This is a genomic window from Pseudomonas sp. 14P5.3.2 (genome assembly GCF_057799175.1).
In genome coordinates this window covers 115344-162368 of the sequence record NZ_JBYOKU010000013.1, presented here as the reverse complement: position 1 = coordinate 162368, position 47025 = coordinate 115344, and the positions used below count along the sequence as shown (strand labels likewise).

Below are 47025 nucleotides of genomic sequence, written 5' to 3'. Positions count from 1 at the left end.
CGAGGACACGCCACAACAAACACCTCCTCCCCCCCCCCCCCCCCTCTCTCCCCCCCCCCCCCCCCCTTCCCCCCCCCCCCCCCCTCCCCCCCCACACCCCCGCTCCCACAGGTGTTGTGTTGTTCAAAAAACGGCATCAGTCATTCGTGCTGCGAAGCCGCCATCCACCGGCTCCGATGCCTTGTTCAGCCTGCCAGGCAGGCGGCAAAGCCCTGGTTCAGCGCCGCGCGATCCAGGTCGCGGCCGATGAACACGATCTTGCTCGAGCGAGGCTCCGTGCCCCACGCGGTCGAGGCGCGAAATTCCACCAGGCTGTGCACGCCTTGCAGCACGTAGCGTTGGTCTTCGTTGGCCACAGCGAGCACGCCTTTCATCCGATAGAGGTTGTCGGCCTGCGAGGAGCGCAGCTCGCTGATCCAGCGATGGAACGCCATCAGGTCGACCGCGCCGTCCACGGCGATGCCCACCGATGACACGCTGGGGTCGTGTTCATGGTCGGCTTGTTCATGGTGGTGTTCATGGTCGTGATGCTCAGGTTCAGCGCCGATTTCCATGAGCTTCTGCGTGCACTCGAACGCGCCGATGCCGAGGATTTTCGTCAGGTCGATCTGTGCATGAGTGGAGGTCACCAGATCCGCCGTGGCGTTCAAGCCACGGATCTTGCCGCGCAGGATTTCCACCTCGTCGCTGCTGACCAGATCGACCTTGTTAATGACGATGCGGTCGGCGCAGACGATCTGATCCACCGCCTGATTATCGGCGCCATCCAGTTGCAGATCTTCCAGGTGCTGGGCGATGTGCTTGGCGTCGACCATGGTCACGATCGCGTCGAGTTCGACTTCCTCGGCAATCGGGTCATTGATGAAAAAGCTCTGCGCCACCGGGTACGGATCGGCCAGACCGCTGGTCTCGATCAGGATGTGATCGAGACGCACCGGCCGCGCCACCAGCTCGCGGACGATGCGCACCAGATCCTCACGAACCTCGGCGGTACAGCACACGCAGCCGTTGACCATCTCGTAGATTTCTTCGGTCTCGGAGCTGAGCACCAGATCGCCATCGATGCCGACCTCGCCGAACTCGTTTTCGATCACGGCAATCTTGCGCCCGTGGTTTTCCTTGAGGATGTAGTTGAGCAGGGTGGTTTTACCGGCACCGAGGAAGCCGGTGAGGATGGTCACGGGGATTTTGGTGTTGGGGGTTGGGGCGTTGAAGGGGGTGTTCATGTGAAGCTCCTTGATGGACGCGGATTTGCTCTGGGTGGGAGCGGGCTTGCTCGCGAATGCGGTGGGTCAGCCACCATCATTGTTGAATGACCCACCGCATTCGCGAGCAAGCCCGCTCCCACAGGGTTCTCGGTGTTCTTTCCAGCGGGTGGCAACGCCGGCATCGAGGCCGAACAGGTCGAGCACTCTGCCGAGGCTGTGATCGACCATCTGCGCAAGGTTCTCGGGCCGGGCATAAAACGCCGGCACTGGCGGCGCGATGATCCCGCCCATCTCGGTGACGGCGGTCATGTTGCGCAGGTGGGCGAGGGTCAGCGGCGTTTCGCGGGCCATCAGCACCAGCGTGCGGCGCTCCTTGAGGGTGACGTCGGCGGCGCGGCCGATCAGCCCGGACGAAGTGCCGGTGGCGATCTCCGCCAGCGTGCGCATCGAACACGGCGCGACCACCATGCCCAGGCAGCGAAACGAGCCACTGGCGATCCCGGCGGCGACGTCATCGGCGCGGTGGTACTGGCTGGCGAGCGCGGTGACCTCGGCCAGTTTGTAGTCGGTTTCATGGGCCATGGTCAGCAGCGCGGCACGGCTGATGATCAGGTGGCTTTCGATGTCCAGTTCGGCGAGCAATTGCAGCAGGCGCACGCCGTAGATGAAGCCGGACGCGCCGCTGATGCCAACCACCAGCCGCTGGCGGTTCACGATGCCAGCCCTTTGAGCAGTTGCCGGGCACGTTCGAGCACGTCCTGATCGAGCTGCGCCTTGATCCCGTCGAAGCCCGAGCCACGGGTGGCGTCCAGGCCCATGCGCGAGGTGGTGCCGTTGACCGAGGACGACGGATCCAGTGGGCTGCCGGGCAAACCGTCGATCACGAAAATATCCAGATGCGGCTGGAAATGCGTGGCCAGCGCCCACAACACCTGGCTGTCGTCGGTGATGTCGATATCGCTGTCCACCGCGATCACGCTTTTCAGGTACGGGTCCCAGCCGAGCAGGGCGAGCATGATCTGCCGCGCTTCGCCGTCGCGGCTCTGATCCAGCGCCACATAGCAATGAAAGTGCGTGCCGGAATTCGGGTAATGCACGGCGGTGACGGCAGGGAAGCGCGCCTTGAGTTTTTCGCTCATTTCCGCTTCGCGCGGTAGCCGCGCAAGGGTCAGGTGTTCGGCGTAACGGCCGCCCATCACGTCCACCAGCCAGGCGTCCTTGCGCCGTAGCAGGGTGTCGACGCGCAGCACGTTGTTGGTCGAGCGATCCGAGGAATAACCGCTGAACTCGCCGAACGGGCCTTCTTCGGCGTAGGCCGTCGGATCGATGGCACCTTCGAGGACGAACTCCGCGTATGCCGGTACGCCAATGCCGTAGCGCGGGGTCTTGACCAGTTCCAGCGGCGCGCCGAATAAGCCGCCGGCGACGGCGCGTTCATCGCTGCCGTAGGGCAAACGCGCCGCCGCCGCGAGCATGAACAGCGGATGTGCGCCGACCACCATCGCCACGCGCAGTTCTTCACCGCGTTCACGGGCGGTCTGCAGCATCCGCCACAGGTGTCCGCGCGAGTGCAGGCTGGTCGCCAGGGACTGGCGGGCGTGGCGCATCGAGCGGTGGTAACTCATGTTCGCGATGCCGGTCAGCGGGTCCTCGGCGATGATGATCGCGTTGGTGATGTACGGGCCGCGGTCGCTGTCGAAGTGCTTGAGCATCGGCAGCAGCGCCAGATCCACGGCTTCGCCTTCGAACACTTCATCAAGCACCGGGCCGGTTGCCACGTAGCGCGGGGCGATGGGCTGGTTGGCGCGGCTCTGGAAGGTTTCGTGCAATTGCGCCGGGGTGACACCGAACAACCGGGCAATACGGGTGCGGGAGGCGAACAGATTGGTCGCTACCGGCACCTTGAGGCCGCCGACGTTTTCGCAGATCAGCAACGGATCACGGCCCTGTGCGGCCAGGGCATCGACCAGGGCAGTGACGTCCTGATCGGCAGAAAGCGCTTGGGTGATGGTCAGCACATCGTCCGGGTACTCACGGCGATAGGCGTCGATGAAAACGTGAAAATCCTGCGTGTCGCCGAGCGTCGAACGGGTCATGGTTTCACCTCGTAAAAAGCAGGCACGCAGGGGTGAGAGGGCGTTCGATCGAGCAGCCGTTGGCCTGCCGGTCGAGGGAACGACGGGTCATCTTCGTGCCTGTAAAGTCGCTGTGTTGCCTCTACTGTTCACTTAGGTGCTGAGGAGATCCCTGTGGCGAGGGAGCTTGCTCCCGCTGGACTGCGCAGCAGGCCTTCGTCTTTGGGGCGGCTTCGCCACCCAGCGGGAGCAAGCTCCCTCGCCACAAGGGGTCAGCATGGCTTCAGCGAACAGCGGTATCAGAGGTACGTGGTGGTCAGGCGTATGTCGGCCTCAACTAGGTCTTTGGGCGGTGGCGTCGGCTCGATCCCGCACAACCGGGCGATGTTGTTGCCCAGGTAGTCCTCCAGATGATCCTCATCGATGCCCAGCCCTTGCGGTGCCGGTGAGCACAGCACCTCAAGCTCCCTTAGCCACATGCCCGGTTCGTTCGGCGGCGAATCGGTGCCGAACACGATCTTGTTGCGCGGCAGTTCCTTGGCGAATTCGACGATCCGCGACTGGAAGCACCAGCCGGATTCGCAGTACACGTTCGGCGTGTCCATCGCCATCCAGAACGCCTCGAACGAGTAGTTGCCGCCGGTCTGGATGCCGAAGTGGCCGATGATGAAATTGACCATCGGGAACTCGCGGATGATTGGGTAGAACATCGTCGGAATGGTGTACGGGCCATCGCCCGTATGGATCAGCACCACGATGTTGTACTTGGCGCAGACTTTCATCGCCGGACGCAACCAGTCCAGCGCCCGGTCCGGGCGATAGCCGTGCATGTTGGCGTGCAGCTTGAGCATCTTGAAGCCGTATTCCTTGATGTGGAATTCCAGCTCCGCCGCACCGTTTTCCGGTCCCCAGCGCGGGTTGAAGTTGAAGTTGCCGATGAAGCGATCCGGGTACTTCACACAGAGTTCGGCGACGTACGACATGTAGTCACGCACGCCCTCGCGGCCCCGGCGGTTGCCGTCGCGATAGCCGGTGTTGCCCGGTGGCGGCTGGATGAAGCCCATGTCGATGCGGCGCGGTTTGCCGTTGATCATGTACGGGCCGTCCATCAGCTTGAGCATGCGCTCGCCGGTGAACGGTTCGCCGGTGTGGCGCCAGGCCTCGTCGACCAGGTTGGTGGGGTGCAGATGGGTGTCGATGATCATCGGTTCAGCTCCTGGCCAGTTGCGTGGTGACGGGGCGCTTGAGTTGCGCCTCTGCTTCGGAAACGGAACGCGGCGGTGCGGTTGGCTCGAGGCCGATCATCCGCGCGGTGTTGTTGCCCAGGTATTCCTCGAGGGTGTCTTCGTCGAGGTTCAGGCCCTGCGGCGGCTCGTGGCACAACACTTCGAGCAGGCGCAGCCACATGCCCGGTTCGTTCGGCGGGGTGTCGGTGCCGAAGAGGATCTTGTGCGTCGGCAGGACCTTGGCGAACTCGACGATCCGCGATTGCAGGCACCAGCCCGATTCGCAATAGACGTTGGGCAGTTCCATCGCCCATTGCATCGGTTCGAATACGTAGACCCCACCGGTCTGCACGCCGAAGTGGGCCATGATGAAATTCACGTTGGGGAATTCCTTGATCATCGGCACCCATTCCGACGGGATGCTGTACGGCCCGTCACCGGTGTGCAGCTTGACCGGGATGCCCAGTTCGGCGCATTTCTCGAAGCACGGGCGCACCCAGTCCAGTGCACGATCAGGCCGGTAGGCGTGCATATTGGCCTGCATCTGCACCATCTTGAAACCGTGCTCCTTGACGTAGCGCTCGATCGCCTCGACGCCGTTTTCCACACCGCAGCGCGGGTTGTAGACGAAGCAGCCGATGAAACGATCCGGGTAGGTCTGCACCATTTTCAGGGTGTAGGCCATGTAGGCGTCGATGGATTCACGGCCCGAGAGTTCGCCGTCGGTCCAGGTGTAAATGGTGTTGCCCTGCGGCGGCTGGATGAAGGCTTTGTCGATACGGCGAGGTTTGCCGTTGACCATGTACGGGCCATCCATCATCTCCAGCAGACGCTCGCCGGTGAACGGGTCACCGTCATGCCTCCAGGCGAGGTCCACGAGATCCGTGGGATAGCAGCTGATATCGATGATCATTGAAGTCGATCTCCTGATAGCGGGGAAGGGAGCCTTGCGGCTCTCGGCATCCACGCCCCGGGCTATCGGCCATTTCTATGCGCAGCACTCGCGCATTCCCTCGCCTGTTCGCATCCGGCCCGGGTGGGTGGGTGCTGAGGGCGAGTATTGGAAAGGGGGGAGGGGTTCGTACAATATTAATTGGGCGCGGTGGTGATACTTGGGCGATATGGTTTTGGTTTTTGTGGTGAATGTGCCGCCCCCTTCGCGAGCAGGCTCGCTCCCACAGGGGGAATGCATTTCAGCGGAGGAATGCGCTCGAAATGTGGGAGTGAGCCTGCTCGCGATGGCGGAGTGTTATTCAGCAGTGATGTGACTGATGGGGCCTCTTCGCGAGCAAGCCCGCTCCCACAGGGGGAATGCATTTCAGCGGAGGAATGCGCTCAAAATGTGGGAGTGAGCCTGCTCGCGATGGCGGAGTGTCATTTAACAGTGATGTGACCCATGGAGCCTCTTCGCGAGCAAGCCCGCTCCCACAGGGGGAATGCATTTCAGCGGGAGGAATGCGCTCGAAATGTGGGAATGAGCCTGCTCGCGATGGCGGAGTGTCATTCAACAGTGATGTGACTGATGGGGCCTCTTCGCGAGCAAGCCCGCTCCCACAGGGGGAATGCATTTCAGCGGAGGAATGCGCTCGAAATGTGGGAGCGGGCTTGCTCGCGAAGGCGTCAGGACTGTGTACGCGCAGCCAACTGCCTGATCACCTCAACCACCGGCGCCACGCGCTCGGCCTGCCCATGCGGCCACACCGCGTAGAGGTTGTAATGCGCAGCAATCTGCGCCTCGTTCAACGCCACCAGCCGTCCACCACGCAACGCATCGGCGGCGAGTAATCCGCGTACCAGTCCGGCGCCCACCCCGGCTTCGGCAGCCGCAATCAGGTTCGCCGCATTATCGAAAATCACCCGCGCCGCTGGCTCTACCGGCGGCATCCCGGCCGCATCCAGCCACGGAATCCACGACCTTCGCGTATACCCCAACAGCGGCAACTGCAGAATCTGCTCCGGGCTCAGCGGTAACTGCAGACCATAGCGCTCAAGCAGCGCCGGCGAAGCCACGGCCAACACCCGATCGCCGCAGATCTGCGTCATCTCGCAGTCATCCCAATCGCCATAGCCGTAACGCAACGCCAGATCGACCCGCTCGAAGCTGCCGCGATCACTGCGCGGCATCGACAGCAGCGTCACCTCGTAATCCGGCAGTCCGTCGAGCAGTTCCGGCAGGCGCGGATTGAGCCAGCTCTGTGCCAGTTCGCTGTCGACGTCCAATGTCAGGCGCTGCGCCACGCTGCGGTTTTTCACCGAGGACAGCGCTCGATCGATTTGCGCCAGACCGTCCGCCAGCACGCTGGCAAACAACTGCCCGGCATCGGTCAGGTTGCTGCCGCCGCCTTCACGCACGAACAGCGGCTGGCCGATGAATTCTTCGAGCGCGCGGATTTGCTGGCTGATCGCGCTGTGCGTCAAGTCGAGCTTGCGCGCCGCGCTGGAGAAACTGCCACTGCGCGCTGCGTGGATAAATGCACTCATGGACTGCACCGACGGGTATCGCTTGTACATGTTGTTAGTCCTGCTTACACCGGTTGGCAGAAATCGTCGCTGGCCGCGTGTTGCGTGGGCTTCCAATAATCGGTCACCAGGCCCGCACAAAGACGGGCCGCTCTTTTGGAGCCTGACAATGATCGCATTCACGGTAAACGGCGAACGACGCGAGCTGGATGAAGCGTCCCCCTCCATGCCCTTGTTATGGGTACTGCGTGATCAACTGAAACTCACCGGCACCAAATTCGGCTGCGGCATGGGCCTGTGCGGTGCCTGCACCGTGCACCTGGACGGCGTCGCGGTGCGTTCCTGCCAGTTGCCGCTGGCCGCCGTTGCGGGCCACAGCATCACCACCATCGAAGGTCTGTCACCGAGCGAAAGTCATCCGCTGCAACTGGCCTGGGTCGCCGAAGATGTGCCGCAATGCGGCTACTGTCAATCCGGGCAGATCATGTCGGCGGCAGCCTTGCTCAACACGGGAGCGGCGGTGACCGACGATTCGATCCGCAATGCGATGTCGGGGAATATCTGCCGTTGCGGCACTTACGGGCGGATCAACAAAGCGATCAAACGTGCGGCGAATGCGCCGAAGGAGGCGTGATGAGCCTGCGCGACGAGACCTTGATCGAACCGTCACGCCGGGTGTTTCTCAAGCAGGCAGCGACGGTCGCTTCGGGCCTGGCGATTGCCTTGTACCTGCCATCCGGCAGCGCCGCCAGCGACCCGAAAAACCCGGCGCCGGCCACCGAATTCGAGCCCAACGCCTGGGTGCGGATCTTCCCCGACGGCACGGTAAAACTGGTGGTGCACAAGCACGATTCCGGCACCGGCACGCAAACCGCACTGGCTGCGTGTGTGGCCGAGGAGCTGGATGTGAACCCGATGACCGTGCAGGTGATCACCCCGGAAGATCCGTTCTTCGAGACCTACATTCACCCGATCTGGAAAGTCTTCTCCACCGGCGGCAGCACCAGTGTTTCGCTGGAATACGAGCGCTTGCGCATGGCCGGGGCCACAGCGCGGGCGTTGTTGATCGCCGCTGCGGCGAAGCACTGGACAGTCAGCCCCGACAGCTGCAGCACCGAGGACGGCCGGGTGGTTCATCTGTCCAGCAAACGCAGCCTCGGCTACGGCGACCTGGTCGGGGTGGCAGCGCGTCTGCCGGCACCGGCCCACGTCACGCTGAAAGATCCGGCGCACTTCAAATACATCGGCAAACTGCGCCACAAGCGTGATGCGGCAGCCAAGGTCTGCGGGCGCTTCAAGTACAGCATCGACGTGCAGTTGCCGGGGATGCTGGTGGCGGTGATTCAGCGGGCGCCGGTGGTCGGGGCGAAAGTCGTCAGCGTGGAATCGGCGGCGGCATTGCAGGTGCCGGGCGTGCGCAAGGTGATTGCAGTCCCCGGGCGCCCGGACGTGCTCGGCGGCAATCTGGAAGGCGTTGCGGTGCTGGCCGACACGTTCTGGGCGGCGCAGCAGGGCCGTAAAGTGTTGGAGATCAAGTGGAGTGATTCGCCACTGGCCGGGTTCGACAGCGCGGAACTGGCCAAGGCTCAAGCGGCTGCTATTACCGATCCGAAAAGCCAGACCATCAAGGCCATGACGCATGGCGATATCGGCGCGCAATGGCCGCACGCGGCGAAGCTGATCGAAGCCGATTACCGCATGCCGTACAAGGTGCAGAACCCGCTGGAGCCGATCTGCATCACCGCGCAAGTGCAGGGCAACGCAATCACCTATTGGGGCGGCGTGCAGGTGCCGTCGTCAGCGCTGGAAGCCGCGCAAACCGTGTGTGGCATCGCCAAGGACAAAGTCACCATCAACGAACTGGTATCCGGCGGCAGTTTCGGTGCGCGGGAAGCCAAATACTGGTTGTTCGAGGTGGCGTATCTGGCGCAGCAAACCGGGGCACCGGTGAAGTTGCTCAACAGTCGTGAAGACGAGATGAACGCACTGTTCAATCACCCGGCCACACTGCACCGGGTCAAAGGCGCGTTGGATGCCCAGGGCAACCTCGCTGCGCTGCAACTGCACGCGGTATCACCCGCCTCGCCGGAGCAGTGGGAGCCGGGCTATTTCGAACGCCCGGATCACATGGATTACAGCACCACCGAAGCGATCACCGCGTGGGACTTCGCCTACCGTCCGCCGCATCTGGAGCTGAACTGGGTCAAGCACGAAAGCCATGTGCCCAGCGGCTGGTATCGCTCGGTGAGCTTCATCCCCAACGTATTCGCCGTCGAGAGCTTCATGGACGAGTTGGCGCATGCGGCAGTCGCGGATCCGCTGGCGTTCCGTCTGGCCAACATGCAAGAGCGGCCACGGCATGTGGCGGTGCTGAAACAGGCTGCCGAACGCGCCGGATGGGGCCAGCCGTTACCGCCCGGCACTGCCTTAGGCATTGCGACCAATCAGGGTTACACCAGTTTTATCGCGGTGGTGGCGCGTGTCGCGACGGTCGATGGCAAGTCGAAAGTCGAGAAGCTGACCTGTGTGGTCGATTGCGGTCTGGCGGTGTCGCCGGGCGGGGTCGAAGAGCAAATCTACGGCGGACTGATGTGGGGCCTGGGCCATGCACTGTTTGACCGGCTCGATATTCAACAGGGCAGGGTGGTGCAGAGCAATTTCCACGACTACCGCGTGACCCGGATGTCGGACATGCCGGCCACCGATATCGTGGTGCTCGATGGCGAGCCAGGCAAACCCGGTGGCGTTGGCGAGCTGGGCAGTCCGTCGGTGGCGCCAGCGATTGCCAACGCCTTGTTTGCGCTGACCGGCGTGCGCCAGCGTTCGACACCGCTGAGTCTGGGGTAGGCGCCATGGACCTGCGCCTGCTGCGGTATTTCATGGCCCTGGCCGATGAGCTGCATTTCGGTCGGGCGGCGGAGCGTTTGCACATCTGCCAGCCGCCGCTGAGCCAGCAGATTCGCCTGCTGGAGGAGGAGCTGGGCACGCCGTTGTTCGAGCGCAGCCATCACCGAGTCGAGCTGACAGCGGCGGGGCAGATGCTCAAGGAGCAGGCGCCGCTGGTGTTCGAACAGCTGGAACGGGCGTTGGACCTGACCCGCCAGACCGGGCGCGGGCAGCTCGGTGAGCTGGAGATCGGCATGATCAGTTCGGTGATGGTCGGCGTGCTGCCCAAGGCCTTGCACCTGTTTCGTGAGCGCTATCCGCAGGTGAACTGGCGGCTGCATGAAATGACTCCGGCGGCGCAGGTCAAGGCGTTGAAGGAAAAGCGTATCGACGCCTGCGTGTTTCGCGTCGGTTATGACGATCCGCTGTTGCGCAATGAACTGCTGATCTACGAGCCGATTAATGTGGTGATGCCGGCCGATCATCCACTGGCCGGTCGCGAGGTGCTGGCCCCGGCGGATCTGGCGCAGGAACCGTTTGTCGCGCTGGAACTGAAGCAGTCGCGGTTTGCCAATTTCCTTTATCAGTGCTGCATTCAGGCCGGGTTCACCCCGCAGATCCGCCAGCAGGTGATCGAGGTGCAGACGCTGCTCAGCCTGGTGCGCGCGGGTTTCGGGGTGGCGCTGCTGCCGGCCTCGATCGAGCAGTTGGCCCCGGCGGGGCTGGTGTTTCGCAAGCTGACGCCGGCGCTGCCGGAGGTGCCTTTGTATGCGACTTACCGTGCGGATGATGCTTCGCCGGTGCTCCGGCTGTTTCTCGATACGTTGCGCGAGTTGGTGGAAACCTCCGGCCAACGCTAATCCCCCCTGTGGGAGCGGGCTTGCTCGCGAAGGCGGAGTGTCAGTTAAAAATCAGTTGAATGACACACCGCCTTCGCGAGCAAGCCCGCTCCCACAGGGGGATTGTGGTGGTGCGGGAATTTATGTTCGGCACGATCACGAACGCCTGCGGTCGTAATCTTCACACGCGCATTCCCTGTGGAGATCCAATGAGCCAGGAAGTCCTGACCCGCGAAACCAATCGTCGCCAGTTGCAGCAGATCATTGCCGGGCTGTCCGACGGGGTGATTCTGTTGGAGCTCGATCAGAGCATCCTCTGGGCCAACGAGGCGGCGCTGGCCATGCACGGTGTCAGCCGGATCGGTGAGCTGGGCACTAATGCCGATGAATATGCCAAGCGTTTCACTCTGCGTTATCGCAACAATCACGTGATCCCCCCGGAAAACTATCCGATCAGCCGCGTCGCCCGTTGCGAGGTTTTCAGTGATCTGTTGATCGAGCTGAGTGCCGTGGATGACCCCGAGCATGTCTGGGTGCACAGCGTGCGCAGCATGGTGCTCACCGACCGTGAGGGTCAGCCGGAGTCGCTGGTGCTGATCATGAGCGACGTCACCGATTGGGCCAACGCCGAGCAGCGCTTCGAAAAGACCTTCAATGCCAACCCGGCGCCGGCGGTGATCTGCCGCCTCAGCGATTTGCGCTACATCAAGGTCAATCCGGGGTTTTTGGAGATGACCGGTTATACCCGTGAGCAGGTGATCGGCACCTCGGCCTATGAGATCGATATTTTCGAGCAGGCCGAGCAAAGAGATCTGGCGATCCAGCGTCTGCGCGATGTGGCGACCATTCCGCAGATGCAGGCTGAACTGCGCCTGCCCGATGGCGGCAGCAAGCAAGTGATCGTCGCCGGGCAGCCGTTGGTGCTCAATGATGAGGATTGCATGCTGTTTTCCTTTGTCGATATGGAGCTGCGCCACAAGGCGGAAGTCGCGCTGCGTCAGAGTGAGGAACGCTTCGCCAAGGCGTTCCGCCTGACCCCGGTGCCGATTCTGATCTGCAGCGCTGACGAGCAGCAGGTGATCGATGTCAATCAGGCGTTCCTCGACACCCTCGCCTATGACAGCGATGAGGTGGTGGGCAAAACCGTGACGCAGCTGCATTTCATCGACGACGATGGTGCGCGGGCCCGGCTGCTGACTGCCTTGGCGAAAAGCGGTCGGATCGATCGGGTCGACGTCCGGGTGCGCAAGAAGGATGCAGAGCTGCTGGAGTGCGCGGTGTCCGCCGACACCGTGAATATTCAGGACACGCCGTGCTATCTGCTGGTGCTGATGGACATCACCGAGCGCAAGCGCACTGAGTTGGAGTTGGTGGCGGCGATTGAAGAGGTGATGAAAGATGCTTCGTGGTTCAGCCGGACGCTGATCGAAAAACTGGCCAATGTGAAGAAGGTCAACTCGCCGCAACTGCCGAGCGTGTCGTTCACTGACCTGACGGCGCGCGAGCGTGACGTGCTGGGGCTGATCTGCGAAGGGTTGGCCGACAAGGAGATTGCCGCACGCCTGAAACTGGCGCCGAATACCGTGCGCAATCATGTGGCGACCGTGTATTCCAAGCTTGATGTTCACAGTCGCAGCGAGGCGATTGTCTGGGCGCGGGAGCGTGGTCTGTTTTCTGGCGAGCGTGGCACGAAGGGCCAGCGGTAGGTGCAAATGCACTAGCCGATGCGGTGCAAATGCAGGTTCTGGTGCGGTGGGGCAGTTCTTAGTCTGGTGGCGTGCGATACGAGCCTGTTGGCTTGGGATCGTCTCCCTTCGAAACAGCTTAAGGAACAGGCTCCATGATGAATCTTGCGCAGTTGCGCGCCAGCCTCGAACAGAGTTTTTCGCCATTGGCGTGCGAGTGTTCAGTGGATGGGGATCATTCACTGACGGTGAAGTTGTATCACCCGGGTTCGGGGCAGGTGGATCTGGTGATCAGCGGGTTGAAGCTCGATGCGTTGCGTACGCCGGAGGCTGTGGCGGCGTTGATTGATGAGTTGCGGTATGAGTTGGAGAGTAATTCTTTGCGGGCTGCTCGGGATCCGGATATGGCTTAGGGGTTGGGTTGGTTTTGGGTGTATATCCGGTGCTGCGGGTGTTGCTGATTAGGGTTCCGCCCTTACGGCGGGTCACTTTTTCCAGACGCCGAAAAAGTAACCAAAAAGGCTTTACCCTGACGTTCGGCCCTCGCCTGGGCTCGGGTTCCTTCGCTGCGGGATTCATCCGGGGGGCAGCGCCTACGGTTTGCTTCGCTGCACCTCCTCTCGCTGTGTTTGGCTGCGCCAAACGGTCGCTGCGCTCCCACCCCCGGATAAATCCCTCCACTCAGCCTGCCGACGGGCCCTCAGATCAAAAGCGGTACTCGAGCTAACGCTCATTGTGTTGAGTGGGGCGGCTTCGCCGCATGCGGTGCACGCTCTCTAAACTGTAGGAGCCAGCCTGCTGGCGATGGCGGCCTGACAGCCGACCAATTTCTTGCGGATGCACCCGGCCCCACTGTGGGAGCGGGCTTGCTCGCGATGGCGGCCTGACAGCCGACCAATTTTACTGATATACCCGGCCCCACTGTGGGAGCGGGCTTGCTCGCGAAGGCGGCCTGCCAGCCGAACAATCTCTTACTGATGTACCCGGCCCTACTGTGGGAGCGGGCTTGCTCGCGAAGGCGGCCTGACAGCCGGCCAATCTCAAACTGAATGCACTCAATCCAAATGTGGGAGCGGGCTTGCTCGCGAAGGCGGCCTGACAGCCGACCCATTTCAGTCAGGAATACTCAACCCCTGTGGGAGCTGGCCTGCTGGCGATGGCGGCCTGACAGCCGGCCAATCTCAAACTGAATGCACTCAGTCCAAATGTGGGAGCGGGCTTGCTCGCGAAGGCGGCCTGACAGCTGACCCATTTCAGTCAGGAGTACTCAACCCCTGTGGGAGCTGGCTTGCCAGCGATGGCGGCCTTCCAGTCAAAAAAATTCTTGTTGATGCACCCCTCCCACACAGATTTTCCTCCCCGCAAAATCGACAGCCAATTCCCTTATCCCCCTCCATTTCACTGGCGCTTACAGGGTGGTCGGCTATAAAGAATGAGTGGTCAGGTCTTCCGTCATGCGCGGTATTCGTGCGTGATTGCGGAAGTGGCTCTTCCATTCATCGCGGGTCGTCCTATGAATAATCCTGGGAAACGCGTGTATCTGCCGTTGTCGCTGGCTTTCTCTGTCGCGCTGTTAAGCGGCTGTGCCAGTCCTCCGCCAACTCCACCTGCTGCACCTCCACCACCGCCGGTGCGTACCTGTCAGACCCTGGAAAACACTCAGGTGTCTGGCGATATGTACGTTGACGAGCAGGTTACTCGCCATATCACCACCACCCGGTGTGTCACGCAGTAGTGCTGTGGGGGTGCTTGCTGGTGCACTTTGTCAGGCAATTACCCGAAGTCACTGTCTTACAGACAACCCCTGTGGGAGCGGGCTTGCTCGCGAATGCGGTGTGTCATTCAAGGCAATGCTGCCTGACACTCCGCCTTCGCGAGCAAGCCCGCTCCCACAGGGTTAATTATTTGTCAGAGAGATCAGGACAAGAATCCGCCATCCACATTCAGCGAAACCCCGGTGGTGTAGCTTGATGCGTCGCTCGCCAGGTACAGCACCGCCCCGGCCATTTCACTCGGGTCGGCCACGCGCTTGAGCGGGATCTGCGTCAGTGCCTGCTTGAGGATTGCGTCGTTCTTCACCAGCGCCGAAGCGAACTTGGTGTCGGTCAGGCCCGGCAGCAGGGCGTTGCAGCGGATGCCGAACTGCGCGCATTCCTTGGCGAAGACCTTGGTCATGTTGATCACCGCTGCTTTGGTCACCGAATAGATGCCCTGGAACACGCCCGGTGAAATCCCGTTGATCGAGGCGACGTTGATGATGCTGCCGCCACCGTTTTCGCGCATCAGCTTGCCGGCTTCCACCGACATGAAGAAGTAGCCACGAATGTTCACGTCGACAGTCTTCTGGAATGCGCCCAGATCGGTGTCCAGCACGTTGCAGAACTGCGGGTTGGTCGCGGCATTGTTGACCAGAATATCGAGGCGACCGAACTGTTCCTTGATCCCGGCGAACACCTGGCTGATCTGTTCCATTTCACCGATATGGCAAGCCACGGCGGTGGCTTTGCCGCCGGCGGCGATGATGGCGTCGGCGACGTGCTGGCAGCCTTCGAGCTTGCGGCTCGAGACGATCACGTGGGCGCCTTGCTGGGCCAGCAGTTTGGCGATGGCTTCACCGATGCCACGGCTGGCGCCGGAGACGAATGCGATTTTGCCGTCGAGGTCGAACAACTGAGTCTTGGACATAAAGGTTCCTTGGTGTGGGCCGTCAGAGGCTCGATTTCGCAATGACCTGCAGGCTCATCTGCTCCAGCAGTTTGTTCATATGAATGAACTGCGCGAAGCGTTTGTCCTGGGTCTGGCCGTGGTAGAAGCGGTAGTAGATCTGCTGCACGATGCCGGCCAGGCGGAACAGGCCGTAGGTGTAGTAGAAGTCGAAGTTGTCGATCTGGATGCCCGAGCGTTCGGCGTAGTAATCGACGAACTCGCGGCGGGTCAGCATGCCCGGGGCGTGGCTCGGCTGGCGGCGCATCAGTTGCACGGGCGCCGGATCATCTGCCTGAATCCAGTAGGCGAGGGTGTTGCCCAGGTCCATCAGCGGATCGCCGAGGGTGGTCAGTTCCCAGTCGAGCACGCCGATGATCTGCATCGGGTTGTTCGGGTCGAGGATCACGTTGTCGAAGCGATAGTCGTTGTGGACGATGCTCGACGTCGGATGGTCGGCCGGCATCTTGTCGTTGAGCCAGGCTTTGACTTTCTCCCAGTGCGGCGCGTCCGGGGTCAGGGCTTTTTCGTAGCGCTCGCTCCAGCCCTTGATCTGGCGGGCGACGTAGCCTTCCGGCTTGCCCAGATCGCCGAGGCCGCAGGCATTGTAGTCAACCCGATGCAGCTCAACGAAACGGTCGATGAAGCTCTTGCACAGCGCTTCGGTTTTCGCTGCATCGAGGCCCAGTTCCGGCGGCAGGTCGGAGCGCAGGATGATGCCTTTGACCCGCTCCATCACATAGAACTCGGCACCGATCACCGACTCGTCGGTGCAGTGCACGTAGGCTTTCGGGCAGTAAGGGAAACCGTCGCGCAGTTGATTGAGGATGCGGAATTCGCGGCCCATGTCGTGGGCGGATTTGGCCTTGTGGCCGAACGGCGGCCGGCGCAGGACGAATTCCTGCTGCGGGTATTCCAGAAGGTAGGTCAGGTTCGACGCACCGCCAGGAAACTGGCTGATCTGCGGTGTGCCGGTCAGGCCCGGAATGTGCGCCTTGAGGTACGGATCGATCAGGCTGGCATCGAGTTCTTCGCCATCGCGGATCCGGGTGGACTGGTCAGTAAGCGCCATGCTTATCCCTTCTGCTTATTTTGGAGGCCAGACATCATTGGCTAATCTAATGGTGCGCTCGGGTGCTCACAAGCGCGGGTCGGTCTTATAGGTTAGCGTGTTGCACGATAATCACCTTTGGGAATGTGCGCGGCGGGCTGTGGGCGACTAAGGTTTAGCGGGTATGCCGTGTCCAGCAAGGAGCTTTGAAATGGGCTGCCCGCAAGTCTGTGCCAGCGCCACCCTGCAGTGCAGTTTCGGCGCCGCGCCGGCGGTGCTTAACGTGCTGCCGGTCAACCGCACGTTGACCGGCGGGATGCCGGCGGCAAACATCATGGATCACATCCCGCTGGTCAATATCATGCCGTTCGGTGTGTGCATGAGCATGGCCAATCCGATGGTGGCGGCCGCGACCGCCGCCGCACTGGGCGTTTTGACGCCGATGCCGTGTATTCCGGCAACCGCCACACCGTGGATTCCCGGCGGTGCACCGACCCTGTTGCTCGGCGGGATGCCGGCGATCGATGCCAACAGCACCCTGATGTGCAACTGGGCGGGGGTGATCAAGATTGCGATGCCGGGGCAGATGCAGATGCTCATTCCTTGAGTTTTGTGCTGGATGTGCCGGCCTCTTCGCGAGCAAGCCCGCTCCCACAGGGTTTTGTGTTGTGAATGGAATGGTGTGAACACCACCGGCCACTGTGGGAGCGGGCTTGCTCGCGAAGAGGCCAGTCCTGGCAAAAGAACACCTTCACGCCTGCTGCGGATCGATCCACCGCTGATACCACCAGCGCACCCGCGAAATCGGCTTGCCATCCGCCCCCAGCGGCCGGCCATCCTCGGCGAACCCGGTTTCCGGCTCCATCAGTTGACCATTCAGATACCGCGCCTCTGCCGCCGGTTTGCCGTTCGGGTGAAAGCGCTGATAACGCCCCTCACGCACGCCATCGCGGTAAAACTCGGCCTCGGCCACCTGCCCATCGGGAAAGTAGTTGAACGCCTCGCCGTGCAATAACCCGCGCCGATACGTCGCCTTGCGCTGCAACCAACCCTCGGCTGAATAGAAGCTCGCGACCCCTTGCAGCTTGTCACGCACGAACGGCATCTGCGCCGAGACCTTGCCGTTGGGGTGATAGAGCAGTGACATGCCCTGCAACTCTCCCTGGTGGTAATTCAGATCGGCCTGCTTGCGTCCGTCATCCTTGAGCTGCAGCGCGCCGTCGAGCTGACCGTCCTGCAAGCGGCCCTTGAGCTGTTTGTCATCCTCCTGCAAATCCAGCGGTGTGATCGCCATGACGGCTCCTTGTCAGTTGACCTGCACCAGACCACCCTTGATGGTCAGCATGCCACCGCCGTCCACGGTCTGCGAGGCGGCGCCCTTGTTGGTCAAGCTGATCCCGGCGTCGTTGGTCAGCGTGGTTCCGGCCTTGTTGTCCAGCGACGTACCGGCCTGATTGGTCATGGCTGTGCCGGCCTTTTGCGTGATCGAGGTGCTGGCCGAGGTCGCGAGGTCGGCGCCGCTCTTGATGGTGAAACTGCCACCGCTTTGCAGGGTTAGGGTGCCGCTGACCTTGATCGTCAGGTTGCCGTCCACCGTCAGGCTGTAGTCGCCGGTGACCTTGTCGGTGTAGTTGCCGCCGGTGCTGTGGTTTTGATCGGCACCGACTTTCACCGTACGGCTGTCCTTCACATCGAGGCTGTCGCTGCCGGTCTGAATCGTGACGCTGCGCTTGCCTTTTTCCAGGGTCACGGTTTCGTCGCCGTCCTTGACCGTGCGGGTGCGGGCGTTTTGTACGGTGAGGGTTTCGTCATGGCCGACGGTGGCGGTGGTGTCGTTGAGCACATTGATCTTCAAGTCTTTCTGCGCCTGCAGAAACACTTCTTCGGCATCCTTCTTGTCCTCAAAGCGCAGCTCGTTGAAACCGCCACCACCCTTGGACGATTGAGTCTTGATCCCCGACTGCGTCTGATTGGCCGGCAGCGCATAGGGCAGGGCGTTGTCGCCGTTGTACACGCAACCGGTGACCAGTGGCCGATCCGGGTCGCCGTCGATAAAGGTCACGATGACTTCCTGGCCGATACGCGGCACGAACTGCATGCCGAAGCCCTTGCCGCTCCACGGCAACACCACGCGTACCCAGCAGGAGCTGGTTTCGTCATTCTTGCCGTCGCGATCCCACGGGAACTGCAACTTGATCCGGCCGTATTCGTCCGTCCAGATTTCTTCGCCGGACTTGCCGACGACGATGGCAGTCTGCGGATGCATGCGCGGTTTCGGTGTGCTGCGTTGTGGGCGAAACGGCGTGGTTTTGGGAATGGCTTCGAAACGGTTGCGATAGCTTTCGTGGCTGGCGTCGTGGGTGACCCTCGTGACGATCCAATCGATGTTCAGGCTCGCGTCTTCGTGGCCGTCGAGAGTGAACCAATGGCCCGGGATCAACCAACGACAATCGCTTTCACCGACGAAGCGTTTCTCCTCACTGCGAAGCCCGTCGACCCGTTGTTTGGTCAGCGCATCACCCCGGGCTTTTGCGTTGTAGCCGCCGGGATGCTCATAGATCGAACGCGGTCCGGCCACGGCTTCGGCCTGGCCGAAGAGCGAAGTGGTCGGCGTGGTGAATTCGTAATCCGTTGCCTTGTAAACGCCCGCCACGGCTTGTAGGCAGACCTGGCCTGAGCGGATGCCATGCAACTCACGCTCACCCATTTGCTGGCCCAGATACTTGACTTTCGGGCCGTTGGGGATCTGTACGAAGGCGTCATTGCTGTCGCCCAGCACCAGCGTGTGCTTGCCCTCGTCGTGGGTGAAAAACCAGAAGATGCCTTCCTCTTCCAGCAGGCGAGAGACGAAGGCGAAATCGGTTTCGCCGTACTGCACGCAGTATTCGCGGGGGGTGTAGCTGCCGGTCAGAGAGAGTTTGAAATCGGTGAAGCCGTGGGCCTTGAAGATCGTGGTGACGATGTCCGAGGTGGTGAGGTTCTGGAATACCCGGTTGTTGCTGGCCAGGGTCAGCCACCAGAGCCACGGACGCAATACGAGTTGATAGCGCTCGGCGGTGGCGTCAGCAGGGAGTTGGCGGATTTCGGCGACCAAGGCATCGAACGGGCGCAACTTAGCGTCGTTGTGCAATGTGGTGGTGACGTGAGTGGCGACGGCGCTGGTCAGGGTGAGGGGGGGGCCGTCGTTGAGGCCGTTGAGGGTTTGCGAACAGAGCGAGTTGAGGGCTTCTTCACCGGACAACCACTCAGGGTAAAGCGCCGACAGTGCGGCGGCGGTCAACGAAAGCGTTGCGTTACTGTCGGTGGCACGAGGCATTGGGCGGCCTTGATGAGGTGGTTGCAGCGTTCATGAAGCGGATTCGGTTCTAAAGAGAATTAAAGTTCAAATTGGGCATCATCGACATCACTGCCTCCATGTCACTTTGTTTTCGGAACTGCTTCCATAACCCAGGGAAATGGTCGTTGGCAGGCTGTAGCCAATTAAACAGAGGGCTTTTATAAAAGCAGGTACCGTCACTGACGGCTTGTTGCGGCAGATCCCGAGTCGTGCCCCATACAATGGCGTTGGGCCTTAGGTTCGCCAAGCCTTGAGCAATAGGTTGAAGTTCACCAATACTAATATGTGTTTCTCCAACTTCGCAGGCTGCGAGCACAATAAAGCAACTACCGCAATTGCCGATCATGTTGTGCAAGCCGGTATGTCTGTCCATTTTTACCATGGTGCTGCCGTGGCCAATAATAATTAGCATTCCTCCAAAGGCATCTCTCCAGCCGAGACTCGTCGGGGCAATCAGATCGCAAATGCCAGAGTATTTTGCCCACAGCTTTTTTGCTGCTTTCTTTCCGTCCTCATCGATGTAAGTCAGTAGTGTGTCTTTCATGTTTGCTGGCTCATTGAGTTTAATCGCGGGCTGCCATGCTGTTTTAATAGATGGCGTTTTTATGGTCGCTCATACGGTGGTTCTTTTTTTAGTTCGATAAAAGCCAGATTGGCTCGGTCACCCGAGAGTGTTTTCAATGTTCTCTGTGGGGTGTCATTGCCATCCAGTGTTCCGAATTTTTTAAGAAAAACGATGGAGAAAAAGTACTCCGGATGGTTGGCTGCCAGCGTTGCGAATTTGGCAGTGCAACTCAAAGGCCAGCCATGTAGCGAATGACTTGGCTTTCTGTCAGTCGTCGTACATGGGCTGTGTGTGAGGTAAACGGTTACATACTTGACGTCTTCGGCGATGGCGACGGCTGTATCAAAATAATCGATAAGAAACTCTTCCGCGTGTCCTTCGGGCACAACGCCAAGTTCTGCGGGGTCTCCCTCTGCGAGTTCCGCGTTGATAGCGACTTGCCGAGCATCAATGGCTGCCTGCATTTCGTTTCGGGGCACATTGCTGATTTGAAGTTGGACGTAAGCCTTTATCAGTTGCGCGCCAGCGTCCTCCTTTGACTCAAACAGAAAACACGTTTTGCACATTTTGTGGTTGTTGTGCTGGAACGTCAGGAGCGCGTGGACTTTTTTATTTCCAGTGTTGCGTTTGTGCAGCTCTGCAATACCTTCTTGAACGGAATTAAACTGTTCCATGGTCTTCAATCCTCGAAAAGGGGGGCGAAAAAGGGCACGAATCTATTTTTTTCATAAATAAATCTGTCCCCTTTGATTTCGTTCCCTTTGATTCATTGATGTGCCCTCTGTTGGAAAATGCGGGTGAGATTATTTGTGGTAGTTGGTTATAAAGTTGAAAGGTGCAGAAAGTTGTTTTGAGCGATCGATGGGCAGTCCGTGTGGGTACGTGTCAATGTTGCACAGGTAAGCCTTGAATTGACCCTCCACATCTCGAGACCATGAGTCCCCGCGATTCAAGGTGAGATCAAGCAGTTCGCAATTTTTTTGGCTGGTGGCTATGACCACGACCCATCTGTGATCAGCAACAAAACCGCCTAATTTGTAAACGTCACGGGTGATCGATTCCTGTAAGTTTGCGCCGCCGAATAAGCCGTTCGTGCTTTCTACTTTTATTTCAATGGCGTAGGTCTCATCTTGCAGTTCGAAATAGAAATCGACCTTTTCGCTGGAGTAAGGCTCTGGGTAACTGATTTCGCGAATTTTCGTTGTGATGCCGTAACCACGTCGTAGATGGTGAGCTATCTCAACTTGCGCAGCGCTCTCCCAAGGACCTTCAGAAACCCAGCTCTTCGTAAATTGACTTGGTTCATCGGTATCTTGCAGCTTTGGGTGTACACCTGCTGCCTGCAGCACCGCATTCAAAAAATCCGCTTCTGTCATTACTCCGTCTCCTGCGCGGGTGCCATTTTTGTGTTTCGTCAATTCTCGTTGGCGGCGGTCATTCCAACACCCACTCCGCCAACTTCCCCGTCACCTGCGTCATCAACACATTCTCGACATCCCGCGCACCCGCCGCGCTGCACTTGGCGAGCACCGCTTTCACAATTCCCGAATCAAACTCGAACTGTTTGCCCGTCGCCGCCTTGTAGCGGCCACGCAGTTTTTCCAGCTTCGCCAGCACAATACCTTCCAGCGTCGCCTCATCCAGCGGCCGATACGCAACCACCGTCATGCGCGCCAGAAACGCCGGGCGGAAGGCTTGCAAAAGGACTTTGTGCAGCGCTTCGTTGAAAGCTTCAGAGCCGATCTGTGACGCGGGAGTGTCGAGCAACAGTTCAGCGCCGACATTGCTGGTGGCGAGCATCACGGTGTTTTTGAAGTCCACCACCAAACCGGTGCCGTCCTCCATCAAGCCTTTGTCGAACACGTTGTAAAACGCTTCCAGCACATCCGGATGCGCCTTCTCGATTTCATCCAACAACACCACCGAATACGGTTTGCGCCGCACGGCTTCGGTGAGCACGCCGCCGCTGCCGTAACCGACGTAGCCAGGCGGTGCGCCCTTGAGCTGGCTGACGGTGTGGGCTTCCTGATATTCCGAGAGATTGATGCTGATCAGATTGCGTTCACCGCCATACAGTGCGTCGGCCAACGCATACGCGGTTTCGGTTTTGCCCACGCCGGTGGGGCCGACCAACAGGAACACACCCACCGGTTTTTGCGGATCAGTGAGCCCGGCGCGATAAGCCTGCAAGCGTTGGGCGATGGTGTTGAGCGCGGTGCTTTGCCCCATCACCCGTTGGCCCATGCGCTGGCCGAGGGTGCGCACTGCATGGGCTTCGTCGGCGAGCATTTTGCCGACGGGGATGCCGGTCCATCCGGCTATGACGGCAGCGACGGTTTTCGCGTCGACCTGTTCGGGCACCAGCGGATCGTCCTGGCGGATCGCATCCAGTCCCGCCTCAAGGCGCAGCAGCTCGGCGGCCAGATGATCGATGCGACTGTCGGTGGCTTCGTCGGGCTTGTCGCTGTCGGCGCTTTCGCTCAACGCCAGCAATTCGCGGCGTGTTTCGAGCAGTTCACGCACGGCCACACGCTCTTCACTCCAACGTGTTTCCAGTTCGCGGATCGCTTGCACATTGGTTTTCGATTCATTTTCCAGCAGCGTGATGCGCTCACGATGATCCAGCCCCGTGGCCTGCTCCCGGCGCAGGCGCTCGACTTCATCCTTCAAACTGTTCTGCCGGTGACGCAGGCTTTCCAGCGGTGGCGGCACGTCATGCTGGCCCAGGGCAACCCGGGCGCACGCAGTGTCGAGCACGCTGATGGCCTTGTCCGGCAACTGACGGCCAGAGATATAGCGATGGGAGAGTTTCACCGCTTCATGGATCGCCGCGTCGAGCACTTGCACGCCGTGGTGCTGTTCGAGTTTGGCGGCGACGCCACGGAGCATTTCCACGGCGGTAATTTCGTCTGGCTCCTCAACCTGCACCAATTGAAAGCGGCGGGCGAGGGCGGGGTCTTTTTCGAAGTATTTTTTATATTCCATCCACGTGGTGGCGGCGAGGGTGCGCAACTCGCCGCGAGCCAGTGCCGGTTTCAAAAGATTGGCCGCATCGCTGCCGCCCTCGGCACCGCCGGCACCGATCAGGGTGTGGGCTTCGTCGATGAACAGGATGATCGGTTTGTCGGCACTGCGCACCGCGTCGATCACGCCTTTGAGCCGCTGTTCGAATTCACCTTTGACCCCGGCCCCGGCCTGCAACAACCCGAGGTCGAGCACCCGCAGGCTGACTTCCTGCAATGACGGCGGCACGTCGCCGGCAGCGATGCGCAGAGCCAGACCTTCGACCACGGCAGTTTTGCCCACGCCCGGTGCACCGACCAGAATCGGGTTGTTCTGGCGGCGGCGCAGCAGAATGTCGATGCACTGACGGATCTCGCCGTCTCGGCCAACGATCGGGTCGATGCGTCCGGCATGTGCATCGGCGGTCAGATCCTGGGTGTATTGATCGAGCACCGAGTCCTGCCGTGGCGCGGCACTTCCCGTTGAAGTGGTTCGCGGACCGACATGCTCACGAGAGTTCTCCGTCCACTCTAATAGATTGGCCCGCAGCGCTTCCTTGGGAATCCGCAGCAACGATGAGGCACTGTTGAGCAACAGACTGCGGCGCTCGTCGCGATCAATCAACGCCAGCAACAACAGCCCGGAGCGAATACTGTCGAGGCCCAGCACGCTGGCCTGCACCACCGCGTCTTCCAGCAAGCCCAAGGTGTGCGACGACAACGCCGGCGTACGCGTGCTACCCGCCTTGAACAGATCCAGCGCCTTGTTGATTTCCGCGGTCAGCGCATCCCGTTCCAGGCCGAAACGTGGCAGCAGAAACGCAAAATCGCCGCCCTCGATGTCGAGCAGTTCCAGCAACAGATGCTCGATCTCGACAAAGTGATGCCCGCGCTGCAAACAGCGCTGGGCGGCGCGTTCGAGGGCGCGGCGGTTGTCCGGGTTGAGGCGTCCGATCAGGCTGGCGAGTTCCATGTCAGGCGATCTCCAGCTGACGAAGACGGGTTTCGATGCGCTGCACGGCAAGGCTGGCCTGACGCTGTAAACCTCCGTTCCAGCTGAGCAGGGGCGGTGCCTGGCGCCCGAGCTTCAGCGGCCCGGCACCGCGCACCAGCAGCACCAGGGTCACGTCCAGATCCGGGCCGAAGTACAACGCCGCAAGGCTGGCCAACGCCGGGTGCGCTTCGCCGTCCGGCAGAAATCGGCTCGCCTGCGTTGAGAGCAGCGGCCCGAGGGTCAGGCGAATACCGGCGTGTTCATCCCAGACTCGGGTGCCTGCTACTGCCGTACGCCCCAGTTGTAGATTGCGCCCACCTGGCTTGATGACGCTGCGGCTGGCAGGCGGAATTTCGCGCCAGGCGCCTTCATAGGCACTGAGTTCCACCGGCATGGCGAACTGCTCGCGGACAATCGCTGCGAACCCGGCCAGCGAGCGCCGGCCATCGGCGAACAACGCGGTGCAGGCCAGCACTGCACAATCGGGAACCGCCTGACGCTCCTGCAAGGCCTTGGGCAACAGACCGGTAAGGGCGCGCAATTGCGCCTGTACCGGCGAGGCGCCCGGTGTGACAAAGCCAAGCGCGATGCGGTGCTTGCGCATCACCTTGTAGAGCAGGCTGAGCAGCCGATGCTGGAACAGATCGAGAAATTCGGCCGGAGCGTGATCCTTGGCCCGCGCTCGTTGTTGCAGCCACTCCTGATAGGCATAGGGCAACGGGCCGTCGGGGCCGCCGAGGCCGAACATCGGGGTGTCGAGGATTAACGGCTGGCCCGGTTCTTCGCGCAGGTTTTCGATCTGGCTGGTGGGAAACAGCGGTGTCAGCGGTCCGCGCAATTTCAGCGCTTCGGCCTGGGGCGAGGTGCCGCTGCCCAGGGATTCGGCTTGCGGTTGTTCGCGCTCGAGCAGTAACAGTGCCTGCAACAATTCGAACGCCTGCGGATCGCGGCGCAGTCGTTGGCTCAGGGTCAGAGCGACAGGGGCATGCCGGCTTGGGGTTGCCATGCCTTGATCTCCTTGTCGGACTGCATCAACACCGTGCGCACAAAGCGATTGGCCGTGGCGTACACCGAAAAGAACTGCGCCAGCACGGCAGAAAACAACACCGCGCTGCTACCGACGAAGTGCTGCGGATCGAGCTGCAACTGCACCTCCAGTCCATTGCGCCAGCCGCGCCAGGCATCGACGCCGACATGGCCGATCACCCGTTCGCAACGCAGGCTCAGCAGGCCCTCGATCTGGCGCAGCGCACTGGCTTCGTCGCGCAGGTTGTGCAGGTGCAGAATTTCTTTCAAGGCGTCGAGTGCCTGCGGGCCTTCGACCAGCGACAAGTGATTGAGGGTCAGTTGCGACACCAGTCGCCAGCGTGAATCACCGTCCAGACGCGGCAGGCTTTGCGGGCTCGGCGGGTTGCGCAGGCGTGCCCAGGCGATTGGCCCGGGACGTTCGAAACCCAGCGGTGTGCCGGCGGGCAGGCTCTGCGCCAGATGCCGGTTGGTACACAGCAGTTCGGCGGTGAGGCTGTAATCCGGCAGTTCGCTCAATGGGTCGAAACGGGTGTCGACCACACTCACCAACAGGTCGCTGCCGAGCCGGTTCGGGGTCATGCTGCTGACCCGTCGCGCATGCCAGTAGCGTTGCTGATCGCCACCGCTATGCTGGCTGCCGTAATACGCTGGCAGCCGTTGCACACCGTTGCCGGAGCTGGCGCGCAGGCTGCGAATGCTGTGGATCTCGACGCTGTTCTCGCGGTGACTGTCGGCAATCAAACGGTACTCGCTGCGGGTGCCGTCCGGGCGCAGTGGCTCGGAGGTACGCGGGAACAGGTTGATCGCCGGAGCGCAGCCCAGGGCGATATCACTGGCCTGCAAATGCAGGCGGCTGGCCGGAGCGCGGTCGAAAACGATGTACAGGTACAGCGTCTGGCTGTCGCTGCCGACGCCGCTCAACGGCAGATCGAAGAACTGAAATTTGTCCGGGAAAGCAAAGTACTCCGCCAGCAGGCGCATGCCCGGGTGCACGCCGTCCTCGTCCGGCAGCAGGACTTCCTCATCGCTGAAGCCGACGATCGTCGGCAAACCGTTCACTGACGCCGGAATACTTCCTGGCGAACCGGCCAGCACCTGTATCGCGTGAGCGCCGAGCAGGTCATACAGACAGGCATTGATCACCGGCGAAGCGGTGAGATGAATGCGCAGTTGGCCGATGCCCAGTTCCGTCCATTGACTCTCGCCCAGGCAACGCAAGCTCAGGCGCAATGCCGAACGCGCCTGCACGACACCGGTCAGCGCCTGGGCTTCATCGCCGCCGAGCAATAACGCTTCGCTGACCTCTATCGGCCACAAATGCACGGCGGCCGAGGTGCGAAAGTGGATGCTCTCACCCTTGCTGGTGGTGACGAACAATGGGGTGTCACGGGGCAGGGGATAGCCCTCGTCGAGGTTGCCCTTGCTAGGGTCCGGCTCGAACTGGACGATGGCGCAGGAGGGCAATGGCCGCACAGCCAATGGATAAAGCTGTTCAAGCAAGGCATCACTGAACTCTGCATAGTCGTCGTCGAGTCTGCGTTGCAGACGTGCGGCGAGCAGGGCAAAGCCTTCGAGCAAGCGTTCGACATGCGGGTCGGGACACTCGCCCGGTGACAGCTCAAGGCGCCGTGCTACTTTCGGATAACGCTCGGCAAACTGGCTGCCGGCATGGCGCAGCCAGGTCAGTTCGCGCTGGTAGTAGTCGAGCAGTTGCGGGTCAATCGAGTCGCTCATGACGCACCTCCAGACCTTGGCTGCCAGGTTCGATGACAAACGCCACCGGCCAATATTGCAGACCGCTGCGCAGCTCGCCGAGCAGACGGATGCTTAAACGTTGCGGCTGGTCGGGCAGGGGATTGACCTGGACCTCGCCCAGTTTCAGGCGCGGCTCGAAATGGTTGATGGCTTCGCGGATCTCCCGCGCCAGTCGACGACGGTCATCGCTGCGCTGTTGTTGCAGGGCGCTCCAATCCGCAATGCCGTAGTCGATAACGCTCGGTGGCTGAGTGAGGGCGCGCGGGCCACGACGGGTGTTGAACAGGCGCGCCAACTCGGCATGCACCGAGTCGAGCAAACCCTGGCGATCGAACGCCTGCACGCTGTCGGCCTCGCCGGATGCGAGGCGTTCGAACAGCGGCGGGAGCATGCCGGTGCCTGCCATGACCAAGGCGCCGGGTTAGCTGACGAGCTTGTTGGCGGCCATGTCCCACGTCGACGCGGCAGTGCCTTCCTTGGTGCCATCGTCTTTCTGTGCGGTGAGTTCCCATTTGATTTTGGTGAAGTTCAGCGACAGGGTTTCTACCGGTTTGCCCCCGGTACCGCCGCTGACACTGACGTTGGAAATCACCACGTTGGTCAGGGTGTAGATGATGAACGGCAACAGTTGCCCGCTGCCTTCGGCGGCGTTGCGGCCGATGGTGATCTTGGCTTCCGGAATCGGTTTGCCGGCACAGCAGTATTCGTTGAGGGACGGCGTCGAGGTATCGACGAATTTGGTCAGGGTGAACTCACCGACGTGGGGTTTGCCCGAGGTTCGCTCGGAGTTGCTGACGTCGTTGGTCACTTGCATGGCCACGTTGTGGCTGTAGGACATGACTTCGATTTTGTCCGTGTAACCTTCGAGCAGGCTGTCACCTTTGATGTCGCCGCCAAGGTCGAGAATGATTGCATCCATCGCTTGAAACTCCTGAAGAAATTCACAAATAGACTGAGCTCAGAACCTGTGGCGAGGGAGCAAGCTCCCTCGCCACAGAGGTTTCATCAACTTCAAGCCGCTACCGGTGGCGGCAGGGTCGCCACCAGACGGATCGATGCAGTCAACTCCTCCAGCTGGAAGTGCGGCCGCAGGAACACTGTCGCCCGGTAGGCGCCCGGCTTGCCGGCCACTTCGGTAACGTCCACCCGCGCTTCACGCAACGGGTACTGCGCCTTGATTTCCTGCGGCGCGTTGTCGTTGATCAGCACGTAGTCGGCGATCCAGTTGTTGAGGTAGGTCTGCACGTTGTCGCGGGTCATGAAGCTGCCGACCTTGTCGCGCATGATGACCTTCAGGTAGTGAGCGAAACGCGAGGCCGCCAGCACGTACGGCAACATCGCCGAGATCCGCGCGTTAGCGTTGGCCTCGTTGGTGTTGTAGACCTTGGATTTGTTGGTGGTCTGACCGCCGAAGAACACGGCGACATCGCTGTTCTTCTTGTGGCACAGCGCGATGAAACCGAGGTCGTTGAGTTCTTTTTCGCGGCGGTCGGTGATTGCCACTTCGGTCGGGCACTTCAGTGACAGGTCGCCGGAACTGGTGCGGAAAGTGTGCGTCGGCAGGCCCTCGACCGCGCCGCCGCCTTCAGCACCACGGATCGCCGCGCACCAGCCGTACTTGGCAAAGGCTTCGGTGATGCGTTGCGACAGCGCCCACGCCGCGTTACCCCACAGGTATTTGCTGTGGTCGGTGCCGTTGACGTCTTCAACGTAGGTGATGCCTTCCACGGGGGAGGTGTCCGGGCCGTAAGGCAGGCGCAGCAGGAAGTGCGGCAGCACCAGCGACACGTAGCGCGAGTCTTCACTCTCGCGGAACGAGCGCCACTTGATCAGCTCCTGGCTCTCGAAGACTTTCGACAGGTCACGTGGCACCGCCAGTTCGGTGAAGCTGTTCATGTCGAACAGCCGTGGGCTGGCAGCAGCAATGAACGGTGCGTGCGCGGCAGCGGCGACGTTCGACAGTTTTTCCAGCAGGCCAATGTCCTGCGGATGGCGACCGAAGGTGTAGTCGCCCACCAGCAGGCTGAACGGATGGCCACCGAAGGTGCCGTATTCCTCTTCGTAGATCTTTTTGAACAGCGCGCTCTGGTCGAATTCGACGGCTTTTTCCAGGTCGTTCTGCAGTTCTTTCTGTGTGACGTTGAGCAGGCGCAATTTCAGCCGGGTGCTGGTTTCAGTGTTCTGCACCAGCATGTGCAGGCCGCGCCACGAGGCTTCGAGTTTCTGAAAGTCGGTGTGGTGCAGCACCTCGTTGAGCTGGGCACTGATCAGTTGGTCGATCTGGCTGATGCGGTCATTGATCATCGCCACAGTGTCCTTGTCGATGGCCATGCCTTCGTCAAGCACCTGGGTGGCGAACTCCGCGAGCATGTCGCGGGCGTAATCCTGCTGACTGTCATCGTGAGCCATGCGGCCCTCGGCGATGATCCGGTCGAGCAGGGATAAGGTTTCGGCTGCAGCATTCTCGCTGGCTTGATTCTGGGCGGCGGCGGGCATGACGGATGCTCCCTCGGTTAAATGGATGATCAGGCTTGCGGTTCGGCCGGGGCCTCGGCGTCAGCGGCCGGGGTAGCGGTGTCTGGGCGGGCCGATTTGATCTCTTGCAAGCCTTCGGTGTTGGCGATGACGTCGCGCAACAGCTTGTCCAGATCATCATTGCCATCGAGTTTGGTCAGCAGGTCGCGCAGACGCTGGCGAGCCTCGAACAGGCGGCGCAGCGGAGTGATTTGTTCCACCACCTTGACCGGATCGAAGTCGTCGATGTGTTTGAAGTTCAGCTCGATATTGAGCTTGCTGTCGTCGCCGGTGATGGTGTTGTTGACCTGCAGGGTGGCGCGGGGAGCGATCGAGGCGAGCACTTCGTTGAAGTTGTCGCGGTCGATTTCGGTAAAACGCCGTTCAGTCAGTTTTGCCAATGGTTTAAGTGGCTTGCCGGAGAGGTCAGCCAGAATTCCGACCACCAGAGGCAATTCCTTTTTTTCGATGGCGTTGCCGATTTCGACGTCGTAGGTGATTTGCACTCGGGGCGGGCGGACCCGGTCGAGCTTGTGCTGAGTACTTTCTGCCATGATGGCTGACTCCGATGCGAAGGCGGGCGCAATGCATCGGGGAGGCCCGTTCATCGCTTTCCCTTACTGGACCGTAGGTTAGAAAGGGTGGCAGATGACCTGTCGTTCCTTTGACAAACCTTCCTCATTCGGCTCTGGGAACCGAACTACCCAAGACGCTAGAACAGGTCTATAAAAATGCAAGCGAAAAGCTTTTTTGGACTGTCTCGGGAAAAGGAAAATTCATTTTGTGCAGACGATTTTTGAGTGTTGTTTTGTTTGCGCTGCTCGCCGGTTGTTCTTTTTTCGGGCCGAAAGTCGATCTGGACAGCCTGACCCTCGACGTCGCGCCCAAGGCCAATGACGACACGCCCATTGCCGTGGATTTCGTTGCAGTCAACGATCCGGATCTGCTCAAGCAGCTGTCGGGCATCAGTGCCAGCCAGTGGTTTGCCGGGCGCGACCAGTACCAACGCGACTATCGTCAGCTGATGAACGTATGGGGGCTGGAGCTGGTGCCGGGGCAATTCATCGACCGCCAGACCTTCCCGCTGGGGGGCAAGAAGGCGGCTGGACTTTTGGTCTTCGCCAGCTATAACACACCCGGAGCGCACCGCTTGCGGCTCGACGATCAGCGCGAAGCCTGGCTCAAGTTCGACAGCCGCGAGATGAGCCTGGTCAGCAAGGAAAACTGAAACACACCGCTCGCCGCCGGGTTGCGGCATGGTCGAAGGGAGTCGTATGAGTCTGCTACCTGACGCGGTCTGCTGGCATGAAGGCATGCAATTGCTGCCGCAGCATTTTCAGTTGCAGGGCCTGCGTGCCGAAGCCCTCGGTGCGCATATGGCGCAAGCGTGCAACCCGTGGTTCTGGGGCGTCAGTCGCATGGAGTTCGATCCCTCGGCGTTGAGCGCCGGGGTGGTTCGCGTGCTGGCGTTGCAAGGCACCATGCCTGACGGTCTGCCGGTGGATCTGCAAGCCGGTATCGGCCCGATTCTGGAACTCGATATTGGCCCGGCCATCAACGCCACCGACGATGCCACCGTCACCGTTTACCTGGCGATCAGTCCGTTGTGGCGCGCCGGGCAACTGCTGCCGCTGAAGGGACGCCTGCAGTCTGTGGTCGGTGAAGCACTGCCGGATCTGACCAGTGGCGAGTTCCCGGAATCGATCACCGTGTGGCGACCCAACCCACGCTTGTGCACGCAATTGAACAAGGCCGATTCGATTTGCCTGCCGCTGCTGAAAATCCGCAAGGAAGGCGGAGGTTTTCTGCCGCTGGCCTATACCCCGCCGACTCCGATCCTGTTGCCCGATTCGCCGCTGGGCCGGCGCGTCGCCGGATTGTGTGCACGGGCGCGGGAAAAGTGCATGTTCCTCGGCGGTCGATTGCGTCAGGCGCAACAGGCCGGCAATCAGGACGATGCGCTGGAGATTCGCCGGCAATTGACCGCGTTGTGGGCACGGCTGCCGGAAGTCGAAGGCACACTCAACAGTCGCATCGCCCATCCGCAGAGTTTGTATGTGCAGCTACTCGGACTGGCCGGCGCCTGGTCGGCACTCGATCCGCTGGCCGGGGTGCCGGCGTTCGCGCCGCTGGATTTTCTGGAGTTGCAGCGCGGTTACGAAGCGGTGCTGCAATGGCTGGAAATCACCCTCGAACTGATCCGCGCCGGCTATCGCAGCCTGCCGTTCGAGCGCGGCGAGCAGAGCTTTTCAATTCAGTTGCCCGATGAGCAACCGAGCCAGCGGCTGGTCATCGGCCTGCGCATGCCCAACGGGGCCAGCGAGCAGGCGGCCAGTGAATGGCTGCGCAGTGCAATCATCGCCTCGGCGCCGCACGTTGCCTTGCTCAGCCGCCAGCGCATGAGCGGATTGAGCCATCAGGCCATGAGCCGCAGTGAACAAGTGGCCTACAGCGTCGGCGATGACACGCGGCTGTTTGTGGTCACGGCCGAAGGCGCGTGGTTCGACGCACAACTGCCGCTGATGATCGCCGCGCCAGCAGCGAAGTTGACCAGCAGTCCGTGGCAGGTGGTGCTGTTTGTTGCGCAGACGAGTGAAAGTGCCTGATCACACAAGGAACGCAGCATGTCGGAAGGGACTGCCGGGGCCGGAACGAGAAATCTGAGTTTGCAGGACGCGCCGCTCAGCAGCGCATTTCGGCAGACGTGGCAGCAATGGTCGCTGGACTGGAGCCAGTTGCCCAAGGACCGCGAGGACGAGGCGGCTCTGGTCGAAACCGTGGTCGAACTCTCGACTCAGGCCTCGCAACGATTGTGGCGCACGGCGTACTCACGGGTGGGGGATTCGGCCACTGAGCAAGTCAAGGCACTGGTCTATGCCTTTGTCGCGCTGGTTGATGAAACCCTGTTGTTCAGCCCGTGGCCGGGGCAATCGGCCTGGCAGAGCAAACCGCTGGAGTCGCGCCTGTATTCGACGCGCCAGGCCGGCGAGCAACTGCCGGCGGCGATTCAAACAGTGCTCGATGAACAACAACCGACCGCTCGCGATCTGGCCAACGTCTACCTGCAGTGCCTGATCCTCGGTTTTCATGGGCGACTGCGCGGCGAACACAGCCAGGCGCAGTTGGAGAAGTGGCGGTTGGCGTTGTTCAACTTCGCCTGGCAAGACGAGGCCGACTATGCCGATGTCAGTCAGCGCCTGGTACAACCCTCGCAGGTACCGCCGTTGCAGCTACCGGTACGCACGGCGTTGCCGGACGGCTTTCGCCTGGCGCTGGGGATTGTGGCGATGGTGCTGTTGCTGACCGGGATCGGCCAGTTTCTGTGGCGTGACATTCGTTCGGAACTGGAGCCGGTGCTGCAGATGAGCGATTCAGTGGCGGCCCCGGAGCAAGATTCATGAGCACTTTGACGATCGTCGCGTGGGTGGTCGCGCTGTTGTTGCTGCTGGTGATCATCGCGGTCGCGGTGTGGTGGCTGCGCACCCAGAGCGGCGCGGCGATCCGCAGTTTCTACGCTTCGGTGCGGCACATGGAGCAAGAGCAGGGCACCCATGATCGTTATCAAATGCCGTGGTTGTTGATGCTCGGGGACGAAATCCAGGGCACGCAACTGGTCAACGAATGGCACCTGCAACCCACCGACAAACCGGCGTGGTTCGGCCGCTGGTGGTCGGACCCCGAGGGCGCGGTGCTGGTGGTGCCGCAAGCATTGTTCTTGCCTGAGGACGGCATGCACCTGCAACGCGGCGGCTGGTGGCGTCTGCTCGGGCTGATTTTACGCCTGCGCAGCAAACGTCCGCTGGACGGGGTGATCTGGACGGTGCCGGTCAGTCGTCTGGACAACCTGGAGCAGGCCACCCAACTCGGTCTGGCGGCGCGTCGGCGCTTCATCGATCTGCTGCAACGGTTCGGTTTGAGTGTGCCGGTGTATGTGATCGTCACGGGTCTTGAAGAACTGCCCGGGTTTCAGGAACTGATCAGTGCGCTGCCGGATGAGGCCCGTGATCGCACCCTGGGCTGGTCATCGCCCTATGCGCGCGATGCGGTCTGGCAGGGGCAATGGAGCGACCAGGCGCTGGACAGCTTGCACCGGGCTCTGGCCGAGGCGGTGATCGAAATCGGCACTTTGTCCGGGCACCTGAGCGCGGACCTGTACGCGTTGCCGGAACGTCTGGAAAGCCTGCGCCGTGGCCTGCAGAACGTATTGGAGCCGGTATTTCAGGGCAACGCGCAGGGTGAGGCGCCGTGTTTTCGCGGCGTGTATTTCAGCGCGAATCAGCCGGCCGATGATGCGCTCGACGGGTTTTCCGCCGATGACAACGGCTTGCAGCGCAGTGCGTTCGTGCGCCAGTTGTGGCGCCAGCGCCTGGTCGGCGAACGAGGGCTGGCCCAGGGCGTGCCGCGCCTGTTGCGCTTGCGTCAGCGCTGGCAACGGATCACTGCCGGCGTCGCGCTGGTGGTCGGAGTATTGTGGGCGGTGGCGATGTTCTGGGTCTGGCACGACTCGGTACGCGATGCCCACGAACTGGCGCGGCTGATGCAGGGCGCGCAGAAGAGCTATGTCGCCGTCACCGACGAAGCGCATCGCATCGAGCCGACCCGGCGCAATGTGCAGAGCTTCTGGCGCGTGCTGGAAAAAGCGCCGCACTGGCACTACGTGTCGTTGGTGTTTCCGACCTCGTGGTTCTCCTCTTTCGATAGCCGGATCGAACAGGAACTGTTCCGCTCGACCCAGCGCCATATGCTGGTGCCGCTGCACGATCTGCTGGTGGCGGAGCTGGCGAAAATCAAGGCGATTCGCAGCACTGATCGGCGCTCCAGCGTCGAAAGCGAAGACCCGGCGCAATGGCAGAACTACCAGAAGGCCACGGATCTGGTGGATCGCGCACTGCGTCTGGAGCAACAGAATCAGTTGTTCGGTGAAGTGCAGAACAACCAGCGAGTGCCACTCGATGACCTGGTGCAACTGAGCAACAGCGCGCTGTCACTGAATCTCAACGCCGCCACCGTGCCCCATGCCGCTTATTACAACCGACTGCTGGCGGCAGGGGATGGCGGTGACTTGCAGGCGTTGGACCTGAGCGTCGAGCGGCCGCTGATTGTCAGCAATTTCACCGGGCTGATGGAGCGCTGGCTCGATCAGTACTTCCTCGCCGACAACTTTGTCAGCAAGGCCGGTTACCTCAAGCTGCATCTGGAGCAACTGGAGGCGGGCAGCGGCAACAGCCTGAGCGAGCTGGAAGATCTGCGGGCACTGATTGATGATCTGCAAGCGGCGATCGCCCTGACCAACTCGACCTGGAGTCGCGGCAAGGGCCAGGAACTGGTACCGGGCTACCGCGACTTTCTCGACAAGGTACGCAAGAGCACATTGCTCGGGCCTGCCGTTGAACAACAACTCGATGCCCAGGCGAGCAAGTTGCAGCAGAGCTTTCGCGACCAGTGGATCGCCCAGGTCGGTACTCGCGGCAACTTGCTGGTGCAGCAGGGCAGCGGGCAACTGGCGTTGCAGGATCAGGTGGTGAAACTCAACAACGCCGTGCAGGCGCTGTTCAGGCGCGACTTCGTTTCGATCGCGATGCGCGCCACGCAGGACAACGTCAATATGCAGGGTCAGACCGTCGACGGCGATGACCTTAATACCTCGTTGAGCTACTTCGCCAGCTACAAAAGTTATGTCGCCGAAGAGCTGCCGCGCATCCCGCCGGTGTATCGCGATGCCTTGCTGCAAGCGGCCGAAACTGCCGCCGCCCAGGCGATGTGGCTGAGCCTCAAGGATCACAACGACCAGACTCAGCCGTACGCGGTATTCAACGTTCAGGCCGAACAGGCGATGGCCCTGCAAAAAGCCTTTGTCGAGGTGCACCGCAGCGACCTCGCCGCGCGTCTGCAAGGCGCATTGAACCGGCGGGCGCTGGCGCAGATCGTCAGCGGTCTTGAAGAAATCACCGCGCAACCGTTGTTCGGTGGCCGTACCGAAATCAGTCAGTGGAACGGTTCGAAAAACCTCGGCCTGCAGCTGTACGGTGCCAGTGATGTGCAGGATCTGAAACTGAGTCTCAAACAGCAGTTCAACACCATGCTCGGCATCACCGAACGTCGCGCGCCGGCCCTGCAGTGGCTGATGACCCAGCAGGGCAACCTGTCGGCGCTGGATTACGAACGAGTGACCCAGTTCAGCGCGCTCAACGATGAATTGCTCAAGTACAAGGACGCCAACCCGGCGAGTTCCCCGGCGCAGATCGAGCAATTGGTCAGTCGTGATTTCATCGAGATGGACACCGGTTCCTGCCTGCAGGTTCTGCAAACGGCCAACCTGGCGGGTGGGCGTGGCACGCTGGCGATGCGTGCGGTGGAGTTGCAGCAGTCGGCGATGCAGCGTTGCCAGTTCCTGCAACAGCAAGAAGCGGCCACGGCCTGGAATGAACTGGCCAACTATTTCAATCAATACCTGGCCGACCGCTTCCCGTTTGCCAACGGGGTGCAGGCGCAGGACGCCGACCCGTCACGGGTCCAGCATTTTCTGGAAATCATCGACAAGCGCCTGCCGGTGGCGCTGGCCGGACTGGTCTTGAGCCAGACTCCGGAGCGCCTGGCCGCCGAAGACTTTCTCAACCGCCTGAAGCAGGCCAGCGTGTGGCTGACTCCGCTGTTCGTGCGCGACAAGAGCGGCATCCTCGGGGTGGAACTCGACGTGCGCTGGCGCACCGACCGCGAGGAAGAAAGGGGCGCCGATCAGGTGATTGCCTGGGGCTTGCTGGCGGGTAATCAGCAGATCAACTACCCCGGCGTCGAACAGCCGAACCTGCGCTGGATGGTCGGCCAACCGATCCGCCTGACCCTGCGCTGGGCACGCAACGGCAAGGAGCGTCCGGTCAACGATCCGCTGCAACCGAACCTGGTGGTGCGCGACATGGAGGCCGGTTGGGAGTACGGCGGGCCGTGGTCGCTGCTGCGCTTGATGCGTGCGCACTTCTCGGTGCAGCGTCAGCCGAATATGGATTACACCGATTTTCCGCTGGCGTTGCGCCTGCCGGTTACGGCGGCGACCGACAGCGTCACCAGCGAATTCACGCGGATGTTCGTGCGCCTGTCGCTGATGAGCCAGGGCTCGAAATTGCCGCTGTCGATCTCGCCATTGCCTACCCGCGCACCGCGTTCACCCTTTCAGATGACCAACACGACCGCTGCCCTCGAAGCCTCCAAGGAGAATCTGTGAGCCTGCCTTTGACAACCTTGCCAGAGCTGATCGACCAGTTGCTCGCGCCGATCAGTGCCGAGGCGCCGTGTGGTGTCGATCTGCGTTATGAACGCGAGTTCGACCAGTTGCGCGATCTGCGCCGCGAAGACGATGCGAGCCTGCCGACCGGGGTCTGGCAATCGACGCTCAAACGCGCTAACTGGCCGGAAGTCGAGAAACTGACCACTTGCTTGCTGCTGGAGCGCAGCAAGGATTTGATGCTCAGCGCCTGGCTCGGTGAAGCGTGGCTGCACCTGCAAGCGCTGGACGGGTTGCCCGGCAGTCTGGCGCTGATCGCCGGATTGTGTGAACGTTTTCCCGAGCACCTGCACCCGCAAGCCGAGGACGGCGATCAGTCGTGGCGGGTGATTCCGCTGGAATGGCTGGTGCGCCGGTACTGTGAAATTTTGCTGACCCGGGTGCCGTTGTTCGGCGCGAACAACAGTGATTTCGAGGTTTATACCCTTGAAGTCTGGCGTCGCCTGAAAGTGCAGCAGGTTCAGGCCAATGACAGTAAAGGCGCAAAGACTTCGGCGGAAAATGCGCGCAACGAACAGAAACGGCTCGGTGAGCAGATCCGCGCGACGCCGCTGGCATTCTGGCTGCGCACGCAGGGCAGTCTGCTGTTGAGTCTGCAACACCTGCAACGTCTCGATGCGTGGAGTGATGCTTATCTGGGCGATCAAGGGCCGGGCTTCGGGCCATTGCAGCAAACCATTGAGGCGCTACTGACGCTGGTTCAGGAGTTCATCGCCATGCACCCACAACAACCGACGCCCGCGCCTGCACCACTCGAGACGCCTGTCGCCGTGGCGCAGGTTGTCGACGAGGCGCCGGTGGCTCAGGTGTTACGCGAGCCGGCCAGTCGTGAAGAGGCTTACCGCCAATTGCTGCTGATCGCCGAATACCTGGCGCGCACCGAGCCTCACAGCCCGGTGCCGTACCTGATTCGACGCGGAGTCGAGTGGGGTAATAAACCACTGAGCGAATTGCTCGGTGAACTGATCAGCGCCGACGCTGAATCGCGGCGTTTGTGGACGTTGCTCGGCGTGCTTTAGCGCACGCGTTGATGGCCTGTTTTCGGCGGTAACTGAATCGGCGTCAGCACGGGTTGCCCCGAGAAGAATGCCGTAAGGTTTTTCCCCACCAATTCCACCGTGCCTTGCGTGGCCTCCGGCGACAGACCGGCGACATGCGGGGTCAGTATCACGTTGCCGAGCGTTTTCAATGCGTCCGGTACTTGTGGTTCGTGGTCGAATACATCCAGCGCGGCGCCAGCGATTCGCCGTTGTTCCAGTGCCGTGATCAGCTCGGCGGTGGCGATCACACTGGCGCGAGCAATATTGACAATGAATCCCGCAGGCCCGAGCGCGTCGAGCACCGGACGCGTCACCAGATGCTGAGTGCCAATTCCGCCCGGCGTGGCGACGATCAGAAAGTCCGAGGCCCGCGCCAGTTCGGTCGGCGTCGAGCAGAAGGTGTAGGGCACATCGCTGCGCACCTGGCGGTTGTGGTAGCTGATCTGCATGTCAAAACCGAGGTGCGCGCGCTTGGCGATCGCCATGCCCACCGCGCCGAGCCCGAGAATCCCCAGGCGTTTGCCGGCCAGCGACGGGCGCATGATCTTCGGCCATTCACCGCGACGCACGGCGGCGTCGCAGCGCGGAATGTCGCGCACCAGCGCCAGCAGCATCGCCATCGCGTGATCGGCCACCGACGACGCGTTGACCCCGGCACCGTTAGTCACGGTGATGCCGCGATCACTGGCAGCCTGCAGGTCGACATGCTCGTATCCGGCGCCGATCACGGTAATGATTTTCAGCGCGGGCAGGGCCGCGATTTCGTCGGCGGTCAGGCCCAGCGGGCCACGGGTCAATACCGCATCGATGCGGCTACCGTGGCTGGCGATGGCTTGCGCACGTTCGGCAGGCGTGGGGGCGAGGATCAGGTGAAAGCCCTGATGCTCGAGAATCGGCAAATAGTCATTGATGGTTTCAACCAGTACCAGAACGGTTGCGGGCATTGCGCGGCTCCTGTGATCGTCGGCGGGGCAGGTTGCGAAATTCGGTTCAGAGTGCTGAATGCGGAGCGGCTTGGCAATCATGCTGATTCGCGTTGTGGTGTTCTGATTCTGGACGGCTTCGCGCAAGAAGCAAGGGCGGCAGCACACCGGCTATCCAGTGTGCTGACGGGATCATTGCGCTGTTTGGGCTTTGGTTTGTTCGGCCAGGGCAATCGGTTTGAAATCGTAGGTGGGATAGAACTCGGTTCGGTAACTGCCCCACGCGGTGTTTTCCAGTGCGAGGTTGACTTCGGCCAGGCGCGATGCCGGGAAGCGCACGGTGACCACTTGGCCGATGCCCATCATGATGTTCCAGCTCACCACTTCCACCCCGGCCGGGGGAAAGGTTTTATAGAACCCCTGTTGCGCGAGCTGGGCCTTGAGTTCGCTCAGCGGTCGCGACTGATCGTGTTTCAGGAACACGGTCAACATCATCGCGTTGTCTGCTGTAGCGACAGCATCCTTGACCGGCGGGGTGGCAGCTTGCGCACTGACGCCTGCGCAATAGGCCGAGGAGATCAATAGCGTCGACATGAGCAATGCTTTCATTGTTTTTTGCATGGTGGACTCCTGGTTTATTGTTGGGTGGCGGACTTTGTCTGGATCACTCCGGTATAAGGAGCATGAGCGACGTAGATCCGTATAGGCGGATTCTCATTGCGCATGTCGCGTGGCACTTCCCGGTAATAAAGAAATAACCACCACCGCCGTTGTTGTATTTTGATTCGCCCGTGTCGGTGTGGAAGAACTCATAACGATTGCGTTCGGGATCCCATGTCGAAATTCCCACTACGCCCGGGTAATTCGCTTTGCGTTCTTTGATTCCGTGAACTCAATGCCAGAAAAATATAGGCCCGTAGTTGTGAATTGTTCAATGGCTGAGTATTCGCTTGTAACAAAGAGTTGTTATTTTGCATTGCGTAACGTTTTGTTCGATTTGTTTTTGCTGGTTTAGGTTGTAGGAATTATCTGAAATCCCGGAATGAATTTAATTCGGGATGGGCGTTAGATGAAGTCAATGCCCAGAACTATGGGGTAGTCCTCGGTTATTGATTTCGGTGAACGCGGATCAACATTAAACATCCTTGTAGGAACACCGATGCAGTTACAAATACTGCATTGACGTAACCGCACTACAGTGCGGCGACGTCAATTCGCAGGGCGGCGGGTCAGAACGTCACGTCGGCACTGTTGATCAACCGGGCGAAGGCAGCGCCGAGGGTTGCGTTGTGGTGATTGATGATCGCCTGCGCGGCGAGCGCGGGGGTGTCCATGCACGTGTGAGCGTCGGCCACGAGCACGGGTTTGAAACCGAGGTCGGCAGCGGCGCGGCAGGTGCTGTCGATGCAGAACTGGCTTTTCATTCCGACGATATACAGGTCATTGATCTGCGCCGATTCGAGTCGGCGCGCCAGGTCCGTGCCGTGGAAAGCATTGGGGCGGGATTTGTTGAAGAGGGTATCGACTTCTGCATCCAGCTCCAGTGCCGGCAGCAATTGCCAGAATGGGCTGCCCGCAGCAATCGGCGAACCTTCCGGCCCGGTGTGGCGCACGGCGAAGATTGGCACGTGTTGTTGGCGAGCCAGAACAATCAGGCGTTGGATATTGGCGAGGAAGCGTTCGCCGTCATGGGGTTGTTCCGGGCCATGGAACAGACCGACCTGCATATCGATGATCAATAGTGCTGCGGACATGGTGTTTCTCCTTGAGTGACTCACTGGTTTGCAACAGCAGCCGCACGGACGGGAGAAACAAAAAGGCCCCGTCCATTGCTGGCGGGGCCTTGGGTTTGCTGCGCGGGTTTTACCTCATGCACAAACACCACGACCCGCCGGTGGCGGTCGTGGTGGTGGTACGGGTGAGGTGCAGCGCGCAAACGTTCATGTGGCCGATGATGCGGGGGCCCGTGGCGGGCTGTCAACTGGCGTATTGGGCGATGCCGTTGCCGAACGACCAGTTCTCTTTTTTGACCTCAACCAGATTGATGAACACGTCCTCCAGACGAATGCCCAGATGGGTGTTCAGGTTCTGGGCGATGGTCTGGTACAGCGCTTTTTTCTGCTCCAGGGTCCGGCCTTCATTGAGGGTGATCTGGATGATCACCAGCTGATCGGTGCGTTGGATGCCCAGGTATTGCGGGTCGAAGATGAAATGCTCGCCGTCGTGTTCGTTGAGGATCTGGAAGTTATCGTGCTCCGGGACGTTGATGGCGCTGCGCATGGCGGCGTAGATCTGTTCGCCGATGCGTTTGGCGAAGGTGGGATCGGCGTGTTTTTTGATTTCGACGCGGACGAGGGGCATGGGCAGAGACTCCGTGGGGCAGGGGACTCCTCTCACGCTAGAGCATGTCGGCCAAATTGAAAGTGTGGAGTGATGAATTCGCCGCTGTTTTTGTATGAGGCTGCCTACAATTTTCGCGGATTTTGCCTACGAATTTGGCAGATGCATCTGCTATCGGAATGGTGATGAACGCGAAATCATGTGGGCACAAAGCAGCCCGGGCAATGACTGCCAATCGCCAAGGAAGGCAAATGCTTCAAAACAATCGAGAACACCTGGAACTCGAAAGGCTCCGAAATGAAACACGCAAACTCATCGCCGAAAGAAAAAAACTTCTGGCGGAAGAAAAGAAGCTAAGCAGGGAAACGTATTTATATCGGCTCGCCGTATTAGGTGCCCTGGTGACTGCAATCACTGCGGTAGCAAGTGTTTTTTTCAAGTTTTGAGTGTTTTTGTTTCACCACCGTCAGACCCATAAGCCAAAAAGGAAAAACGTACATGAGCACCTATGACCTCAAAGCCAGAATGGAAGAACTGGAACGTGAGCACGATGAGTGGGAAGAAAGAATGCGTATTAAAAACAAGGGCGATATGTACCCAATCTGGGGAATGTTGGCGTTCGGCCTGTTTTGCATGTCACTCGGATTTCTCCTGGCTCGATCGATCTGATCAAGTCCTGTCGTTCGAATTGGCGCTGAAACTTGCCGGAAAACGACATCTCGCGTATCCGTAGCCGACAGGATTTTTCCCGAAACGACAACCCGCTGATCTGCTCCGTACAACCATTCCTCAGCTAAGTCTTTGCTTCTGCTCATTTATCGCGGAGAATCGCGCCCCTGTTTCGGCCGGAGCATGTCTGTCGGTTTTTTCCGACGCGTCCTGACCGAGTGGCAAGTGACCGGAATGCGGAGATCCGACCGGATGAATGATCAGGCCAATAGCGTCGACGAACGCTATGAAACGGCAGCACCAGCTGAACTGTCGAGCTGGAATCGCCATGACACCACGTGGATGTTGGGACTGTTCGGGACGGCCATTGGCGCCGGTACCCTGTTTTTGCCGATCAACGCCGGTCTGGGTGGCTTTTGGCCGCTGGTGATCCTCGCGCTGCTGGCCTTCCCGATGACGTTCTTCGCCCACCGAGGCCTGACCCGCTTCGTACTTTCTGGTCGCGAAGGCGCGGACATCACCGACGTGGTCGAGCAGCATTTCGGCATCAAGGCCGGCGCGCTGATCACCCTGCTGTACTTCTTCGCCATTTTCCCGATCCTGCTGATCTACAGCGTCGGTCTGACCAACACGGTCGCCAGTTTCCTCGAACATCAACTGCACATCACGCCGCCACCGCGCGCGCTGCTGTCGTTCGTGCTGATCCTCGGCCTGCTGGCCGTGGTGCGTTGCGGCGAGCAGGTGATCGTCAAGGCGATGAGCCTGATGGTGTACCCGTTCATCGTTGCGTTGCTGTTCCTCGCGGTGTACCTGATTCCGCACTGGAATGGCGGCATTCTCACCACCGCTTCGCAAGTACCGGCGCCGTCGGCGCTGCTGCACACGCTGTGGCTGGCGATTCCGGTGATGGTGTTCTCGTTCAACCACTCGCCGATCATCTCGGCGTTTGCGGTGGACCAGAAGCGTCGCTACGGGGTCAACGCTGACCAGCGCAGCTCGCAGATCCTCTGCCGCGCCCACCTGCTGATGGTGGTGATGGTGCTGTTCTTCGTCTTCAGTTGCGTGCTGACCCTGTCGCCGGAACAACTGGCCGAAGCCAAGGCGCAGAACCTGTCGATCCTGTCGTACCTGGCCAACCACTTCAGCAATCCGACCATCGCGTTCGCGGCGCCGTTGATTGCGTTCGTGGCAATCTCCAAGTCGTTCCTCGGCCACTACATCGGTGCCAGCGAAGGCCTCAAGGGCCTGATCGTCAAGAGCGGCAAGCGTCCGGGCGCCAAGGCGCTGGATCGCATCGTGGCGGCGTTCATGCTGGTGGTGTGCTGGATCGTCGCGACCCTGAACCCGAGCATCCTCGGCATGATCGAGACCATCGGTGGCCCGGTGATCGCCGCGATTCTGTTCCTGATGCCGATGTACGCGATCCGTAAAGTGCCGGCGATGGCACGCTATCGCGGTCAGGCGTCGAACGTGTTTGTCACCGCCGTAGGTCTGGTGGCGATTTCGGCGTTGATTTATTCGCTGACGGCGTAAGCCAAAGCTCCAGATACTCAGCTACAGTGGCCGCTGTGCGTGATGCGCACAGCGGCTTTTTTTTCGTCTGGAGACAGTGGATTGTCGAGCGCGCCCCAACCTGTAGAACCACCCAATCGCTGGCAGGACATCCTCGCCGGTCTGTCGATTGCCGGTCTGTTGTTGCCCGAAGCAGTCGCTTATTCCACCATCGCCGCGCTGGCGCCCCAGGCCGGGGTGATCGCCTTGTTTGCCGGGTTACTCTGTTATGGGCTGTTTGGCACCAGTCGTTTTGCGATTGTTTCGGCCACTTCTTCCTCGGCGGCGGTGTTGGCGGCGGCGACTGCAACCCTGGCCAATGGCGATCCGCAGCTGCGTTCTACGCTGGCCATCGGGCTGGTACTGGTCAGCGGTGGGTTGTTCTTGCTGGCCGGAATATTCCGCTTGGGCACTGTCACGTCGTTTATCGCCAAGCCGGTGCTGCGTGGGTTTGCCTTCGGCTTGGCCCTGACCATCATCCTCAAGCAGGTCGCCAGCGTGGTCGGCGTGCATCTGACCGACGCCAATCTGGTGCGCTTCGCCCCGCAATTACTCGAACAACTGCCGCAATGGAACTGGCCGGCGGCGGCTGTCGCAGCGGTGGCGTTGCTGCTGTTGGGACTGTTTTCGCGCTTCCCACGGGTCCCCGGTGGTTTGCTGGTGGTGGTGATCGGCATTGTCGCCGGGCAATGGCTGAACCTGCCGGCTCATGGCGTGAGCATGATCGGTTTAATCGACCTGAGCCTTGAAGTGCCGAGCCTGCCGGTGTTGCCGTTTGCCGACTGGCTGCGGCTGGGTGAGGTCGGGTTCGCGCTGGTAATGATTCTGTACGCCGAGTCTTACGGTTCGATCAGCTCTTACGCGCTTAAGCACGGTGACCGTGTGACCTCCAACCGTGATCTGCTGGCGCTGGGTGCCTCGAATCTGTTGTCGGGATTGTTCCATGGCATGCCGGCGGGGGCCGGGTATTCGGCGACGTCGGCGAACGAGGCTGCCGGGGCGACTTCACGCTGGGCTGGTGGGGTGGCGGCGCTGGTGGTGCTGGTGATCGTGCTGACGGTACTGCCGTGGATCGCTCTGACGCCGGAGCCGATTCTGGCGGCCATCGTGATTCATGCGCTGGCGCGGGGCTTGAGTCTGCAGCCGCTGGGGCGCTATTTCGTCTGGCGCCGGGATCGGGTGCTGGTGTTGTGCGCGGTGGGGGCGGTGCTGGTACTGGGCATTCTCGACGGGTTGCTGGTGTCGGTGGCCATCAGCGTGCTGCTGATGCTCAAACAGATGTCGGCGGCGGACATTCAGGTGCTCGGACGGATCGACGGCGGGCATGATTTTGTCGATCTGCAACGTCATCCAACGGCCACAACCGAGCCGGGAGTGTTGATTGTGCGGCCCAGTGAGGCGTTGTTCTTTGCCAACGTCGAGCGGATTCTCGGTGCAGCGTTGCGCCTGATTCGCCATTCGGAGGCGCCGGTGCACACGGTGATCCTGAGTCTGGAGGAAACTCCGGACCTGGACGGCACCAGCATCGAGGCGATGCAGGAGTTTTTCCTGCGGGTGCATCAGGAAGGCAAACGGTTGATTCTGGCGCGGCTCAAGCATGAGGCACTGGCGGTGCTGGAGGCGTTGCCTGAAGTGCAAGCAAATGGCGTGACGCTTAGCGGGCTGAGCGTTGATGGCGCGGTCCGGCAAGCCCTCAAACTCAACACTTAACCCCCGGTATTCCAAGGCATAAAAAAACGCCGCGCATCTCACGATGGGCGGCGTTTTCTATTGCTTTGTAACGTTAGGCTTGAACGACCGGGATCTTGGCGTTCGCAGCTGCTTCACGGAACTCGGCGATCTGGTCGAAGGACAGGTAGCGGTAGACATCGGCCGCCATGCTGTCGATCTTGCCAGCGTATTCCATGTACTCCTCGACGGTCGGCAGGCGACCCAGGATCGAAGCCACGGACGCCAGCTCGGCCGAAGCCAGGTAGACATTCGCGCCGTCGCCCAGGCGGTTCGGGAAGTTACGGGTCGAAGTCGAGACCACGGTGCTGTTCGGCTCAACGCGTGCCTGGTTACCCATGCACAGCGAGCAGCCTGGCATTTCCATGCGCGCGCCTGCTTTGCCGTAGATGCCGTAGTAGCCTTCTTCGGTCAGTTGGTGAGCGTCCATCTTGGTCGGCGGCGACAGCCACAGACGGGTAGGCAGCTGACCCTTGACCTGATCCAGCAGTTTACCGGCAGCGCGGAAGTGACCAATGTTGGTCATGCACGAACCGATGAACACTTCGTCGATCTTCTCGCCAGCAACGCTGGACAGCAGACGGGCGTCGTCCGGATCGTTCGGTGCGCACAGTACCGGCTCGTTGATGTCGGCCAGATCGATTTCGATGACTTCGGCGTATTCGGCGTCGGCATCGGCTTCCATCAGCTCAGGGTTGGCGATCCAGGCTTCCATCGCTTGAGCGCGACGTTCCAGGGTACGTGCATCGCCGTAGCCTTCGCCGATCATCCAGCGCAGCAGGGTGATGTTGGACTGCAGGTACTCGGTGATCGACTCTTTCGACAGCTTGATGGTGCAACCGGCAGCCGAACGTTCGGCCGAGGCGTCGGACAGTTCGAACGCCTGCTCCAGGGTCAGACCTTCCAGGCCTTCGATTTCCAGGATGCGGCCGGAGAAGGCGTTTTTCTTGCCTTTCTTCTCGACGGTCAGCAGACCGTTCTGGATGGCGAAGTAAGGAATGGCATGAACCAGGTCACGCAGGGTGATGCCAGGTTTCATTTTGCCTTTGAAGCGCACCAGGATCGATTCCGGCATGTCCAGCGGCATGACGCCGGTGGCAGCGGCGAACGCGACCAGGCCGGAACCGGCCGGGAACGAGATGCCCATCGGGAAACGGGTGTGCGAGTCACCACCGGTACCCACGGTGTCCGGCAGCAGCATGCGGTTCAGCCACGAGTGGATGATGCCGTCGCCCGGACGCAGGGAAACGCCGCCGCGGGTCATGATGAAGTCAGGCAGGGTGTGGTGGGTGGTCACGTCGATCGGCTTCGGATACGCCGCGGTGTGGCAGAAAGACTGCATCACCAGGTCAGCGGAGAAGCCCAGGCACGCCAGGTCTTTCAGTTCGTCACGGGTCATTGGACCGGTGGTGTCCTGAGAACCCACGGTGGTCATCTTCGGTTCGCAGTAGGTGCCAGGACGAACGCCTTGGCCTTCTGCCAGACCGCAAGCCTTGCCGACCATTTTCTGCGCCAGGGTGAAGCCCTTGGTGCTTTCAGCCGGTGCTTCAGGCTTCTTGAACAGATCGAATGCTGGCAGACCCAGTTCGGCGCGAGCCTTTTCGGTCAGGCCACGGCCGATGATCAGCGGAATACGACCGCCGGCACGGACTTCGTCCAGCAGCACAGGGGTCTTCATTTCGAAGGTGGTGATGACTTCGTCGGTACCGTGCTTGCAGACTTTGCCTGCGTGCGGGTACAGGTCGATCACGTCGCCCATGTTCATGTTCGACACGTCGAACTCGATTGGCAGTGCGCCGGCATCTTCCATGGTGTTGTAGAAGATCGGAGCGATTTTGCTGCCGAAGCAGAAACCGCCAGCGCGCTTGTTCGGCACGTAAGGGATGTCGTCGCCGAAGAACCACAGGACCGAGTTGGTCGCCGATTTACGCGAGGAACCGGTACCGACCACGTCACCGACGTAGGCGATCGGGAAGCCTTGGCCGCGCATCTCTTCGATCTGCTTCATCGGGCCGGTCTTGCCTTGCTCGTCCGGAACGATGCCGTCACGAGCCATTTTCAGCATGGCCAGGGCGTGCAGCGGGATGTCAGGACGCGACCAGGCGTCTGGCGCAGGGGACAGGTCGTCGGTGTTGGTTTCGCCGGTGACCTTGAACACGCGCAGGC

The 47025-nt window shown here is 60.8% G+C and carries 40 protein-coding genes and 1 pseudogene (1 of these 41 cut by a window edge); 15 read left to right on the top strand and 26 right to left on the bottom strand.

Annotation, left to right across the window (positions count from 1 at the left end; genetic code table 11):
* Positions 1-185: 185 nt before the first annotated feature.
* The 6 genes from AC27VU_RS13450 to AC27VU_RS13425 form a co-directional block, all read right to left on the bottom strand.
* Complete coding sequence (locus AC27VU_RS13450; RefSeq protein WP_488724252.1) at positions 186-1226, bottom strand: CobW family GTP-binding protein; 1041 nt, start codon at positions 1224-1226, stop codon at positions 186-188.
* A 66-nt stretch (positions 1227-1292) separates the two neighbouring features.
* The gene (locus AC27VU_RS13445; RefSeq protein WP_400497598.1) at positions 1293-1922 is read right to left on the bottom strand and encodes a UbiX family flavin prenyltransferase; all 630 of its coding nucleotides are present in this window, start codon (positions 1920-1922) and stop codon (positions 1293-1295) included.
* On the bottom strand, positions 1919-3304 hold the full coding sequence (locus tag AC27VU_RS13440) for a UbiD family decarboxylase (protein WP_003224035.1): 1386 nt from the start codon (positions 3302-3304) through the stop codon (positions 1919-1921). Before AC27VU_RS13440 ends, AC27VU_RS13445 begins: the two co-directional genes overlap by 4 nt.
* A 278-nt stretch (positions 3305-3582) precedes the next feature.
* Positions 3583-4488 carry an amidohydrolase family protein gene (locus AC27VU_RS13435; protein WP_003224037.1) on the bottom strand — a complete coding sequence of 302 codons (906 nt, stop codon included), beginning with the start codon at positions 4486-4488 and terminating at the stop codon, positions 3583-3585.
* A 4-nt stretch (positions 4489-4492) separates the two neighbouring features.
* Entirely contained in the window at positions 4493-5422 is a 930-nt protein-coding gene (locus AC27VU_RS13430; protein WP_201137938.1) for an amidohydrolase family protein, read from the bottom strand.
* A gap of 707 nt (positions 5423-6129) precedes the next feature.
* Entirely contained in the window at positions 6130-7020 is an 891-nt protein-coding gene (locus tag AC27VU_RS13425; RefSeq protein WP_201137937.1) for a LysR substrate-binding domain-containing protein, read from the bottom strand.
* Between the two features lie 118 nt (positions 7021-7138).
* On the opposite strand from AC27VU_RS13425, the gene AC27VU_RS13420 reads away from it, so the two are divergent.
* The 5 genes from AC27VU_RS13420 (at position 7139) to AC27VU_RS13400 (ending at position 12792) form a co-directional block, all read left to right on the top strand.
* Positions 7139-7603, top strand: coding sequence for a (2Fe-2S)-binding protein (locus AC27VU_RS13420; protein ID WP_041073291.1), 465 nt, complete (start codon positions 7139-7141; stop codon positions 7601-7603).
* Positions 7603-9816 carry a xanthine dehydrogenase family protein molybdopterin-binding subunit gene (locus AC27VU_RS13415; protein WP_488724251.1) on the top strand — a complete coding sequence of 738 codons (2214 nt, stop codon included), beginning with the start codon at positions 7603-7605 and terminating at the stop codon, positions 9814-9816. Before AC27VU_RS13420 ends, AC27VU_RS13415 begins: the two co-directional genes overlap by 1 nt.
* Before the next feature lie 5 nt (positions 9817-9821).
* Positions 9822-10715 (top strand): LysR substrate-binding domain-containing protein, encoded by an 894-nt coding sequence (locus AC27VU_RS13410; RefSeq protein WP_488724250.1) that lies wholly within the window; start codon positions 9822-9824, stop codon positions 10713-10715.
* Positions 10716-10903: 188 nt separating this feature from the next.
* Positions 10904-12400: a helix-turn-helix transcriptional regulator gene (locus tag AC27VU_RS13405; RefSeq protein WP_488724249.1), complete on the top strand. Its 1497-nt coding sequence runs from the start codon at positions 10904-10906 to the stop codon at positions 12398-12400.
* A 134-nt stretch (positions 12401-12534) separates the two neighbouring features.
* Positions 12535-12792, top strand: a complete 258-nt coding sequence (locus tag AC27VU_RS13400) for a DUF1652 domain-containing protein (protein WP_262141503.1) — start codon at positions 12535-12537, stop codon at positions 12790-12792.
* Between the two features lie 1504 nt (positions 12793-14296).
* Here AC27VU_RS13400 and AC27VU_RS13395 read toward each other — a convergent pair.
* Positions 14297-15064: an SDR family oxidoreductase gene (locus AC27VU_RS13395; RefSeq protein WP_007965755.1), complete on the bottom strand. Its 768-nt coding sequence runs from the start codon at positions 15062-15064 to the stop codon at positions 14297-14299.
* Positions 15065-15086: 22 nt separating this feature from the next.
* Positions 15087-16154 carry a phosphotransferase family protein gene (locus AC27VU_RS13390; protein WP_103484642.1) on the bottom strand — a complete coding sequence of 356 codons (1068 nt, stop codon included), beginning with the start codon at positions 16152-16154 and terminating at the stop codon, positions 15087-15089.
* Between the two features lie 190 nt (positions 16155-16344).
* Here AC27VU_RS13390 and AC27VU_RS13385 point away from each other — a divergent pair, with 190 nt between their 5' ends.
* The gene (locus AC27VU_RS13385) at positions 16345-16740 is read left to right on the top strand and encodes a DUF4280 domain-containing protein (RefSeq protein WP_003224052.1); all 396 of its coding nucleotides are present in this window, start codon (positions 16345-16347) and stop codon (positions 16738-16740) included.
* A gap of 144 nt (positions 16741-16884) precedes the next feature.
* Here AC27VU_RS13385 and AC27VU_RS13380 read toward each other — a convergent pair whose 3' ends face one another.
* From AC27VU_RS13380 to tssB, 12 genes are all read right to left on the bottom strand, one after another.
* Complete coding sequence (locus AC27VU_RS13380; protein ID WP_488724248.1) at positions 16885-17427, bottom strand: toxin-antitoxin system YwqK family antitoxin; 543 nt, start codon at positions 17425-17427, stop codon at positions 16885-16887.
* 12 nt (positions 17428-17439) lie between these two features.
* Entirely contained in the window at positions 17440-19449 is a 2010-nt protein-coding gene (locus tag AC27VU_RS13375) for a type VI secretion system Vgr family protein (RefSeq protein ID WP_262142883.1), read from the bottom strand.
* Positions 19450-19498: 49 nt separating this feature from the next.
* Entirely contained in the window at positions 19499-20014 is a 516-nt protein-coding gene (locus AC27VU_RS13370) for a hypothetical protein (protein WP_003224057.1), read from the bottom strand.
* Positions 20015-20073: 59 nt separating this feature from the next.
* Entirely contained in the window at positions 20074-20709 is a 636-nt protein-coding gene (locus AC27VU_RS13365) for a hypothetical protein (protein ID WP_338801536.1), read from the bottom strand.
* 129 nt (positions 20710-20838) lie between these two features.
* On the bottom strand, positions 20839-21411 hold the full coding sequence (locus AC27VU_RS13360) for a hypothetical protein (RefSeq protein WP_003224062.1): 573 nt from the start codon (positions 21409-21411) through the stop codon (positions 20839-20841).
* A 58-nt stretch (positions 21412-21469) separates the two neighbouring features.
* Positions 21470-24010 (bottom strand): type VI secretion system ATPase TssH, encoded by a 2541-nt coding sequence (tssH, locus tag AC27VU_RS13355; protein WP_488724247.1) that lies wholly within the window; start codon positions 24008-24010, stop codon positions 21470-21472.
* A 1-nt stretch (position 24011) separates the two neighbouring features.
* The gene (gene tssG, locus AC27VU_RS13350) at positions 24012-25037 is read right to left on the bottom strand and encodes a type VI secretion system baseplate subunit TssG (protein ID WP_488724246.1); all 1026 of its coding nucleotides are present in this window, start codon (positions 25035-25037) and stop codon (positions 24012-24014) included.
* Positions 25001-26794, bottom strand: a complete 1794-nt coding sequence (gene tssF / locus AC27VU_RS13345; RefSeq protein WP_488724245.1) for a type VI secretion system baseplate subunit TssF — start codon at positions 26792-26794, stop codon at positions 25001-25003. The genes tssG and tssF overlap by 37 nt, the downstream gene beginning before the upstream one ends.
* Positions 26778-27221 carry a type VI secretion system baseplate subunit TssE gene (tssE, locus tag AC27VU_RS13340; protein ID WP_045122401.1) on the bottom strand — a complete coding sequence of 148 codons (444 nt, stop codon included), beginning with the start codon at positions 27219-27221 and terminating at the stop codon, positions 26778-26780. Before tssE ends, tssF begins: the two co-directional genes overlap by 17 nt.
* 15 nt (positions 27222-27236) lie before the next feature.
* The gene (locus AC27VU_RS13335; protein WP_003224073.1) at positions 27237-27734 is read right to left on the bottom strand and encodes an Hcp family type VI secretion system effector; all 498 of its coding nucleotides are present in this window, start codon (positions 27732-27734) and stop codon (positions 27237-27239) included.
* A 92-nt stretch (positions 27735-27826) separates the two neighbouring features.
* Positions 27827-29311: a type VI secretion system contractile sheath large subunit gene (tssC, locus tag AC27VU_RS13330; protein ID WP_488724244.1), complete on the bottom strand. Its 1485-nt coding sequence runs from the start codon at positions 29309-29311 to the stop codon at positions 27827-27829.
* 29 nt (positions 29312-29340) lie between these two features.
* A complete protein-coding gene (gene tssB, locus AC27VU_RS13325) occupies positions 29341-29883 on the bottom strand; it encodes a type VI secretion system contractile sheath small subunit (RefSeq protein WP_003224075.1) in 543 nt (180 codons plus the stop codon).
* Between the two features lie 227 nt (positions 29884-30110).
* Between tssB and AC27VU_RS13320 the strand changes: the two genes are divergently transcribed.
* Genes AC27VU_RS13320 through tssA form a run of 5 tightly spaced genes read left to right on the top strand, consistent with a single transcriptional unit; the run spans position 30111 to position 37627 of the window.
* Complete coding sequence (locus AC27VU_RS13320) at positions 30111-30557, top strand: type VI secretion protein (protein ID WP_488724243.1); 447 nt, start codon at positions 30111-30113, stop codon at positions 30555-30557.
* A 46-nt stretch (positions 30558-30603) separates the two neighbouring features.
* On the top strand, positions 30604-31935 hold the full coding sequence (gene tssK, locus AC27VU_RS13315) for a type VI secretion system baseplate subunit TssK (protein WP_103521739.1): 1332 nt from the start codon (positions 30604-30606) through the stop codon (positions 31933-31935).
* Between the two features lie 18 nt (positions 31936-31953).
* Positions 31954-32730 carry a DotU/TssL family secretion system protein gene (locus tag AC27VU_RS13310; protein ID WP_103521738.1) on the top strand — a complete coding sequence of 259 codons (777 nt, stop codon included), beginning with the start codon at positions 31954-31956 and terminating at the stop codon, positions 32728-32730.
* Positions 32727-36548 carry a type VI secretion system protein gene (locus AC27VU_RS13305; protein ID WP_488724242.1) on the top strand — a complete coding sequence of 1274 codons (3822 nt, stop codon included), beginning with the start codon at positions 32727-32729 and terminating at the stop codon, positions 36546-36548. Before AC27VU_RS13310 ends, AC27VU_RS13305 begins: the two co-directional genes overlap by 4 nt.
* On the top strand, positions 36545-37627 hold the full coding sequence (tssA, locus tag AC27VU_RS13300; RefSeq protein WP_488724241.1) for a type VI secretion system protein TssA: 1083 nt from the start codon (positions 36545-36547) through the stop codon (positions 37625-37627). The genes AC27VU_RS13305 and tssA overlap by 4 nt, the downstream gene beginning before the upstream one ends.
* Here the strand turns inward: tssA and AC27VU_RS13295 are convergent.
* From AC27VU_RS13295 to AC27VU_RS13275, 5 genes and pseudogenes are all read right to left on the bottom strand, one after another.
* Complete coding sequence (locus AC27VU_RS13295; RefSeq protein WP_103484407.1) at positions 37624-38592, bottom strand: 2-hydroxyacid dehydrogenase; 969 nt, start codon at positions 38590-38592, stop codon at positions 37624-37626. The genes tssA and AC27VU_RS13295 overlap by 4 nt on opposite strands.
* 171 nt (positions 38593-38763) lie before the next feature.
* The gene (locus AC27VU_RS13290; RefSeq protein ID WP_103484406.1) at positions 38764-39192 is read right to left on the bottom strand and encodes a hypothetical protein; all 429 of its coding nucleotides are present in this window, start codon (positions 39190-39192) and stop codon (positions 38764-38766) included.
* A 14-nt stretch (positions 39193-39206) separates the two neighbouring features.
* Positions 39207-39442, bottom strand: a pseudogene (locus AC27VU_RS13285) (DUF4822 domain-containing protein); the annotation flags it as partial.
* Positions 39443-39800: 358 nt separating this feature from the next.
* Complete coding sequence (locus tag AC27VU_RS13280) at positions 39801-40325, bottom strand: cysteine hydrolase family protein (RefSeq protein WP_488724240.1); 525 nt, start codon at positions 40323-40325, stop codon at positions 39801-39803.
* A 223-nt stretch (positions 40326-40548) separates the two neighbouring features.
* A complete protein-coding gene (locus tag AC27VU_RS13275) occupies positions 40549-40932 on the bottom strand; it encodes a tautomerase family protein (RefSeq protein WP_262142875.1) in 384 nt (127 codons plus the stop codon).
* A gap of 203 nt (positions 40933-41135) precedes the next feature.
* Between AC27VU_RS13275 and AC27VU_RS13270 the strand changes: the two genes are divergently transcribed.
* The 4 genes from AC27VU_RS13270 (at position 41136) to AC27VU_RS13255 (ending at position 44841) form a co-directional block, all read left to right on the top strand.
* Positions 41136-41357, top strand: a complete 222-nt coding sequence (locus tag AC27VU_RS13270; RefSeq protein ID WP_488724239.1) for a hypothetical protein — start codon at positions 41136-41138, stop codon at positions 41355-41357.
* 52 nt (positions 41358-41409) lie between these two features.
* On the top strand, positions 41410-41580 hold the full coding sequence (locus tag AC27VU_RS13265) for a hypothetical protein (RefSeq protein WP_488724238.1): 171 nt from the start codon (positions 41410-41412) through the stop codon (positions 41578-41580).
* Between the two features lie 252 nt (positions 41581-41832).
* The gene (locus AC27VU_RS13260) at positions 41833-43113 is read left to right on the top strand and encodes an HAAAP family serine/threonine permease (RefSeq protein WP_488724253.1); all 1281 of its coding nucleotides are present in this window, start codon (positions 41833-41835) and stop codon (positions 43111-43113) included.
* A gap of 81 nt (positions 43114-43194) precedes the next feature.
* Entirely contained in the window at positions 43195-44841 is a 1647-nt protein-coding gene (locus AC27VU_RS13255) for a SulP family inorganic anion transporter (protein ID WP_201137926.1), read from the top strand.
* Positions 44842-44914: 73 nt separating this feature from the next.
* Here AC27VU_RS13255 and acnB read toward each other — a convergent pair whose 3' ends face one another.
* Positions 44915-47025, bottom strand: the 3' portion of a protein-coding gene (gene acnB, locus AC27VU_RS13250) for a bifunctional aconitate hydratase 2/2-methylisocitrate dehydratase (protein WP_225138908.1). The gene runs 499 nt beyond the window's last position; the window shows 2111 of its 2610 coding nt (coding positions 500-2610); the start codon falls outside the window, past its right edge; its stop codon occupies positions 44915-44917.

Bases quoted from the DNA above. Each gene is read 5' to 3' on its own strand.
- AC27VU_RS13415 (WP_488724251.1), top strand. From the start codon at position 7,603: ATGAGCCTGCGCGACGAGACCTTGATCGAACCGTCACGCCGGGTGTTT.
- tssB (WP_003224075.1), bottom strand. From the start codon at position 29,883: ATGGCAGAAAGTACTCAGCACAAGCTCGACCGGGTCCGCCCGCCCCGA.
- AC27VU_RS13420 (WP_041073291.1), top strand. From the start codon at position 7,139: ATGATCGCATTCACGGTAAACGGCGAACGACGCGAGCTGGATGAAGCG.
- AC27VU_RS13440 (WP_003224035.1), bottom strand. From the start codon at position 3,304: ATGACCCGTTCGACGCTCGGCGACACGCAGGATTTTCACGTTTTCATC.
- AC27VU_RS13280 (WP_488724240.1), bottom strand. From the start codon at position 40,325: ATGTCCGCAGCACTATTGATCATCGATATGCAGGTCGGTCTGTTCCAT.
- AC27VU_RS13370 (WP_003224057.1), bottom strand. From the start codon at position 20,014: ATGAAAGACACACTACTGACTTACATCGATGAGGACGGAAAGAAAGCA.
- AC27VU_RS13380 (WP_488724248.1), bottom strand. From the start codon at position 17,427: ATGGCGATCACACCGCTGGATTTGCAGGAGGATGACAAACAGCTCAAG.
- AC27VU_RS13375 (WP_262142883.1), bottom strand. From the start codon at position 19,449: ATGCCTCGTGCCACCGACAGTAACGCAACGCTTTCGTTGACCGCCGCC.
- tssK (WP_103521739.1), top strand. From the start codon at position 30,604: ATGAGTCTGCTACCTGACGCGGTCTGCTGGCATGAAGGCATGCAATTG.
- AC27VU_RS13410 (WP_488724250.1), top strand. From the start codon at position 9,822: ATGGACCTGCGCCTGCTGCGGTATTTCATGGCCCTGGCCGATGAGCTG.
- AC27VU_RS13390 (WP_103484642.1), bottom strand. From the start codon at position 16,154: ATGGCGCTTACTGACCAGTCCACCCGGATCCGCGATGGCGAAGAACTC.
- AC27VU_RS13305 (WP_488724242.1), top strand. From the start codon at position 32,727: ATGAGCACTTTGACGATCGTCGCGTGGGTGGTCGCGCTGTTGTTGCTG.
- AC27VU_RS13270 (WP_488724239.1), top strand. From the start codon at position 41,136: ATGACTGCCAATCGCCAAGGAAGGCAAATGCTTCAAAACAATCGAGAA.
- AC27VU_RS13405 (WP_488724249.1), top strand. From the start codon at position 10,904: ATGAGCCAGGAAGTCCTGACCCGCGAAACCAATCGTCGCCAGTTGCAG.
- AC27VU_RS13275 (WP_262142875.1), bottom strand. From the start codon at position 40,932: ATGCCCCTCGTCCGCGTCGAAATCAAAAAACACGCCGATCCCACCTTC.
- AC27VU_RS13290 (WP_103484406.1), bottom strand. From the start codon at position 39,192: ATGCAAAAAACAATGAAAGCATTGCTCATGTCGACGCTATTGATCTCC.
- AC27VU_RS13310 (WP_103521738.1), top strand. From the start codon at position 31,954: ATGTCGGAAGGGACTGCCGGGGCCGGAACGAGAAATCTGAGTTTGCAG.
- tssH (WP_488724247.1), bottom strand. From the start codon at position 24,010: ATGGAACTCGCCAGCCTGATCGGACGCCTCAACCCGGACAACCGCCGC.
- AC27VU_RS13450 (WP_488724252.1), bottom strand. From the start codon at position 1,226: ATGAACACCCCCTTCAACGCCCCAACCCCCAACACCAAAATCCCCGTG.
- AC27VU_RS13260 (WP_488724253.1), top strand. From the start codon at position 41,833: ATGAATGATCAGGCCAATAGCGTCGACGAACGCTATGAAACGGCAGCA.
- AC27VU_RS13385 (WP_003224052.1), top strand. From the start codon at position 16,345: ATGGGCTGCCCGCAAGTCTGTGCCAGCGCCACCCTGCAGTGCAGTTTC.
- AC27VU_RS13425 (WP_201137937.1), bottom strand. From the start codon at position 7,020: ATGTACAAGCGATACCCGTCGGTGCAGTCCATGAGTGCATTTATCCAC.
- tssE (WP_045122401.1), bottom strand. From the start codon at position 27,221: ATGGCAGGCACCGGCATGCTCCCGCCGCTGTTCGAACGCCTCGCATCC.
- AC27VU_RS13335 (WP_003224073.1), bottom strand. From the start codon at position 27,734: ATGGATGCAATCATTCTCGACCTTGGCGGCGACATCAAAGGTGACAGC.
- AC27VU_RS13395 (WP_007965755.1), bottom strand. From the start codon at position 15,064: ATGTCCAAGACTCAGTTGTTCGACCTCGACGGCAAAATCGCATTCGTC.
- tssC (WP_488724244.1), bottom strand. From the start codon at position 29,311: ATGCCCGCCGCCGCCCAGAATCAAGCCAGCGAGAATGCTGCAGCCGAA.
- AC27VU_RS13360 (WP_003224062.1), bottom strand. From the start codon at position 21,411: ATGACAGAAGCGGATTTTTTGAATGCGGTGCTGCAGGCAGCAGGTGTA.
- tssG (WP_488724246.1), bottom strand. From the start codon at position 25,037: ATGGCAACCCCAAGCCGGCATGCCCCTGTCGCTCTGACCCTGAGCCAA.
- AC27VU_RS13400 (WP_262141503.1), top strand. From the start codon at position 12,535: ATGATGAATCTTGCGCAGTTGCGCGCCAGCCTCGAACAGAGTTTTTCG.
- AC27VU_RS13265 (WP_488724238.1), top strand. From the start codon at position 41,410: ATGAGCACCTATGACCTCAAAGCCAGAATGGAAGAACTGGAACGTGAG.
- AC27VU_RS13430 (WP_201137938.1), bottom strand. From the start codon at position 5,422: ATGATCATCGATATCAGCTGCTATCCCACGGATCTCGTGGACCTCGCC.
- tssF (WP_488724245.1), bottom strand. From the start codon at position 26,794: ATGAGCGACTCGATTGACCCGCAACTGCTCGACTACTACCAGCGCGAA.
- AC27VU_RS13365 (WP_338801536.1), bottom strand. From the start codon at position 20,709: ATGGAACAGTTTAATTCCGTTCAAGAAGGTATTGCAGAGCTGCACAAA.
- AC27VU_RS13295 (WP_103484407.1), bottom strand. From the start codon at position 38,592: ATGCCCGCAACCGTTCTGGTACTGGTTGAAACCATCAATGACTATTTG.
- AC27VU_RS13435 (WP_003224037.1), bottom strand. From the start codon at position 4,488: ATGATCATCGACACCCATCTGCACCCCACCAACCTGGTCGACGAGGCC.